Annotated in this window: 55 protein-coding genes, 1 other RNA gene, 1 pseudogene and 2 other annotated features (2 of these 59 cut by a window edge); of the genes and pseudogenes, 44 read left to right on the forward strand and 13 right to left on the reverse strand. The window is 36.8% G+C overall.

Annotation, left to right across the window (positions count from 1 at the left end; translation table 11 throughout):
- A protein-coding gene (spoVB, locus tag ACTWP4_RS17815; protein ID WP_443130135.1) for a stage V sporulation protein B crosses the window boundary here: on the reverse strand, nt 1-1,064 show its 5' portion. Its footprint begins 475 nt before the window's first position; 1,064 of the gene's 1,539 nt are visible here — the first part of the coding sequence; it begins with the start codon at nt 1,062-1,064; the stop codon falls past the left edge of the window.
- A gap of 211 nt (nt 1,065-1,275) precedes the next feature.
- On the opposite strand from spoVB, the gene ACTWP4_RS17820 reads away from it, so the two are divergent.
- The 7 genes from ACTWP4_RS17820 to dtd all read left to right on the forward strand — a co-directional run bounded on the left by ACTWP4_RS17820 (nt 1,276) and on the right by dtd (nt 10,341).
- Entirely contained in the window at nt 1,276-1,572 is a 297-nt protein-coding gene (locus tag ACTWP4_RS17820; RefSeq protein WP_443130136.1) for a post-transcriptional regulator, read from the forward strand.
- A gap of 79 nt (nt 1,573-1,651) precedes the next feature.
- Nucleotides 1,652-3,910, forward strand: a complete 2,259-nt coding sequence (secDF, locus tag ACTWP4_RS17825; protein WP_443130137.1) for a protein translocase subunit SecDF — start codon at nt 1,652-1,654, stop codon at nt 3,908-3,910.
- Nucleotides 3,911-4,290: 380 nt separating this feature from the next.
- Nucleotides 4,291-4,620: a LapA family protein gene (locus ACTWP4_RS17830; protein WP_443130138.1), complete on the forward strand. Its 330-nt coding sequence runs from the start codon at nt 4,291-4,293 to the stop codon at nt 4,618-4,620.
- A gap of 56 nt (nt 4,621-4,676) precedes the next feature.
- A complete protein-coding gene (recJ, locus tag ACTWP4_RS17835; protein WP_443130139.1) occupies nt 4,677-6,998 on the forward strand; it encodes a single-stranded-DNA-specific exonuclease RecJ in 2,322 nt (773 codons plus the stop codon).
- A complete protein-coding gene (locus ACTWP4_RS17840; RefSeq protein WP_443130140.1) occupies nt 6,988-7,500 on the forward strand; it encodes an adenine phosphoribosyltransferase in 513 nt (170 codons plus the stop codon). Before recJ ends, ACTWP4_RS17840 begins: the two co-directional genes overlap by 11 nt.
- Before the next feature lie 174 nt (nt 7,501-7,674).
- Nucleotides 7,675-9,879, forward strand: a complete 2,205-nt coding sequence (locus ACTWP4_RS17845; protein WP_443130141.1) for a RelA/SpoT family protein — start codon at nt 7,675-7,677, stop codon at nt 9,877-9,879.
- 18 nt (nt 9,880-9,897) lie between these two features.
- On the forward strand, nt 9,898-10,341 hold the full coding sequence (gene dtd / locus ACTWP4_RS17850; RefSeq protein ID WP_443130142.1) for a D-aminoacyl-tRNA deacylase: 444 nt from the start codon (nt 9,898-9,900) through the stop codon (nt 10,339-10,341).
- A gap of 90 nt (nt 10,342-10,431) precedes the next feature.
- Here the strand turns inward: dtd and ACTWP4_RS17855 are convergent, their stop codons facing one another.
- Entirely contained in the window at nt 10,432-11,385 is a 954-nt protein-coding gene (locus tag ACTWP4_RS17855; protein WP_443130143.1) for an N-acetylmuramoyl-L-alanine amidase, read from the reverse strand.
- Nucleotides 11,386-11,463: 78 nt separating this feature from the next.
- Between ACTWP4_RS17855 and ACTWP4_RS17860 the strand changes: the two genes are divergently transcribed.
- From ACTWP4_RS17860 to ssrS, 4 genes are all read left to right on the forward strand, one after another.
- Nucleotides 11,464-11,637 carry a hypothetical protein gene (locus ACTWP4_RS17860; RefSeq protein ID WP_443130144.1) on the forward strand — a complete coding sequence of 58 codons (174 nt, stop codon included), beginning with the start codon at nt 11,464-11,466 and terminating at the stop codon, nt 11,635-11,637.
- Nucleotides 11,638-11,687: 50 nt separating this feature from the next.
- Nucleotides 11,688-11,903 (forward strand) — a binding site (T-box leader).
- A 57-nt stretch (nt 11,904-11,960) separates the two neighbouring features.
- Complete coding sequence (gene hisS / locus ACTWP4_RS17865; protein ID WP_443130145.1) at nt 11,961-13,223, forward strand: histidine--tRNA ligase; 1,263 nt, start codon at nt 11,961-11,963, stop codon at nt 13,221-13,223.
- Nucleotides 13,224-13,234: 11 nt separating this feature from the next.
- Nucleotides 13,235-14,986: an aspartate--tRNA ligase gene (aspS, locus tag ACTWP4_RS17870; protein WP_443130146.1), complete on the forward strand. Its 1,752-nt coding sequence runs from the start codon at nt 13,235-13,237 to the stop codon at nt 14,984-14,986.
- 89 nt (nt 14,987-15,075) lie between these two features.
- Nucleotides 15,076-15,271: non-coding RNA, 6S RNA (ssrS, locus tag ACTWP4_RS17875), on the forward strand.
- A gap of 721 nt (nt 15,272-15,992) precedes the next feature.
- Here the strand turns inward: ssrS and ACTWP4_RS17880 are convergent.
- Together ACTWP4_RS17880 and ACTWP4_RS17885 are read right to left on the reverse strand one after the other, a co-directional pair.
- Nucleotides 15,993-16,712, reverse strand: coding sequence for an RsfA family transcriptional regulator (locus ACTWP4_RS17880; protein WP_443130147.1), 720 nt, complete (start codon nt 16,710-16,712; stop codon nt 15,993-15,995).
- A 107-nt stretch (nt 16,713-16,819) separates the two neighbouring features.
- The gene (locus tag ACTWP4_RS17885; protein ID WP_443130148.1) at nt 16,820-18,082 is read right to left on the reverse strand and encodes a replication-associated recombination protein A; all 1,263 of its coding nucleotides are present in this window, start codon (nt 18,080-18,082) and stop codon (nt 16,820-16,822) included.
- Nucleotides 18,083-18,276: 194 nt separating this feature from the next.
- Here ACTWP4_RS17885 and cymR point away from each other — a divergent pair, with 194 nt between their 5' ends.
- From cymR to greA, 20 genes and pseudogenes are all read left to right on the forward strand, one after another.
- Nucleotides 18,277-18,696 (forward strand): cysteine metabolism transcriptional regulator CymR, encoded by a 420-nt coding sequence (gene cymR, locus ACTWP4_RS17890; RefSeq protein ID WP_443130149.1) that lies wholly within the window; start codon nt 18,277-18,279, stop codon nt 18,694-18,696.
- Between the two features lie 18 nt (nt 18,697-18,714).
- Nucleotides 18,715-19,857 carry a cysteine desulfurase family protein gene (locus ACTWP4_RS17895; RefSeq protein WP_443130150.1) on the forward strand — a complete coding sequence of 381 codons (1,143 nt, stop codon included), beginning with the start codon at nt 18,715-18,717 and terminating at the stop codon, nt 19,855-19,857.
- 13 nt (nt 19,858-19,870) lie between these two features.
- Nucleotides 19,871-20,980, forward strand: coding sequence for a tRNA 2-thiouridine(34) synthase MnmA (gene mnmA / locus ACTWP4_RS17900; RefSeq protein ID WP_443130151.1), 1,110 nt, complete (start codon nt 19,871-19,873; stop codon nt 20,978-20,980).
- A 188-nt stretch (nt 20,981-21,168) separates the two neighbouring features.
- On the forward strand, nt 21,169-21,834 hold the full coding sequence (locus ACTWP4_RS17905; RefSeq protein ID WP_443130152.1) for a tetratricopeptide repeat protein: 666 nt from the start codon (nt 21,169-21,171) through the stop codon (nt 21,832-21,834).
- 18 nt (nt 21,835-21,852) lie between these two features.
- Nucleotides 21,853-24,222 (forward strand): SF1B family DNA helicase RecD2, encoded by a 2,370-nt coding sequence (recD2, locus tag ACTWP4_RS17910; RefSeq protein ID WP_443130153.1) that lies wholly within the window; start codon nt 21,853-21,855, stop codon nt 24,220-24,222.
- Between the two features lie 235 nt (nt 24,223-24,457).
- Entirely contained in the window at nt 24,458-24,892 is a 435-nt protein-coding gene (locus tag ACTWP4_RS17915; protein ID WP_443130154.1) for a YwqH-like family protein, read from the forward strand.
- A complete protein-coding gene (locus tag ACTWP4_RS17920; RefSeq protein WP_443130155.1) occupies nt 24,892-25,185 on the forward strand; it encodes a YwqI/YxiC family protein in 294 nt (97 codons plus the stop codon). The genes ACTWP4_RS17915 and ACTWP4_RS17920 overlap by 1 nt, the downstream gene beginning before the upstream one ends.
- 24 nt (nt 25,186-25,209) lie before the next feature.
- The gene (locus ACTWP4_RS17925) at nt 25,210-27,180 is read left to right on the forward strand and encodes a polymorphic toxin type 15 domain-containing protein (RefSeq protein WP_443130156.1); all 1,971 of its coding nucleotides are present in this window, start codon (nt 25,210-25,212) and stop codon (nt 27,178-27,180) included.
- Nucleotides 27,181-27,192: 12 nt separating this feature from the next.
- Nucleotides 27,193-27,735: a T6SS immunity protein Tdi1 domain-containing protein gene (locus ACTWP4_RS17930; protein ID WP_443130157.1), complete on the forward strand. Its 543-nt coding sequence runs from the start codon at nt 27,193-27,195 to the stop codon at nt 27,733-27,735.
- A 617-nt stretch (nt 27,736-28,352) separates the two neighbouring features.
- Nucleotides 28,353-28,765 (forward strand): annotated as a pseudogene (locus ACTWP4_RS17935) (DUF600 domain-containing protein).
- 344 nt (nt 28,766-29,109) lie between these two features.
- On the forward strand, nt 29,110-29,304 hold the full coding sequence (locus ACTWP4_RS17940) for a hypothetical protein (protein WP_443130158.1): 195 nt from the start codon (nt 29,110-29,112) through the stop codon (nt 29,302-29,304).
- Nucleotides 29,304-30,377: an AI-2E family transporter gene (locus ACTWP4_RS17945; protein ID WP_443130159.1), complete on the forward strand. Its 1,074-nt coding sequence runs from the start codon at nt 29,304-29,306 to the stop codon at nt 30,375-30,377. The genes ACTWP4_RS17940 and ACTWP4_RS17945 overlap by 1 nt, the downstream gene beginning before the upstream one ends.
- A gap of 38 nt (nt 30,378-30,415) precedes the next feature.
- Nucleotides 30,416-30,623, forward strand: a binding site (T-box leader).
- A 238-nt stretch (nt 30,624-30,861) separates the two neighbouring features.
- Nucleotides 30,862-33,498, forward strand: coding sequence for an alanine--tRNA ligase (gene alaS / locus ACTWP4_RS17950; protein ID WP_443130160.1), 2,637 nt, complete (start codon nt 30,862-30,864; stop codon nt 33,496-33,498).
- 74 nt (nt 33,499-33,572) lie between these two features.
- Nucleotides 33,573-33,839 (forward strand): IreB family regulatory phosphoprotein, encoded by a 267-nt coding sequence (locus tag ACTWP4_RS17955; RefSeq protein WP_018931502.1) that lies wholly within the window; start codon nt 33,573-33,575, stop codon nt 33,837-33,839.
- Complete coding sequence (gene ruvX / locus ACTWP4_RS17960) at nt 33,836-34,255, forward strand: Holliday junction resolvase RuvX (RefSeq protein WP_443130161.1); 420 nt, start codon at nt 33,836-33,838, stop codon at nt 34,253-34,255. The genes ACTWP4_RS17955 and ruvX overlap by 4 nt, the downstream gene beginning before the upstream one ends.
- A 13-nt stretch (nt 34,256-34,268) precedes the next feature.
- Complete coding sequence (locus tag ACTWP4_RS17965) at nt 34,269-34,553, forward strand: DUF1292 domain-containing protein (protein WP_091483199.1); 285 nt, start codon at nt 34,269-34,271, stop codon at nt 34,551-34,553.
- Between the two features lie 197 nt (nt 34,554-34,750).
- Nucleotides 34,751-35,905, forward strand: coding sequence for an endolytic transglycosylase MltG (gene mltG / locus ACTWP4_RS17970; RefSeq protein WP_443130162.1), 1,155 nt, complete (start codon nt 34,751-34,753; stop codon nt 35,903-35,905).
- 54 nt (nt 35,906-35,959) lie between these two features.
- On the forward strand, nt 35,960-36,598 hold the full coding sequence (locus tag ACTWP4_RS17975; RefSeq protein WP_443130163.1) for an O-methyltransferase: 639 nt from the start codon (nt 35,960-35,962) through the stop codon (nt 36,596-36,598).
- Nucleotides 36,599-36,615: 17 nt separating this feature from the next.
- Nucleotides 36,616-37,245 carry a uridine kinase gene (udk, locus tag ACTWP4_RS17980; protein ID WP_443130164.1) on the forward strand — a complete coding sequence of 210 codons (630 nt, stop codon included), beginning with the start codon at nt 36,616-36,618 and terminating at the stop codon, nt 37,243-37,245.
- Nucleotides 37,246-37,460: 215 nt separating this feature from the next.
- The gene (greA, locus tag ACTWP4_RS17985; protein WP_018931508.1) at nt 37,461-37,937 is read left to right on the forward strand and encodes a transcription elongation factor GreA; all 477 of its coding nucleotides are present in this window, start codon (nt 37,461-37,463) and stop codon (nt 37,935-37,937) included.
- 103 nt (nt 37,938-38,040) lie between these two features.
- Here greA and ACTWP4_RS17990 read toward each other — a convergent pair whose 3' ends face one another.
- Entirely contained in the window at nt 38,041-38,262 is a 222-nt protein-coding gene (locus tag ACTWP4_RS17990; RefSeq protein WP_443130165.1) for a KTSC domain-containing protein, read from the reverse strand.
- A gap of 169 nt (nt 38,263-38,431) precedes the next feature.
- Between ACTWP4_RS17990 and ACTWP4_RS17995 the strand changes: the two genes are divergently transcribed.
- Together ACTWP4_RS17995 and mtnN are read left to right on the forward strand one after the other, a co-directional pair.
- Nucleotides 38,432-39,187, forward strand: a complete 756-nt coding sequence (locus ACTWP4_RS17995) for a DUF1510 family protein (RefSeq protein WP_443130166.1) — start codon at nt 38,432-38,434, stop codon at nt 39,185-39,187.
- Nucleotides 39,188-39,190: 3 nt separating this feature from the next.
- Nucleotides 39,191-39,886: a 5'-methylthioadenosine/S-adenosylhomocysteine nucleosidase gene (gene mtnN / locus ACTWP4_RS18000; protein WP_443130167.1), complete on the forward strand. Its 696-nt coding sequence runs from the start codon at nt 39,191-39,193 to the stop codon at nt 39,884-39,886.
- 25 nt (nt 39,887-39,911) lie between these two features.
- Here mtnN and sigK read toward each other — a convergent pair whose 3' ends face one another.
- From sigK to ACTWP4_RS18040, 8 genes are all read right to left on the reverse strand, one after another.
- Nucleotides 39,912-40,610, reverse strand: coding sequence for an RNA polymerase sporulation sigma factor SigK (gene sigK, locus ACTWP4_RS18005; protein ID WP_443130168.1), 699 nt, complete (start codon nt 40,608-40,610; stop codon nt 39,912-39,914).
- Between the two features lie 207 nt (nt 40,611-40,817).
- Nucleotides 40,818-41,186, reverse strand: coding sequence for a monovalent cation/H(+) antiporter subunit G (gene mnhG, locus ACTWP4_RS18010; RefSeq protein WP_443130169.1), 369 nt, complete (start codon nt 41,184-41,186; stop codon nt 40,818-40,820).
- Nucleotides 41,167-41,457, reverse strand: coding sequence for a Na(+)/H(+) antiporter subunit F1 (locus ACTWP4_RS18015; RefSeq protein WP_443130170.1), 291 nt, complete (start codon nt 41,455-41,457; stop codon nt 41,167-41,169). Before ACTWP4_RS18015 ends, mnhG begins: the two co-directional genes overlap by 20 nt.
- Complete coding sequence (locus ACTWP4_RS18020) at nt 41,454-41,930, reverse strand: Na+/H+ antiporter subunit E (RefSeq protein WP_443130171.1); 477 nt, start codon at nt 41,928-41,930, stop codon at nt 41,454-41,456. The genes ACTWP4_RS18015 and ACTWP4_RS18020 overlap by 4 nt, the downstream gene beginning before the upstream one ends.
- Nucleotides 41,931-41,935: 5 nt before the next feature.
- Complete coding sequence (locus ACTWP4_RS18025) at nt 41,936-43,420, reverse strand: Na+/H+ antiporter subunit D (RefSeq protein ID WP_443130172.1); 1,485 nt, start codon at nt 43,418-43,420, stop codon at nt 41,936-41,938.
- Complete coding sequence (locus ACTWP4_RS18030) at nt 43,413-43,751, reverse strand: Na(+)/H(+) antiporter subunit C (protein ID WP_443130173.1); 339 nt, start codon at nt 43,749-43,751, stop codon at nt 43,413-43,415. Before ACTWP4_RS18030 ends, ACTWP4_RS18025 begins: the two co-directional genes overlap by 8 nt.
- Nucleotides 43,752-46,088, reverse strand: a complete 2,337-nt coding sequence (locus ACTWP4_RS18035) for a Na+/H+ antiporter subunit A (RefSeq protein WP_443130174.1) — start codon at nt 46,086-46,088, stop codon at nt 43,752-43,754.
- Nucleotides 46,089-46,478: 390 nt separating this feature from the next.
- The gene (locus ACTWP4_RS18040; RefSeq protein ID WP_443130175.1) at nt 46,479-46,619 is read right to left on the reverse strand and encodes a sporulation histidine kinase inhibitor Sda; all 141 of its coding nucleotides are present in this window, start codon (nt 46,617-46,619) and stop codon (nt 46,479-46,481) included.
- Between the two features lie 420 nt (nt 46,620-47,039).
- On the opposite strand from ACTWP4_RS18040, the gene ACTWP4_RS18045 reads away from it, so the two are divergent.
- From ACTWP4_RS18045 to ACTWP4_RS18095, 11 genes are all read left to right on the forward strand, one after another.
- Nucleotides 47,040-47,558, forward strand: coding sequence for a YqeG family HAD IIIA-type phosphatase (locus ACTWP4_RS18045; RefSeq protein ID WP_443130176.1), 519 nt, complete (start codon nt 47,040-47,042; stop codon nt 47,556-47,558).
- Nucleotides 47,558-48,658 carry a ribosome biogenesis GTPase YqeH gene (yqeH, locus tag ACTWP4_RS18050; RefSeq protein ID WP_443130177.1) on the forward strand — a complete coding sequence of 367 codons (1,101 nt, stop codon included), beginning with the start codon at nt 47,558-47,560 and terminating at the stop codon, nt 48,656-48,658. Before ACTWP4_RS18045 ends, yqeH begins: the two co-directional genes overlap by 1 nt.
- Nucleotides 48,659-48,676: 18 nt before the next feature.
- Entirely contained in the window at nt 48,677-49,516 is an 840-nt protein-coding gene (gene aroE / locus ACTWP4_RS18055) for a shikimate dehydrogenase (protein WP_443130178.1), read from the forward strand.
- A 1-nt stretch (nt 49,517) separates the two neighbouring features.
- The gene (gene yhbY / locus ACTWP4_RS18060) at nt 49,518-49,811 is read left to right on the forward strand and encodes a ribosome assembly RNA-binding protein YhbY (RefSeq protein ID WP_443130179.1); all 294 of its coding nucleotides are present in this window, start codon (nt 49,518-49,520) and stop codon (nt 49,809-49,811) included.
- A 15-nt stretch (nt 49,812-49,826) separates the two neighbouring features.
- A complete protein-coding gene (locus tag ACTWP4_RS18065) occupies nt 49,827-50,390 on the forward strand; it encodes a nicotinate-nucleotide adenylyltransferase (RefSeq protein WP_443130180.1) in 564 nt (187 codons plus the stop codon).
- A gap of 43 nt (nt 50,391-50,433) precedes the next feature.
- Nucleotides 50,434-51,003, forward strand: coding sequence for a bis(5'-nucleosyl)-tetraphosphatase (symmetrical) YqeK (gene yqeK / locus ACTWP4_RS18070; protein WP_443130181.1), 570 nt, complete (start codon nt 50,434-50,436; stop codon nt 51,001-51,003).
- The gene (gene rsfS / locus ACTWP4_RS18075) at nt 50,996-51,340 is read left to right on the forward strand and encodes a ribosome silencing factor (RefSeq protein ID WP_443130182.1); all 345 of its coding nucleotides are present in this window, start codon (nt 50,996-50,998) and stop codon (nt 51,338-51,340) included. The genes yqeK and rsfS overlap by 8 nt, the downstream gene beginning before the upstream one ends.
- A 1-nt stretch (nt 51,341) precedes the next feature.
- Entirely contained in the window at nt 51,342-52,067 is a 726-nt protein-coding gene (locus ACTWP4_RS18080; protein WP_443130183.1) for a class I SAM-dependent DNA methyltransferase, read from the forward strand.
- 466 nt (nt 52,068-52,533) lie between these two features.
- Nucleotides 52,534-53,454 (forward strand): nuclease-related domain-containing protein, encoded by a 921-nt coding sequence (locus ACTWP4_RS18085; protein ID WP_443130184.1) that lies wholly within the window; start codon nt 52,534-52,536, stop codon nt 53,452-53,454.
- Between the two features lie 190 nt (nt 53,455-53,644).
- On the forward strand, nt 53,645-55,321 hold the full coding sequence (locus ACTWP4_RS18090; protein WP_443130185.1) for an alpha-L-rhamnosidase-related protein: 1,677 nt from the start codon (nt 53,645-53,647) through the stop codon (nt 55,319-55,321).
- 224 nt (nt 55,322-55,545) lie between these two features.
- Nucleotides 55,546-57,671: the 5' portion of a hypothetical protein gene (locus ACTWP4_RS18095; RefSeq protein WP_443130186.1), read on the forward strand. It continues 1,336 nt past the right edge of the window; only the first 2,126 of its 3,462 coding nucleotides appear in the window; the start codon lies at nt 55,546-55,548; the stop codon falls past the right edge of the window.

The raw sequence follows: 57,671 nt of genomic DNA on the forward strand, positions 1-57,671 counted from the left end.
GCACTATTTGTGCCATACATATATTGCAAGATTGCATCAGCGAAGAGTGTTAGTAAGACAGTAGCGATAGCGCCTGAAGCAAACGAGAGCCGGATTGCCTGATGTATTCTGTAATGAATTAATTTTTTTTGTTTCTTGGCTTCTGCTTCACTAATGTTTGGTACTAGTGCAACAGCAAGCGAATGTGTGATAAAAGTAGGTAGAAATAACAATGGTAGCGCATATCCAGTAAGTGCGCCATATTGCTTGGTTGCCACTGTTGCTTGAAAACCCGCTAACGCTAAGCTTTGTGCAACTAATATAGGTTCCAGAAAGTTAGCAATAGAATTGACCATCCTGCTAGCTGTACTCGGGATAGCTATAGAAAACAATTGCTGTAGTGTTTCTTTTCCAGTTTTCATGTATTGATAAATATTTTTGCGGATTTTTATCCTTTTCTTTATTCGGAACATTTTCAGCATAAAGAGTAAGGAAACTGCTTCACCAATAATAACGGCTATCATTGCACCAGATGCAGCGAATTCAACACCGTATGGAACCAACCAGCTGACAAGCACTAATACAAAACCAATTCTAACTATTTGTTCTAGTACTTGGGCATAACTTTGCGGTTTCATGTTTTGTCGTCCTTGGAAATAACCACGAATTACCGACCCTACTGCGCTAATTGGAATAATGGGGATAATCGCCATCATTGGGTAAAAGACACGCTCATCTGTTAATAAATAATTCGAAATATAAGGAATTAGCAAGAACATCAGTACAGAGGATAGAATGCTCAGCGAAATAGTAATGGATAAAGATATGATTAAAATCTGTTTGATCTTGGCATGATCGTTTTTGGCATCCGCTTCGGCCACTCGTTTAGCAATGGCAATAGGTAGTCCGATTTGCGAGATGGTATACATTAAAAACAGGGTGGGCAAAGCCATATTGTATAAACCAATGCCTTCTTCGCCCATTAATCTTGCGACCACTATTCTATTTATAAAACCCAAAAATCTTGTAATCATTCCAGCTAAAATTAAAATAATCGTCCCTTGCAAAAAATTTTGTTTGGTCACTTTGCTCGACCTACCTTCTCAAATGGAAAATTTTCATATACAATGAAGTATATGCATGGTAAGAGGACAAGCATGACTAATTCAGGTAGATTTTTTGTACTATAAGAATGTATTAAATTATTATTGATTATAGTATAAGAAAAACGAAGGCTTTCGCTTATAGACTCGGCGACAAGCTAAATTTTTCTAATGACGGATGGAGGAAAAATTCATGACAGTTAATAAGCAAGTCTCGATATGGAAGCATGAATTAGAAGATGTGCTCGAAAGTAAGGTCAATGAATTTAAATTGCTGGATTATTCAAAAGCGACACCGGAAGATATTTGGAACTGCTTATCAGAAAAGGTGTGGAAAGGTGATCCAGAAAAAAAGCTTCATGAAGTAGTACAGGATATTTTCCATTTACAGCCGAACTTATTTATGACATATTTAACACAGCAATCATGGAGAGATAATAATTTACAGGAATCACTTGATGCATTATTAGGAAACGAAAATAAAGATTAGCATTTCTTTTGTTGCTTGTCTCATTATCGGTTCTTATAGTAATATAGTAGTGTTGTGAAAACTTAGGGAGGCTTTACATATGGTGAAAAGAGGAGGACTCGTTGCTTTTTTTCTAATTGTTTTAGTGTTAGGGGCAACGATTGGAACAACATATTCGGATATAGCAAATAAAATTAAATTAGGTCTGGACTTACAAGGTGGTTTCGAAGTCTTATATGAAGTAAAACCTTTAGATGGAGATCAGGAAGTAAACCGTGAAGTGCTAGAATCTACCGTTGCTGCCCTTGAAAGGCGAGTCAATGCAATTGGTATCAGTGAGCCGAATTTTAATATCGAAGAACCAGACCGCATTCGTGTCCAACTAGCAGGTGTAGAAGATCAGGATGAAGCAAGAGAAATGTTGGCAACTACAGCTGAATTGTCATTTCGAGATGTGAATGGGAAAAAATATTTAGATGGTTCCGATATTAAACAAGGTAGTGCCCAACAGGATTTTCATCCAGACACTAATCAACCAATCGTAACAGTGCAATTTAAGGATGCTGATCGTTTTGGTAATACAACAAAGAAAATTATGGAAAATCCTGATCTGTCGAATCAGGTTGTAATCTGGATGGATTATGAAGAAGGAGATACATACAAAGAAGAGATTCAGAAAGAAGATTCAAAAGTTATTTCTGCTCCGACATTTGATAAAGTATTAAGAACGACAGATATAATGATTGAAGGCAATTTCACAGTAGACTCCGCACAACGTTTAGCAGATTTATTAAATGCAGGTTCGTTACCCGTTGACTTGGAAGAAGAGTATTCAAATTCAGTTGGTGCCCAGTTTGGCCAACAAGCATTGGATAAAACTGTATTTGCCAGCATATTAGGTGTTCTCTTAATTTTTATTTATATGATTTTCTATTATCGTTTCCCTGGTGTGATTGCGGCTATTACACTTAGTATATATGTTTATTTAGTATTACTTGTCTTCCAATTAATGAATGGTGTCTTAACCTTACCAGGAATTGCTGCCTTAGTGTTAGGGGTTGGGATGGCTGTTGATGCCAATATCATTACGTACGAACGGATTAAGGAAGAATTAAAAGAAGGCAAATCAATCAAAGCTGCCTTTAAAGCAGGTAATAAGCATTCACTGTCGACTATATTTGATGCTAACATTACAACGATGATTGCGGCAGCAGTACTATTTATCTTTGGTAACAGTTCTGTAAAAGGTTTTGCAACTTTGTTAATGGTCAGCATTGTATTAAGCTTTGTAACAGCTGTTTTTGGTTCTAGATTATTCCTAGGCTTCTGGGTAAATAGCAATATGTTAAATAAACGACCTGGATGGTTTGGGGTAAAGCGAGAGCAAATTCTTGATATAAATAGTCGTGAAGAAGTGGAACCAACTTTCTTTGGTAGACAATTTGATTTTGTCAAACATCGTAAGAAATTTTTCCGCATCTCAATTGCGTTAGTCGTAATCGGTATTGCGTGCCTTGCAGTATTCCGCTTGAATCTAGGTATTGACTTTGTGGCCGGTTCTCGTGTAGAAGTTTTAGCAGATCAGTCATTAACAACAGAAGAAATTGAAGAAGAATTCGAAGCACTTGATTTAGAAGTAAGTGCACCAGTTGTGTTATCGGGTGATAACCAAAATATTGCGGTGGCACGTTTCTCTGATGAGCTATCTCAAGAGAAAGTTTCGGAAGTGAGAAGTCATTTTGAAGAGAAATATGGAAGTGCACCAACCGTTAACACTGTTTCACCTGTTGTCGGTGAAGAAATAGCAAAGAATGCGATACTTGCTGTATTGTATGCTTCCATTGGTATTATCATTTATGTGACGATCCGATTCGAATTCTATTCTGCTTTAACGGCAATTTTAGCGCTGTTGCATGATGCGTTCTTTATCATCGCATTGTTTAGTATTACAAGGCTGGAATTTGATATTACCATTATTGCTGCCATTCTGACGATTGTAGGGTATTCGATCAATGATACGATTGTTACGTTTGACAGGATTAGAGAAAATTTAAAGAAAAAGAAAAAAATCAAATCATTTGCCGAGCTTGCTAAAATCGTTAATCATAGTTTGATGCAGACATTTGCAAGAAGTATCAATACTGTTTTAACAGTTATCTTTGCTGCTGTAATGTTATTGATTTTTGGTGCCAATGCTATTACCAACTTCTCTTTCGCACTTGTTGTAGGTTTAATTGCAGGTACCTACTCATCATTATTCATCGCAGCACAACTATGGTTGGTATGGCGCGGTAAATCAATAAAAGATAAACCGATCACATATACTGAGAAAAAATATAACGACGGACCACAAGTGTAAGATAAAGCTGAGCATCAAAATAATGATGCTCAGCTTTTTAAATGTGACTGTAAAAAAATATTTAGAAAGTAACTACGAAAGTTATACTTTTTAGATTTGCTTTCTTTCGTTCTATAATTGATTGAATGCCTGTTTTTCTTAGTTTATTAATTTAGATGTAGGGGTATAGATCGATAGGACTGATTATATTCAAGGTGAGCTACTCATGAATTTCTTTTAATGGATAGTAAATTTCTTTAACTTGATAATAATATCAATAAAGATTCACAGCAAAGCGAACACTGCACTTTATCCATTCAAAATAGCAACATAAATCGACATTGTCTGAAAATTCCTATATACTTAACTTATTGTAATGAACATCAACAAGGAGGTAGCATATGAAAGGACAAACATATATTATTTTAGCTGTTGTATTCGCAGTCATTATCGCTATTTTTGCTGTAATTAATGTGGATGCCGTGGAAGTAAATTATCTATTTGGAACAGGTCATGCACCTCTTATTCTCGTGATTTTATTTTCCGTTTTAATGGGAGCAATTATAACTGCTGCGGTTGGAGTTCTTCGCGTGATTCGTTTGCAAAAAGAATTAAGAGTTGCCAAAAAAGAAATAAATGCTTTAAGAGCACATGAAAATCCTATCGTAGAAGCTGGAACAGAGGAATCGGAAACTACAGTTATAACAGAAAACGACGATACAGTAAAATAATTCTGTTTGCTACCCTTGATACACTTTTGTATAATAAGTGAGTCAGGGGTGAATTTATGTTAGAGAGTCAATCAAACTGGATTTTTACATATAACGATAAAGACAAAGCAAATATAGATAGTTTAGCAGATGTAAAAGTTTCTCCTGTAATTAAACAACTATTGTTACAAAGAGGAATCGATACAGCTGAAAAGACAAAAAACTTTCTTAACCCAAGCTTAGATCAACTTCACAACACGAGTGGTTTCTCCCAAATAGATAAAGCAGCTAACCGGGTGAAACAAGCAATCGAAGTAGGGGAAAGTATTCTTGTATATGGAGACTACGATGCCGATGGTGTGACGTCGACTACCGTTATGGTTGAGGCTTTACGTGAAATTGGTGCCATGTGTGATTATTATATACCAAACCGCTTCACTGAAGGTTATGGTCCCAATGAAGAAGCATTTCGTGAAGCTCATCGACAAGGGTTTCAACTAATTATCACTGTAGATAATGGGATTGCTGGAATTGATGAAGTAGCGGTTGCGAATGAATTAGGTTTAGATGTCATTATTACGGATCACCATGAGGTACAAGAAGCACTGCCTGATGCTTATGCAATTATTCACCCGAAATGTTCAGAAAGCTATCCTTTTAAGGAATTAGCAGGAGTTGGTGTTGCATTTAAATTTGCCGAGCATTTACTAGGATATTTTCCGGAAAAATTTCTCGATCTAGTTGTTATAGGAACGATTGCTGACTTAGTTCCATTAATTGATGAAAATCGGATACTTGTACACTATGGTTTACAAGTATTAACTCGCTCTGAGCGTAAAGGAATTAAAGCATTGAAAAAGCTATGCCAAATAGAAGGAAATGTTACAGAAGAAGATATTGGCTTCAGAATTGGCCCTCGGCTAAATGCAGTTGGACGTTTACAAGATGCGAATTTAGCTGTCGATCTTTTGTTAACGGATGATCCTGCTGAAGCGGAGGAATCGGCTAATTATGTGCAGGAATTAAATACCGAAAGGCAAAAAATTGTTGCAGATATAACGAAAGAAGCTATAGAGATGTTAGAGGCATCCGATGAAAAAAAACGTGTTATCATAGTGGCAAAAGAAGGCTGGAATCCAGGTGTGCTCGGAATTGTTGCATCAAAACTTGTCCAAAATTATTATCGACCAGCTATCGTTCTTTCCATTGATCCGGAAACAAATCAGGCAAAGGGTTCTGCCCGAAGTATTGATGGCTTCGACATGTTCCAAAATTGTATGCAGCATAGGGATGTATTTACACATTTTGGCGGGCATGCTCAAGCAGCCGGTATGACGTTACCAACAGAAAATGTTGCTGAGTTGGAAGAAAAATTAGATCAATTAGCACTAGAACAATTAACCGAAGATGATTACAAGCCACAACTGACTGTCAGTGGCAAATTATCCATCAGTGATATTGATATGGGGCTGTTAGAAACGATCGACCAATTAGCACCATTTGGGATGGCAAATCCAAAACCGCTTTTTCATATCGAGGCAACCCCATCTGATATTCGACAAATAGGTGCAACGAAAAACCATCTTAAGATGAAATTTGTGGACGCTGGTGTACAAATAGACAGTATCGGATTCGGGCTTGGTGAGAAGGTACCATTCCTTGCTAAACAGACGCCAATAGAAGTGGTAGGTGAATTGCAAGTCAATGAATGGAATGGGATCCGCAAGCCGCAAATGATGATAAAAGATATAGCTGTGACCAGTTGGCAACTTTTTGACTATAGAGGAATGAAGAATTGGCACCAACAGTTGGATGCTAACCTTGATAATAACTATTTTGTAAGTTTTCAAGGAAATGAACATGAGCATGTACCTGTTTGTGATAAGGAAACAGTATTAAATCTTAACCAAACCATTGAAGCTCTATATTTACTCGATCTTCCTGAAACGTTAGATGATATTCAGGAGCTCGTACAAAAAGTAGACTTTAAACGGTTAATGGTATGTTTCCCAACCGGTGATAGTGATTATTTTCGGGCATTACCAACAAGAGAAGAATTTAAATGGCTCTATCAGTTAATGTTAAAGCGAAAATATTTTGATTATAAAATAGATGCACCGAAACTAGCTCAATTTAAAGGTTGGAAACTAGAGAAAATTAAATTTATGTTCCAGGTTTTTCATGAACTTGATTTTGTAACTCGTAAGGAAGGGTTGATTGTGCCAGCTGATAATCCATCTAAAAAAGATTTAACAGAGGCACAGGTTTATCAAGACAGAAAAAAATGGATGGAGCTAGAAGAAATATTTATTTATTCATCATACACACAATTAAAAACATGGATATCTGAGCAAATGAAAGCTGAGATACATGAGGAGGAAATGGTTTATGGATTATAAAAAGTATATTACGGTAGTGGAAGATTGGCCTAAAGAGGGAGTTCGCTTTAAAGATATTACAACGTTAATGGATAATGGTCCAGCGTATAAGTCTGCTATTAATGAAATTGTTGAATATGCTAAAAGTAAAGATGTTGACATCATTGTTGGACCTGAGGCTAGAGGATTTATTGTTGGTTGTCCTGTATCTTATGCATTAGAAATCGGATTCGCACCGGTTAGAAAAGAAGGCAAACTTCCACGTGAAGTGATTAAAGTGGACTACGGATTAGAATATGGTGAAAATGTATTAACAATTCATAAAGATGCGATCAAACCGGGACAACGTGTGTTAATTACCGATGACTTATTAGCAACAGGTGGAACAATCGAAGCAACCATCAATTTAGTAGAACAACTTGGCGGCATAGTAGTTGGCTGTGCATTCTTGATCGAACTTAAATACCTGAATGGTCGTGATAAATTGGATGGCTATGATGTATTAACTTTAATGGAATATTAAAAAACAAAGAGTACTCAAATGAGTGCTCTGCTTTTTTATTGTGAACGTTCCTTAATGAAAAGAACGTAAAATGTCGAGAAATGAAAGGAATAGGAGGAAAATTTGCTTTATTTTTGGTATGATAGTTAAAACACGTTTTATAACGTGGTTAGTCTAATAGTAAAAGGTGATTATATGGCAAAGGATAAAATCTTAGCGCCTGAAGATATATTTGAAGAAGCTAAAAGTTATTTAAATGATGAAGATATACGTTTAATTAAGCGTGCGTATGATTATGCGGAAAAAGCACATGAAGGACAATTTCGTAAATCAGGAGAGCCATATATCATTCATCCAATTCAGGTTGCTGGAATCTTACTAGATTTAAAATTAGATCCCGAGACAATTGCTGGTGGTTTTTTACATGATGTTGTAGAAGATACATCTGTGACCGTTGAAGATTTAGAATCAGAATTTAATGAAGAAATTGCAATGCTTGTTGACGGTGTCACGAAGCTCGGGAAAATTAAATATATGTCAAAAGAAGCCCAACAGGCTGAAAATCACCGCAAAATGTTTATCGCGATGGCAAAGGATATTCGTGTGATTTTAATCAAACTTGCTGACCGCTTGCACAACATGCGGACTTTGAAGCATTTACCTGCTGAAAAGCAACGACGTATCTCGAACGAAACGTTAGAGATTTTTGCTCCATTGGCGCATCGCTTAGGTATTTCTGCTATTAAATGGGAATTGGAAGATACAGCACTACGTTACTTAAATCCCCAACAGTATTACCGTATCGTTCACTTAATGAAACAGAAGCGTGAAGAACGTGAACATTATATCGACGAAGTAATGGAAGAAGTAAAAAAACAATTGCATGACGTCAATATTGAAGCTGATTTTTCTGGGAGACCGAAACACTTATACAGTATCTACCGTAAAATGATGTTGCAGAAGAAACAATTTAATGAAATCTATGACCTTCTAGCAGTAAGAATTATCGTCTCTAGTATTAAAGACTGCTATGCCGTTTTGGGTATTATTCATACTTGTTGGAAGCCTATGCCCGGACGTTTTAAAGATTATATCGCAATGCCGAAACCAAACCTTTATCAATCCCTGCATACCACGGTGATCGGACCAAAAGGCGCTCCATTAGAAGTGCAAATACGAACAAAGGAAATGCATGAAATTGCCGAGTACGGGATCGCCGCACACTGGGCATATAAAGAAGGTAAAAAGGTTAATACTACTCAACAGTCTAATGAAGATCGTCTGGCATGGTTCCGAGAAATCTTAGAATGGCAAAATGACGCAAATGATGCTGAAGAATTTATGGAGTCACTGAAAGTAGACCTTTTTTCAGATATGGTCTATGTTTTCACTCCAAAAGGCGATGTAATTGAATTACCGAGAGGATCAGTTCCAATTGATTTTGCCTATAAAATCCATACAGAAGTCGGTAATCATACAATAGGCGCTAAAATCAACGGGAAGATGGAGCCACTTGATTACCAATTAAAAAATGGCGATATTGTTGAAGTAATGACATCAAAGCATTCCTATGGACCATCTCAAGATTGGTTGAAAATGACACAAACTTCTCAAGCCAAAAATAAAATAAAACAATTTTTCAAAAAACAACGTCGTGACGAAAATGTTTCCAATGGTCGCGAGATGGTGGAGCAGGAATTAAAACAAGCGGGGCATGAACCGAAAGAAATATTAACAGAGGAAAATATTCAGCTGGCTTTGGAAAAATTCAGCTTTGGCACAGAAGAAGATATGTTTGCAGCGGTTGGGTATCATGGAATTACCGCAGCTCAGATTGTGACCAGACTAACAGAGAAAATCCGTGAGCAACAAGAAAAAGCAAAAGATATCGAAGAAACGATCGAGGAAGTCAATGCTAGCGGCCAATCGATAAAGAAAAAATCAAAAAGAGATTCCGGTGTGCGAGTGGAAGGCGTCGACAACATGTTGATTCGTTTATCTAAATGTTGCAATCCGGTTCCTGGCGATGATATTGTCGGATATATTACTAAAGGCCGAGGTGTTTCTGTCCACCGTCAGAACTGTCCAAATGTACAGACAAATGAAGCGGAAGACCGTTTAATTCACGTCGAATGGGAAAATACAGAATCGGAATCAAAATCCTATCATGTAGATATAGAAATCTCTGGATATGATCGTCGTGGGTTATTAAATAATGTATTACAAGTCATCAATGAGTCGAAAACAAATATTATTGCAGTTAATGGACGTTCTGACCGTAACAAAATCGCGATAATTAATGTGACTATTTTAATTCATAATATTAATCATTTACGTCGAATTGTCGATCGCTTAAAACAAATTCAAGACGTTTATACAGTTAAAAGAACGATTCAATAAAAGGCGGGAAGAAATAGCATGAAAATAGTACTACAACGAGCTGCAGACGCTTCTGTGACAGTAAATGATGAAGTTGTTGGCCAAATTAATAAAGGGTACGTTGCATTAGTAGGTGTAACACATGAAGATACAGAAGAAGATGTTAATTACCTAGTCAACAAAACAATTAATTTACGCATTTTTGAAGATGAAAATCAGAAAATGAACTTATCTCTCAAAGATATTGGTGGCAGTGTACTCTCGATCTCACAATTCACTCTCTACGGAGATGCAAGAAAGGGCAGAAGACCTAACTTCATGCAAGCAGCCAAACCAGATTATGCAGAAAAACTATACGAACAGTATAACCAAAAACTGAGAGCAGAAGGTATCGAAGTTGAAACTGGTCAGTTTGGTGCCAACATGAATGTAAACCTAACAAACAATGGCCCCGTCACAATGATCCTCGAAAGCGGGAGATAGGCTTATTAAACAATAGTCCACGTTGAATGAAGTATTACTTTATCATATCAGTCCAAATAAAAGTCGTGTTGAATACCAACACGACTTTTTTTATCTAAAATATTGTTCTAACCCAGTTATGATTCCTCTGCTTATAGCTTCAAGATACGCTCTGGATTGAATATTTCTTTCCTCCGTCTCATTCGAAATAAAACCAAGCTCTAATAGTAATGATGGGCGATGATTAACCCGTAATACGTGTAAATCCCGTTGTTCAATCCCTCTATTATTCATTTCAGTTTCATTGATAATTCCGTAGTGTACATACTCAGCAAGCTTTTTATCACGATCTGATAAGTAATATGTGTCAATACCTCGAACGTCTGGTAACTCCGGTGTGCTATTATAATGAAGGCTAAGATACACATCAGCTTGAACAAGATTGGCGTGTGTAGTTCTACTTGTTAATGGAACATATTGATTATTACTACGGGTAAGGTATACATCTACCCCTTGTTCTTCTAACATATTACGTAATATTTGTGCTGTCTTTAGAGTATAGGTGCTTTCATAACCTCCAGAAGTTCCAATAGCACCAACATCCCTTCCACCGTGACCGGGGTCTAATACAATTTTTTTACCGGCAAGGGTCTGCTCCAAATACTTGTTATCTTTCTCAGTATCTGTAGTTGAATCTGTGCTATCGTCACTTTGTTCTCCATTATCCGAACTTTCAACTTCCTTCTTGCTATCAGGGGCATCAGTTTTATCATCACTTTTTGAATTCTCATCCGATTCTGGCTCTTCTATAACCGAAAAGTAGTCCTGGTGTATCCATCCTTGACTATCTCCTAAATCTATTTTAGTCCATTCACCAGATTCTTCAAGAATAGGGTAATTCTCAGGAGGATTTACTTGTGTAATTACATCATATTCTGTTCCGGGTCCAGTTCTGACATTTAAGTTTTCTCCATCAATTTGAGCATCTTTTGCATAGATAAGTAAAGATATGGAGAAAATAAATACAAAACTGATGATTGTTAGGAAAAAGATTTTTCTTTTCACTTTTGGTACCGCTCCTTCGTATATGTTCACTATTATCTTAACGGAATTATCATAAAAAGTAAAAAAGGATGGAAAAAATTGCATACTCATTACAAACATAACAGAAAAGCAGCAACAAATCACCAGTATACAAAAAATGGACCTCATTTTCCTGAATTTCAATTGCGGAATTATCAATCAGAAATTGCAGCACAATTTGATATCCCTCTGCATTCTACTCAAAAATTAGCGAAAAACCGAAAACAAACTTGACAAAAACATTCACGAACGATTATGATATAGTAAATTCAAATGATCTGATAGTAAAACCAGTGAAGGAAAAAGTAGCGGAGATCCAGTAGGAAAGAGAGAGAATTCCCACGGCTGAAAGAATTCTTGCTAGCTGACTCATGTGAAAGACATTCCGGAGGTTTTGTGCCGAATAGAGTAGGTATAAACGTATGCAGGCGTTAACTGTTTGAGTGGAAGTAGTAATACTTCAACTAGGGTGGCAACACGGGTAATCTCTCGTCCCTTTTTTAGGGGTGGGAGTTTTTTTGTGTCCAATTATCTATATCATGTAAGGGGGAGATCGAATGAAAGCACCAAGAGGTACTCAGGATCTGTTGCCAGGTGTGACGGAAAAGTGGCAATATGTCGAAGAAAAATTGAAGGAACTTAGTAAGAATTATCACTACAAAGAAATTCGCACACCAATTTTTGAGCATACTGAATTATTCCAGCGCGGTGTCGGTGATACAACGGATATTGTTCAAAAAGAAATGTATACTTTTTTGGATAAGGGAGATCGAAGCATTACCTTAAGACCAGAAGGAACGGCCTCTGTTGTTCGTTCTTTTGTTGAACATAAATTGTTTGGTTCACCAAACCAACCAACAAAACTATTCTATATCGGACCAATGTTCCGGTATGAAAGGCCTCAACAAGGCAGAATGCGACAGTTTGTACAATATGGGGTAGAAGCCTTAGGTAGCGCTGATCCAGCAATTGATGCAGAAGTAATTTCACTGGCAATGAATGCTTATCAAACATTAGGGCTACAATCATTAAAGCTTGTCGTCAATAGTCTAGGAGATCAGGAAAGTAGAGAGAATCATCGTCAAGCATTAATCGATCACTTTACACCAGTCAAAGAAGAACTATGCGGTGACTGTCAGACACGCTTAGAACAAAACCCGTTGCGTGTATTAGATTGCAAAAAAGATCGCGAAAATCCAAAAATGCAAGATGCACCATCTATATTAGAATACTTAAATGACGAATCAGAAGCTTATTTTGATAAGGTAAAAGCATACTTAGATGCAATGAATATACCATACGAAGTGGATCCAAATTTAGTACGTGGTCTTGATTACTATAATCACACCGCATTTGAGATTATGAGTAATGCTGAAGGGTTTGGAGCTATTACCACATTATCTGGTGGAGGCCGATACAATGGACTTGTTCAAGATCTTGGTGGACCTGAAACACCTGGAATTGGTTTTGCGCTAAGTATTGAACGTCTATTGATGGCATTAGAGGCTGAGGGCGTAGAGTTGCCAATTGACAGCCAGCTTGATTGTTATGTTGTGTCATTAGGGGATGCTGCCAATTTAAAAGCAGCAGCAATCGTTAATGAATTACGCCAAGCAGGTATTCAGGTAGAAAAGGATTATCAAGGAAAGAAATTTAAAGGGCAATTTAAAGCAGCTGATCGCCTTCAAGCAAAATATGTACTTGTTCTGGGTGATGATGAATTAGCTAATAAGCAAATCGCTGTAAAAAACATGGAGACTGGTAACCAAGAAACAGTTGCTTTAGATCAATTAACAGAACACATGCAAGGGATTTTATAAGGGGGAAAATCATGCGTACTTTAGCAGGAACTTTACGTAAAGATCACGTCAATCAAGAAGTTACATTAAAAGGTTGGGTACAAAAACGTCGTGATCTTGGCGAAATTATTTTTATTGATTTACGTGACCGCTCAGGCGTTGTCCAAATCGTTTTTAATGCAGAAAATGGAAAAGAAACACATGAGATTGGAGACAGTGTCCGCAGTGAATATGTAATTGAAGTGAAAGGGAAAGTAGTAGAAAGAGATGCTGACACGGTAAACCCAAAAATCGATACAGGTGATATAGAAGTAATCGTAAGTGAAATCAACGTGTTAAATGAAGCAAAAACACCTCCATTTACGTTAACAGATGACATCGATGTATCAGAAGATATTCGATTAAAATATCGTTATCTCGATTTACGTCGTGAAGTAATGCAGGAAACATTTAAGTTACGTCACCAAGCAACACAGTCAATTCGCGAGTTTTTAAACAGCGAAGACTTTTTAGAAATGGAAACACCTATGCTGACAAAAAGTACTCCAGAAGGTGCACGCGATTATTTAGTGCCTAGTCGTGTTCACGAAGGTTACTTTTATGCATTGCCACAATCACCACAATTGTTTAAACAATTATTGATGGTTGCAGGATTTGAAAAGTATTATCAATTTGCTCGTTGTTTCCGTGATGAAGATTTACGTGCGGATCGTCAACCGGAATTCACTCAAATTGATATCGAAACATCTTTCATGTCAATGGACGATATTTTAGAAATGACAGAAAACATGATGAAAAAAGTAATGAAAGATGTGAAAGGTTTAGATATTGAAACACCATTCCATCGTATGCCATATGATGAAGCAATGGAGCGTTTCGGTTCAGATAAACCAGATGTACGTTTTGAGATGGAATTAGTCAATCTTTCTGAAGTAGTAAAAGAGTCAGGATTTAAAGTGTTCCGCCAAGCGGTTGAAAATGGTGGAAAAGTAAGTGCTATTAACCTAAAAGGAAAAGCTGATCATTACTCACGTAAAGATCTCGACAATATGACAGACTTTGCAAAAATTTATGGCGCAAAAGGTTTAGCTTGGCTAAAAGTAGAGGAAGAAGCCTTAGTGGGACCAATTGCGAAATTTTTCTCTGAGGAAGAACAAGCACAATTCCGTAGTATGCTCGATGCCGAAGCAGGGGACATTCTGTTCTTTGTAGCTGACAAAAAACAAGTTGTATACGATACTTTAGGTGCATTACGTATGAAGTTGGCTAAAGACCATGATTTAATTGACGAAAGTAAGTTTGAATTTCTTTGGGTTACTGACTGGCCATTATTAGAGTATGATGAAGAGGAAGGACGCTATCATGCAGCACATCATCCATTCACTATGCCATTTGAGTCAGATTTTGATAAATTAGAAAACGACCCTGGGTCTGTACGCGCTCAAGCGTATGACTTAGTACTAAATGGATATGAATTAGGTGGAGGATCACTTCGTATTTATCAACGAGAAATGCAAAACCAAATGTTTGAAAAACTTGGATTTACGAAAGAAGAAGCAGAATCTCAATTTGGGTTCTTACTTGATGCATTAGAATATGGTGCTCCACCACACGGAGGTATTGCCTTCGGATTTGATCGTTTCATTATGTTACTTGCAGGTCGTACAAATTTACGTGACACCATCTTGTTCCCGAAAACAGCATCAGCGTCAGATCCGATGACAGACGCACCAAGCTCTGTTGATACCAAACAATTAAATGAATTGCACTTAAAATTAAAATAATTGTAAAGAAATGGTTAAAGGATTGTAAAGTAATTCCCTTGAATTCCATTATTCGATATGCTATTATTTAATTAAGTTAAAGATAACAAAAAATCCTGATGTGTTCGTCGCTTTATGGACGTTTTGACCGAACACCATTAACTTCGGGAGCTTGGAGTTCTTATATGGTGTGCATGCCGCTTTACTTATTTAAAAATAGCGGAAGCATGAAGTATAGGACAGGGCACCCACCTGCTAGGAGCGGGATCAAAACTTCATCACCACGACGGCACGATTGGGATTGTCGAATTAAATTAACAGACACATCATTTTTATGATGTGTCTTTTCTATATGTTAATTGTTGAAAGGATTAGTACAGATAAATTTGAGGAGTTTCAAACCGAAATGGTAAGGATATTAAGGTATAAGTGATTTGGAAGTGTAGATATTCTGATTAGTTTTTACGGATGGATTCGATTTAACTTAGTAGGTAAAATTGTAGTAAAACACCGGATCTCGAGGACAAAAGAATGGCAAAAACGGAAAAAGTGTCTTCGAGAACGGATCTCGAGGACAAAAGAATGGCAAAAATGGAAAAAGTGTCTTCGAAAATGTCTCTCGAGGACAAAAGAACGGCAAAAATGGAAAAAGTGTCTTCGAGAACGGCTCTCGAGGACAAAAGAATAGCAAAAATATGAAAAGTGTCTTCGAGAACGGCTCTCGCGGACAAAGAAATACTAAAATCGAAAAACTGTCTTTGAAGAAAGCTCTCGGAAATAAGAAGAACAAAACACAAGTGCCCGATTAGATAAGTAGTGACTTCAGAATCTATTAAGATAAAGGAATCACTGAGAAAAAGCGAGCCTATGATGACTTTCACCCAAGGTCCTAAGCGTGACTAATCCTTTTTTTACCAGTAAGCAACTCTTTTTTATCTAGGGCACTTCGTGGACGAGGCTCAACACGCCCATATTTATACGGGAACAAAATAAAAGACAGCTACTGAAGATAGCTGCTTTTACTTAATTATTTTGCGACTTGTTCTAAATTTCCGTTTTTATCCATACGGAATTTTGGAATCGGCCGTGATTCCTCTTCTTCAAACACTACCATCTTTCTAGCACGTTCGACGATTTGCATAAAGGCTTGGTAGTCTTCTTTCATTGTCTGTAATTCGTTTTCTAGTTCTTTTGCTCTTTTGTGTTCAGCCTCTAATTGGTTTTGCAGTTGCTCATTTTCTTGTACTAGCTTTTGATTACTTGCTTTTGAAGATTGTGCTAGTTTTTGCTCTTTCTTCAGGTACTGCAAATATCGAATCACTTGATCAAGATCTATACTATATTCCTCCTGATATGACTCTGAGGAAGGAGTAGTTTGCGGTTGAGTTTGTTCCCGATTAGAGCTCCAATTTAACATGGAATATACTTCTTCTTCAATCGTTCTATTTGTCTCATTTTCTTGTTGACTAGTTTGTACATTAGGTGGTGTATAAACATTATTTTGGTTTGCCAGAGCTCTTTTCCTATCTTTTCGTTGTTTTTTCGCAATTTGTACAGCTTGTTCATAGTTTTGTCTTACTTCAGCATTCCATCTGAATCCACAGGCAGCAGAAGTTCGGTTTAATTTATCACCTACTTCTTCAAAAGCCCTTAATTGTGTACTCCCTTCCCGAATATGCCGTAATACAGTTTCTGCTAACAATAGGTCATCTTCATGTGACCAAGCATCTTGACGTACTTTCGCCATGTATATTCACTCCTTGTCTGATTCTGTCATTTTTATTAATAGATTTATAATCATGCGAATAGATTAACTTATTTGCTATTCTGACCAGAAAAGGAGTGAATTAAACACTATTTTTTCAACTTTTGATATATTTGTTGTAAATTTTTCTCAAACTTACCGGTTTCCTTAGGGTGATAGTATTGCTTATGCTTGATTTTGTCAGGCAAATATTGTTGTTTTACCCAACCACTATCATATGCATGTGGATATTTATAATCTATTCCACGACCGAGTGCCGTGGCACCTGTATAATGTGCATCTTTTAAGTGGGAAGGTATTTCACCGGTATCACCACTGCGAATATCAGCAAGTGCAGCGTCCAACGCCGAATAAGCACTGTTAGACTTTGGTGATAAACATAACTCGACAATCGCCACTGATAAAGGAATACGTGCCTCAGGAAAGCCGACACGTTCAGCAGTCTCTACTGCAGCTAAAGCTCTTGGACCAGCATGAGGATTCGCGAGTCCAATATCTTCATATGCACAAACCAGCATTCTTCTAGCTATACTTTCTAAATCACCAGCTTCAATCAATCGACCTAAATAATGTAATGCAGCATCAACATCACTGCCACGGATTGATTTTTGAAAAGCTGATAATACGTCGTAATGAGCATCTCCGCCTTTGTCATGCGAGAAACTCTTTTTTTGCATACAAGCCTCGGCATTCGCTAAATCAATCACGATCTGTTCATCATCTCGTGGTGTAGAGTAGGCAGCCAACTCAAGTCCATTTAAGGCTGACCGTAAATCACCATTACAAGCATTGGCAAAATGTTCTTTCGCTTCTTGCTCGACAACTAACGGCAACTCACCTAAACCATTTTCTTCATCGGCAATCGCACGGTCTAATGCTTCCATAATATCTGAAGGTTCCAAACGATAAAGTTCAAAAATATGCGAACGGCTACGAATCGCTGGATTTATCGAGTGATAAGGATTTGCCGTTGTACAGCCAATTAATGTGATTAAGTTCGATTCAACGTGTGGTAAAAGAAAGTCTTGTTTTGCTTTATCGAGACGGTGTACCTCATCTAATATAACGACGAGCTGCCCTGACATTTTCGCTTCTTCTACAGCTATTTGCATATCTTTTTTTCTATCGGTTGCCGCATTCAATAGTTTGTATCGAATATCTAAACTATTGGCAATTCCGATCGCCATCGAAGTTTTCCCTGTCCCGGGTGGACCGTAAAATACCATGGAATGAAGACGGTTTGCTTCAACCATTCTCCTGATCATATGCCCTTCCCCGACTAAATGTCGTTGTCCAATCACTTCATCTATATTTTTTGGTCGCATTCGAAAAGCAAGTGGTTGATTCGCCATTGTAACATCCTTTCTATCACATCTAGAGCAAGCAACTTGACATTTTTTTTCTGCTTTCTTAATATAGGCAAGTATGTAATGACTAGTAACTTACTTAGAATTGTTCTGCAATTAGTATATCATTCATGCTATAATAACAACTAATGACGAACATTGTATATGGATATTTTGAAGGGGAAAAATGAGGTGTAACAATGAAGATATCGACTAAAGGGAGATACGGACTTACAATTATGATCGAACTTGCAAAAAATAACGGCAATGGTCCGATGTCGTTAAAAAGTATAGCCAAAGAAAATAATTTATCGGAGCACTATTTAGAACAATTAGTTGCACCATTAAGAAATGCGAGCTTAGTGAAAAGTGTTCGTGGTGCATATGGCGGTTATATACTGGCAAAAGAACCAAATGAGATTACTGCTGGCGACATAATCAGAATTTTAGAAGGACCGATCACACCGGTTGAGGGAATAGAAGAGGAAGAACCAGCCAAACAAGAGCTTTGGATCAGAATTCGTGACGCAGTAAAAGACGTACTTGATACAACCACATTAGAGGACTTGTCTACTTATGGGGAAAAAGGTGTACAAGATCCTTATATGTTCTACATTTAAAGAAAAGAGTTGAAAGTGATGAAAGCTATCTATTTAGATCATGCAGCGACAACTCCAGTACACCCAAAAGTTGCCGAAGTGATGACCGAAAGTTTACATGAGAATTTCGGTAATCCATCTAGTATTCATTCATTTGGCCGAAAAGCTAGACAGGTTTTAGATAAAGCACGTTCCGTTGCAGCTCAATCTATTCATGCTTCCGAAAAGGATATTGTTTTTACAAGTGGCGGAACGGAAGCGGACAATATTGCGATAACCGGAGTTGCTCTTGCTAATCAAGCCATGGGAAAGCATATTATTACAACAAAAATGGAGCATCATGCGACATTACACACGGTAGAAAACCTTGAAAAACAAGGGTTTGAAGCAACTTATTTAGATGTCAATGAACATGGTGCCGTTGATCTGGAACAATTGAAACAGGCTTTACGTGATGATACGATTCTTGTCACGGTTATGATGGTGAATAACGAAACAGGTGTTATCCAACCGATTGCAGATATTGGTGAATTGTTAAAAGAACACCAAGCTTTTTTTCATACCGATGCTGTCCAAGCATATGGTATGTTACCGATCAATGTTGGGGAACTTAAGGTAGATTTATTAACCGTTTCTTCTCATAAGATAAACGGTCCAAAAGGTTTAGGGTTTTTATATGTTCATCCAGATGTAACGTTACAAGCCTTACAGCATGGTGGAGAACAAGAGCGTAAACGTCGCCCAGGTACGGAAAATGTTGCAGCGATCGCCGGCTTTACAGAAGCAATTCAGCTTGCACAGACAGAACGAGAACAACGGTATCAACAATATCAAGAGTATCGTGATCTCTTTTTGCAAATACTGCGTGACCAGAATGTCGACTTTTCATTAAACGGTGAAAAAAGTGAACGTGTACCAAACATTATTAACGTAAGCTTCCCAGGAACCAATGTAGAAGCGCTGTTAACCAATTTTGATTTGAGTGGTGTAGCAGCATCAAGTGGAAGTGCTTGTACAGCAGGGTCGGTTGAACCTTCCCATGTGTTAAGCGCGATGTTTACTGAAGAAAGTAGTTGCACGACTAATTCGATTCGCTTTAGTTTTGGACTAGCAAACAATCACGAGAATGTAACAGAGGCAGCAGAGAAAGTGGCGAAAATCGTCAACAGACTGACAAACTAAGGTGGTGAAAATAATGAAAAAAAATGAAGATACACGTGTAATTGTCGGTATGAGCGGTGGTGTCGATTCATCCGTAACAGCCCTTCTGTTAAAAGAACAAGGCTATGATGTTGTCGGTATCTTTATGAAAAACTGGGATGATACCGATGAATTTGGTGTATGTACTGCAACGGAAGATTTTGATGATGTTGTACGTGTATGTAATCAACTTGATATCCCTTACTATGCTGTCAACTTTGAAAAACAATATTGGGATAAAGTGTTTACTTACTTTTTAGATGAATACAAAGCAGGCAGAACGCCAAACCCTGATGTGATGTGTAATAAAGAAATTAAATTCAAAGCATTTCTTGACCATGCACTATCACTTGGTGCGGATTATGTAGCAACAGGACATTATGCACAAGTAAGACATGATGGTGATCGTGTAGAAATGTTACGTGGTGTGGATGATAATAAAGATCAAACATACTTTTTAAATCAACTGTCAGAAGATGTATTAAAAAGAGTTATGTTTCCACTGGGGCACTTACCCAAAACAGAAGTACGACGTATTGCCAAAGAAAACGGGTTAGCTACAGCGAACAAAAGAGACAGTACAGGAATCTGTTTTATTGGGGAACGAAATTTCAAAGAATTTTTAAGTGAGTATTTACCAGCACAACCAGGCAAAATTATGACACTAGATGGTGATGTTAAAGGTGAACATGACGGTCTGATGTATTACACGATCGGCCAACGTCAAGGACTTGGTATCGGCGGTCCAGGTGGTCCATGGTTTGTAGTAGGAAAAAACTTGAAAGACAATGTGCTTTATGTTGGAGCAGATTACCATAATGATGCATTATATTCCGATGCACTGATTGCAACGGATATCAACTGGATTAATCAAGTACCGACAGAAACTTTCCATTGCACGGCAAAATTCCGTTACCGTCAAGAAGATAATGGAGTAACCGTATATCCTAATGAAGATGGAACTGCAAAGGTAGTATTCGATAATCCGGAACGTGCGATCACACCAGGACAAGCAGTCGTCTTTTACCATGATGAAGTCTGTTTGGGTGGCGGTACAATTGATGAAGTGATTAAAGACGATAAATATTTAGATTATGTAGGTTGATGAAGAGGGACAGCATGCTTACGTGCTGTCCCCTTTGTCTTAAAAGAAGGATGAAAGACAAAAACAAGAAAAGTAAAACAGTTCGGTCCATCACTAAATAAGAAAAACGAGCACATTACACCCATTTATTAGACTGTGCTTGCACGCTAATTCACAATTGAGCTAAAATAACAACAGGAGGTTTTAACATGACAGAAATTGACCAAGGGATACAGTATATGAAAGAAGGAAAGCTGGAAGAAGCAGCACAATACTTCACAGATGCGATTGAAAAAAATCCGCAAGATCCCGTTCATTATATAAACTTTGGCAATCTACTTTTACATATGAAAGATTATGAGCGAGCTCAACGATTCTACCTAAAGGCAACAAAGCTTGATGAAAAAGCTGCGACAGCCTACTACGGTTTGGGTAATGTTGATTTTGAACAAGAAAATTTCGATGCGGCAAAGGAGCAATTCCAGAAAGCAATTAGTCTTGGCTTGGAAGAAGCGGATCCGTATTTTATGTTAGGAATGACGTTTTTATACGACGAGCAATTTAAATTATCACTTCCATATCTGCAGCGGGCAAGTGAGTTGAGTCCAGAAGATGTCGATGTTCAGTTTCAGTATGGATTGGCGCTAGCCCAAACACAACAACTAGATTATGCTAAATCTACTTTTAAAAAAGTATTAGAATTACAAAAGGAACATAGTGATGCTCATTATAATTTAGGAGTTATCGCACTATATGACGAAAATATTGATCAGGCTTTGGAACATTTTAATCAAGCACTTGCAATTCAACCTGATCACCTGTTAGCTGGTAATGGTAAAAAGCAAATTGAAAAAATGCTCGAAGAAGAACAGTAAGAAATGGAGGTCTTTGTAATGGAGAATGGCCATGCAGTCGAACAAAAAAATTTCATAAAAGGCGAAATGATTCATACTATTTTTGAAAATAAAGACGAGCATTTTTCCATTGCAAAGATCAAAATTCTCGAAACAAATCAGCAATTCGATGAAACAGAAGTAGTTGTAAAAGGATACTTTCGTCGCTTAGATCCTGGTGAGACATACGAGTTTTATGGACGAGTTGTCGAACATAAACGCTTTGGTCGTCAATTCCAAGTGGAAAGCTACCAACGTTTTCTGCCTGAATCAAAAGAAGGCGTTATTGCCTATTTATCAAGTGATCTTTTTCCTGGTATCGGTAAAAAAACGGCAGAACGAATTGTCGATACTTTAGGAGAGTCAGCATTAACTAAGATTCTTAATGATCAATCCGTTCTGTCCCAAGTAAAAGGGTTAGCTAAAGACAAACAAGAAAAAGTCTATCAGATACTCCATGAAAATCAAGGTTTTGAACATATTGTGATTGCATTATCGAAATATGGTTTCGGTCTGAAGATGGCCCAAAAAATGTATACGGCTTTTAAAGAAAACACGTTAGAATCGTTGCAAACCAATCCATATGCCTTTGTTTTCGATGTAGATGGATTTGGTTTCATACGAGCAGATCAAATGGCAAAAGAAAATGATATTCCGATTGACCACCCTACAAGATTACAAGCGGCATGTATTTATATTTTGCAAAACAGTATTCAGGATGGCCATGTTTATCTACCAATTGATCAGTTGTTGTATGAGATGGATCAGTTATTAGATGGGGAAGCAAATCAGATCGATATTGACAAAATGACTGCTCAGATTGTCGAGTTAAATAAAGAAAAACAAATCATTGTAGTGGACAAAAAAGTGTACTTACCATCTCTTTATTACTCAGAGACTGGCTTTTGTGCCCAAATTAAACGAATTGCTGATAAAAAGATCGAACGAGCATTTATGGATGCGGAACTGTTAAAAATAGTAGGTGCTATTGAGGAAGAAGAAGTCTTAAGTTATGGAAAAGAGCAATATCAAGCATTGGAGACAGCCTTGTCAGAGAAGATTTTTATTTTAACTGGTGGTCCAGGTACTGGTAAAACAACAGTTATTAAAGGAATTATCAATGCTTATGCAGAGATACATGACCATTCGTTAGATAAAGATGATTATAAAGATGACGAAGAGTACCCGTTTGTATTAACAGCACCAACTGGACGTGCGGCAAAAAGGATGAAGGAATCAACAGGAATTGACAGTGTTACCATCCACCGCTTATTAGGTTGGGATGGAAATGAAACATTTGATAAAGATGAGAATAATCAATTAGAAGGTAAAATTCTCGTCATTGACGAATTTTCCATGGTTGATATTTGGCTTGCTTATCAATTGTTTCGAGCAATTCCAGATGACATGCAAATTGTAATTGTTGGGGATGAAGACCAATTGCCGTCTGTAGGACCAGGTCAAGTACTTGCTGATTTGTTAAAGAGCGATGTTGTTGCATCCGTCTCTTTGAAGGAAGTCTACCGTCAAAAAGAGGGCTCCAAAATCATTCAGCTTGCCCATGAAATTAAAAATAATAATGTACAACCAGATAGTCTAACAAAGGCTAATGATTTTAGCTTTTTGACTTGTCCGGATTACCAGGTTGTCGATATTGTGACACAGGTAGTGAAAAAAGCTCACGATAAAGGTGTGGACTTACGGCAAATCCAAGTGTTAGCACCTATGTATCGATCGAAGGCAGGTATTCATCGGTTAAATGAAGAGCTCCAAGCAGTAATCAACCCGCCACAACAAGGCCGAAGAGAAATGCGTTTCGGTGACACCGTATTTCGAAAAGGGGATAAAGTCATCCAACTTGTTAATCAACCGGAAGACGGTGTATTCAATGGGGATATTGGGGAAGTTGTCGCCATTTTTGAAAAAGACGAGAATGTAGATCAAGAGGAACAAGTCGTTGTCAGCTTTGATGATAGAGAAGTCGCCTATGCCAAACCAGATCTGTTGAACTTAATGCACGCTTATTGTACATCGATTCATAAGTCACAGGGCAGTGAATTTCAAATTGTTATTTTGCCAATTATCCCCGGATATAACCGGATGCTGCGCAAAAATTTGATCTATACAGCGATTACTCGTGCCAAACAATCGCTTGTCATGTGTGGTGATAAATCGGCATTCTTACGAGGTGTGCAAACAGAAGATACAAACAAGAGATACACATCGCTGGTTTCTTTCTTGCATGAATTATTTCAAGTAAAAGATAAACAGGCAGAAAATGAAGACGAACAGAATTTAACAGCAGATGAACAATTGCTTGCCGTGGAGGTAGGACAAGAAGATTTTTCACCATATGATTTTATGGAATAAAGCTATAGTGCAGAGAGTGGTTTAAACCACCTCTGCTTTTTTGTGTGCAAAAGAGTCAAAGATATTCAACTGGTTCAAAAGTATTACAAAATAAAAAGAATAAAAAATAATAGGAAAATATATCTGTTTTTCCAATAAATACATATTTTTTCTGGATTATTTTGCTATTTATTATTTATAATTGTTTATTAGATGAATAGTTATGGAATGGTTCTAGGTTGTCATTGTTACGGAGGTGAAGAGATTGTCAGATTCAGATTTTTTAAGTAATGCTTTTTCTATCATTTCGAGTCGATCAGCCGAAGTGGACCAAAAGATAGAACGTTTAAAAGAAGCTAAACGTGACATTGAGGACGAACAAGATCAAGCCTTCATGGAGATCAAACAAATAAAAAAACCTTCGTTAGATCAATTATGGGAAGGCACAGAGGCAAATAAATTTGATGAATTTCGTGACGAAGCATACCAAGTGATGAAAAGAAAGATAAGTAATTATGATCACTACATTTCCAGGATGAATTGGGAAATAAGCCAACTCCAGCTTCAGCAAAATACGTTAGATGTTGCCAGTTCGATTGCTTACCAGGCCGATCGTCTTCTGGATCAGGGGGAAGAAGCATTAGAGGATTTCGGTAGAAAAGTAAATGAATTAAAAGGATGGTTGTTCTAATGAACATTAGGTTAGGTACTACTGTCAGTGGTGGAACGGAAATTAAGCTTCATTTCAATTCGGTCATGGGCCAACTCGAAAATGCTAGACAATCCTTATCACAATTAGAATTGCCGAAGCCAAAAGATACCTATTGTAAAAACGAACTGCAGTTCACCAAGGAATGGCTAGAACGGGAAAAAATGATTCATGAATTTTTATTGCAATATATAGAGACGGTGGAAAAAAATCTAGCAGATACAAGAGAAAATGTCAGAATGCTGAAAGAACAAGATGAAGCTATTGGTAGATAGAGAAACGGAAAGGGAGAAGAACCGATGAGCTCAACCCAAACCTTAGAAACGAAATCGTTAGTAGAAACCGTGGAAGCCCGTGCTAAGGAATATGAGACGTTACGTGAGCAATTGGAATCACTGCGAACTGCTTTTCAGCACATAGTTGATTTAGATGATTTTCGCGGGAAGAGTGCCAGTGCGATTAAAGCTTTTTATCGTGCCCAAATCGATGTAGTGGAAGCATGGATCAATTTTATTGATATGCAAATATCTTTTTTTAAAGGTATAGAAGGAATGGCAGAGGATTTCGAATTAGGTGGTAAAACGTTGGTAGATGTTCCTTTTTTGGAAAGAGAACTATCCAATAGTACTACGAAGGCCTTCAATCTTGTTGATGCCCAGCAATCTAATTTGCAATCGATTTTTTCTCGCGTAAATGACCTCGTTTCCTTAGAAGTATTTTCTAAAAGTGATTTTGAAGAACAGATGGAGGATGCAGAAAATAAACGGAGAAAAACAAAAAAGAACGTACAGGAGTTAGATCATCTCCTAGTAGAGCATTATAATCAATCTTCTTTCCATGAACAAGTCATTGTCGGCCTCATGCAAGAAATGCTTCATGCTTCATCACAAGGGGGAGAAGTATCGCCTGTTCATTTTAATGAAGTGATGTATCTGCAAAGTGAAATCCACCAAGCAAAGAAAGATGCAAAGCAACTGACGTCATCGTATCTTAATTATCAAAAGAAATTACAAGAAAACCGTGAGTTACTAGCGAAAGCAGAGGAAATGGAAAATCGCCCTTGGTACGAGAAAACATGGGATACAGTTTGTACGTTCACTGGCGAAGTAACCGGTTATTATGATGCCAAGCGTGCATCAACTGGAATTGATCCAGTAACAGGTGAAAAGTTAACAACTGCAGAACGGATTACAGCAGGATCATTGGCCGCAGCCGGATTCATTCCGATTGTTGGTTGGGCAGGAAGAGCATTGAAAGGTGGTAAAGCGATCTACACCGTGTCGAAAGGTGTAAAAACTACTGATCATGTGTTGGATGCCTATCAAAATACAAAAGCATTTGATATACTACAGAAGACAGAGTATGGTATTTATGGACTGGCATCTTATAATGGATTCAGCGAATACATAACCGGAAAAGACATGTTCGGTAATGAATTAAGTGAGGAAAAGCGCAACCAAAGTCTAACACAAGCACTGTTTATGTTTGGAGCCGGTGGAGCAGGTATAGCCGTTGATCGCATGCAGGCCAAGAACAGCCTTTCCACCATCTTTCCTAATCCAAAGCTACCCGCAACGATACCAAAGGCGCCAAAGCCATGGTCTGTAAATCATGCGATGAAATGGATGAAGGAGCAAGTACCAGAAGTTCGTGTCGTGCAGGATTCGATGGGTGGTACCCATATGATGTTTGCGAAGAAGAGTGGTAGGGGAGAGGGTGTAAAAGGATTAGCGAATGGTACTAAACGTACGGGTAATGTAAAGCATTTAGATGATATACCTAGAATAAAAGAAATTGAAGTTAATTTTAAAAGAAATAATAAACATGACTCCGAAGAGTTTGCAAGACAAATAAAAGACCAAGAAAAAGGTATGAATGAACTAACTATAGACGATTACCTCAAAAATAGAGAAAGGTATATAGCTGAAGGGCGAGCATTAGAGGGAAATGCTGCCCAACAAACAGCTCGAGAAGAAGCATTCTCTGATAAATTAATGGAACTAATGGCTGATGGCAAGTCATTTGATGAAGCAGAAAAAGAAGCGAAAGAATGGCTTAGTACCCAAGCAGCACTTCATAATCCCGATCAGATTGCAGGTGGAAATCCTGAAATTATTGGTGGAATGGGGAATAAAGGAATAAATTCTTCAATTGGTTCCCAATGGAAATATAGAATTGATGTTGTTGATGAACAAATAAGAGAAATGGCGAAAAATATGACGCAGGAACAGCTTAAAAATACCTATTTGAATGTAAAACTGACACACTAAGGAGGTTTTTAAATGGAGAGTTTATTAAATGATTTTAAATTATACAGCAAGGTTCCGAGCTATTTAATAGAAAAATATAAGAACATAATCCCAAAAGAAATAATTGATTTGTGGCAGAATTATGGATTTGGAACATTTATGCATGGATATTTTAAAAGTATTAACCCAGAAGAGTTTCAAGATATTTTACAAGAATGTAGTATAAGATACACGGATTCTGTAGTGTTATTTGCAACTGGGATGGGAGATTTAGTAATATGGGCTGATGGTTATGTAAGATTACTTAATTTTAGATACGGTGTACTAAAAACAGTTATGCCAAACTTTTTATATTTTTTCAAAAGCTTGGATTCAGAAAAGTTTCGAGATGAGTATTTACAGTGGCAACCTTTTCCTGAAGCAATTAATCAATATAACGAATTAGATTATGATGAATGCTTCGGTTACACACCTTTATTAGGTTTAGGTGGACCAGAAAAAGTTGAGAATCTAAAAAAAGTCAAACTGAAGGAACATATTCTTATTATTACTGAATTTATGGGACCAGTTCAGTAATATTTGAGAGTATGTTACAGAATTAACTATAAGCACTTGATTGCCTTACTAGGAATCAGGTGTTTTTGTTTTTTTAGAAATTTTAACTTGGACGACATTGAATAAAGCTTTAAAGAAATTCATAGCTCATGAAGGTAGTCCTATCAAGGCATTCTGCTTTAGTGCTGTGTTTGTGAAAATCAAAAAATAGGTAAGTTGACAGTTTGCATGGTAAGAGGACATTTGACAACAGGGCATTGGCAACATACAAATGAAATCGTACAAGCTCGAGAGGATACACTATGTATAAATGAAAAGGAATTCGCAAAAATAGGTGGCAAAAAAACTTTAAAACCTAATATTTAAAGTAAATTTCTTGAGTCTTTGATTTTTAAAAAACATTTTCTTTACTTTTAATACTTTATAAAAAACTTCTATTTGTTTATAAGACCATAAAGTGCTTCATTCATATAAGAAGACTTTTTAATTGCTTTTGAATTGTTTAATTTCCTTTTTTTATAATTGGAACTTCATAATGTACGATTATTAGCAAATGGAAGAGAGAAAAAGATTTGAATTAGAGGTGATTTTTTATAGAGAAAGAATTTGAAGATTATTTGTATGAACTACAAACAGACATGGTAGCTATATGTTTAGAGTATGTCGATAATAAAACAGATGAAATCTTTATTTATTGTTCATATGAACAATAAATGTATGTGTTTGATTTTTTCTATAGGATTGAAGGAAAGGTTGTCCATAAACATCAGTTTAACGAGGTTACAAAAGAATTGGAGCGAGTTTGCGATGTTTCCAGAGAGGTAGAAGGCAACACTAAGAATTGGTAATCAAAATTTAAAGCTGGTCCATAAAAAATGTGAAGAGTTTAATATAGAAATGCCTACAGAAATGAAATTATATTATAATGTGAAACAAAACTCTTTAAAACCTAAATATAAATAAGATCTAGTTTATTCAAATGATGATGAACTTATTGCCTGATGACATTTTCGACAACTGGTTTGAGGAAGTAAAAGAAAATAATTTATAAACAATACCTTGATTGGCTAAATGCCTTTCGAGGTTTTATTATGAATAATGACCGACACAGTATTATGACTAGTTATCCTACATTGGATTTGCGAATATATCAATTTAGCTATTGTCAAAACCGACAATTTAAACGGAATAAATATGATGCAGTATATTCCAAGATAAGGACCTATTACCTGATGATATTTAATCTATGGTTCGATAAAGTCAAGTAAGCCTATGAAGAACAATTAGACTAGCATAACTAAAACCATCCCAAAGCAAAGCCATTTCTTTGAAAAATATATGTATAATTCCCTCCAAATAGGAAAGGATGAAAAATAAAAATGGAAAAGTGAGGGAATGTTAGTGATTTGTCCGAATTGTCGCAGCAAGAATATCGGAGTTATAGGTCCAGAGCAATACTATTGCTGGGATTGCTTCATTGAATTATCTGTCCAAAATAACATGCTGCACTTGCATGAAGTTGAAATGGATGGATCGTTAAGCTCATTGGATGATTTATTTTCTGATGAGGAAAGACGAGTAGAAAGGTAATGAAGACTAATCAATCAAAAATTCGTATCGTTCTTCAACTGATTATTCTCTGCTTAGCAGTTCTTTTTCTCTATTTAATGTATATCCTGTTTCCTTTTTACAAGCATATGCTTATCATCATTTTACAAGTGTTGGCACCATTTTTAATTGCAGGATTAATCGCTTATCTATTACATCCAGTTGTCGAAAAAATTCATAGATTCCATATTCCAAGGCCAGTGGCTATTATTTTCATATATCTACTTTTTTTCGCAATCACTGGGTATGGTATTTATATATCCTTTCCGATGTGGATGGAGCAACTTCAGGAAATGCAGCAAAACATACCACAATATGTGGATGCATATCGTTCTTTTATCTATGACCTATATAACCAAACATCTTTCTTGCCAGAGGGGTTTCATGATAATTTAGATCAATTTTTTCAAAATATAGAAACAACACTTGGTGATCAAGTAACAAATCTGTTAAAGAATATCCCTATGTTGTTTGATATTTTTGTTATGATTGCGGTTATTCCGATATTAGCCTTTTACTTTCTGAAGGACTATCAGCAATTACAGAGAGGTATTCTAAAAATCATCCCGGTAAAATATCAGTCTTTTACGAAGAAACTGGGACGTGATATGGAGGAAAGCCTTGGTCAGTATATCCGAGGACAAATATTAGTGTGTTTCATTGTAGGTTTAGTGAGCTACTTTTTGTTAAGATGGATTGGAATGAATTATGCAGTTGTATTGGCAACCATTATCGGTTTCACCAACTTTATTCCTTATTTCGGACCGATCATTGGAGCGATTCCTGCGGTATTGATTGCTTTTACGATGTCAACGGAAATGGTGTTGTATGTCATTTTGGTTGTTTTAACGGTACAATTACTAGAAGGGAATTTACTTTCTCCTTTTATAGTAGGAAAAAGTATCCACATTCATCCTGTTTATTTGATTTTAACATTATTTATTGCAGCCAAGACTACTGGTATTGTGGGAATGTTATTGGCAGTACCTATTTTGGCAGTTGCCAGAGTTGCAGTACCATTGATTGTTAGACAGGTAAAAGCAATTGACAGATAGCCAAAAGTTATCTATAATATGCTAGCGAAGTTAAATAAAACAAATCGAAGAAAAACCTGAGTACTGGATTACCGTTTTATAGAGAGGAATTTCCATGGCTGAAAGAAATTCTAAATGCTCTGATTCAGGAAGCTAGTTTGAAGTGCAGCTAATTACTGCCGGTTCCATCTCCGTTACAGGTGTTAAGGTGACAGTCACTTAGGCTGTAATTAGGGTGGTACCGCGGATATAACTCTCGTCCCTGCTGAATCAAGCAGAGATGGGAGTTTTTTATTTTTTAAGCTAAAGAAGAAATTTACGTATTTGTCTAGCTCCGAGTGCCCAGAAACTAGGCGACTTCACGAATCGCCCTACGATAAGTCATCATCGGTTCGTAAACTCACCGTGATTCCTTTATCTCAGGTGATTCTCTCCAGTCGCTACGTTTCTATGCGGGCTCTCTACGCTTTTCTTAATAAATATAAATTCACGGAGGCGATTTATAATGAAGAACTTAACATCCGCTCAAGTGCGTCAAATGTTTTTGGACTTTTTTAAAGAAAAAGGTCACGGTGTCGAACCGAGTGCATCCTTAGTACCAAAAGATGATCCGACGTTGTTGTGGATCAACAGTGGTGTGGCAACATTAAAAAAATATTTTGATGGTCGAGTTGTACCAAAGAATCCCCGCATTGCCAATGCACAAAAATCAATTCGTACGAACGACATTACCAATGTAGGCTATACAGCAAGACACCATACTTTCTTTGAAATGTTAGGTAACTTCTCGATTGGTGACTATTTCAAGGAAGAAGCAATCGATTTTGCCTGGGAATTTTTAACCGGTGACAAATGGATTGGCTTTGATCCGGAGAAACTATCGGTTACCGTACACCCGGAAGATGAAGAAGCATATGTGCTATGGCGTGATAAAATCGGATTACCCGAAGAACGCATTATTCGACTAGAAGAAAACTTCTGGGATATCGGGGAAGGTCCTAGTGGGCCAAATACCGAAATTTTCTATGACCGTGGCGAAGCATATGGTAATGATCCAAATGATCCGGAACTGTATCCAGGCGGTGAAAATGAGCGTTATCTAGAGATCTGGAACTTAGTGTTCTCTCAATTCAATCATAATCCAGATGATACGTATACGCCATTACCGAAGAAAAACATTGATACTGGTATGGGACTCGAGCGTCTTGTCAGTGTGATCCAGGATACGAAAACCAATTTTGAAACAGACTTATTTTTACCTATTATCAAAGAAACAGAAAAATTGGCAAACACCAGCTATAATGCAAATGAAGAAACAGATGTGTCCTTCAAGGTGATTGCAGATCATATCCGTACAGTAACGTTTGCGGTAAGTGACGGTGCCTTACCATCGAATGAAGGCCGTGGATACGTGTTGCGCCGTCTTTTACGTCGAGCAGTTCGCTATGCCAAACAAATTGGAATTGAAAAACCGTTTATGTATCAACTTGTTCCGACAGTCGGTACGATCATGGAAGCTTTCTATCCAGAAGTGAAAGATAAGACAGACTTTATTCAAAATGTGATCAAAACCGAAGAAGAACGTTTCCATGAAACATTACAGGAAGGTCTGCAAATTTTAAACTCGATCATCGAACAAGAAAAAGAAAAAGGAAATAAAGTCTTCCCTGGTGAAGAAGTATTCCGTCTTTATGACACGTACGGATTTCCAAAAGAGTTAACAGAAGAGTATGTTGATGAAGCCGGATTTACGATTGATGAAGCAGGCTTTGAGAAAGAAATGACCAAGCAACGTGATAGAGCACGTAATGCCCGACAAAAAGTCGATTCAATGCAAATCCAGGATGGCGTATTAAACGAAATTAACATAGAAAGCTCTTTTGTTGGGTATGATTATTTACAGGCAGAAACAACTGTACTGGAAATGGTCGCTGATAAAGAGCGTGTAGAAGCTGTTACAGCCGGAAATGAAGCATACGTTATACTTGCTGAAACACCATTTTATGCAGAAAGCGGTGGACAAATAGCTGATAAAGGTACTATTTCTTTTGAAGGCGGTCATGCGGAAGTACAAGATGTTCAAAAAGCACCAAATGGACAAAATCTTCACCGTATTTTGATCCAAGAAGGTACGTTATCGAAAGGACAAGCCGTCCAAGCACAAGTAGACAAGACATCGCGTCAGTACATTATTAAAAACCATACGGCGACACACCTTCTACATCAAGCATTAAAGGATGTATTAGGTGAACACGTTAACCAGGCTGGTTCATTAGTCGCAAGTGAGCGTCTACGATTTGACTTCTCCCATTTTGGAGCAATAACGGAACAAGAAATCACAGAAATTGAACAACAAGTAAACGAAAAAATATGGGCTTCCATTCAGGTGAATATTAGTAATAAGGGAATCCAGGAAGCAAAAGAAATGGGAGCTATGGCCTTATTTGGTGAAAAATATGGAGACATCGTACGAGTGGTTGAAATCGGGGACTACAGTATTGAATTATGTGGTGGTTGCCATGTTCAAAACTCTGCTGAAATTGGGTTATTCAAGATAGTTTCCGAGTCAGGAATCGGGGCCGGAACACGAAGAATCGAAGCTGTAACAGCTAAAAGTGCTTATCAATTTGTGAATGGTAAACATCAATTATTACAAACTGCCGCTAATCAATTAAAAACAAAAGAAGATCAAGTACCTGAACGTTTAGAACATCTTTTTAAAGATATGAAAGAACAGCAGCGTCAAATTGATTCATTACGTGCTAAACTTTCCCAACTAGAGGCTTCTTCAATCTTGGATGATGTTCAAGAAGTAAACGGAGTAAAAGTCCTTGCAAAAAAAGTAGATGTCTCTGATATGAATCAATTACGTCAAATGGTAGACGAAATGAAACAAAAATTAGAATCAGGTATTATTTTGCTTGCTGCAGTCAATAATGACAAAGTACAGTTAGCATCAGGAGTTACCAAAGATTTAGTAACGAAGGGATACCATGCAGGTAATTTGATTAAAGAAACTGCCAAGATTTGTGGTGGAGGCGGCGGTGGCCGTCCAGATATGGCACAAGCTGGTGGAAAAGATGCAACTAAATTACCAGAAGCACTCGCCTTTGTAGAAAAATATGCGCAAGAGGTACAATAATTTTGGTAATTTTTATTAATAACAGTTATAATAGATAGATACAAATCGTTGTAATTTTATTTGGGGGTGCTTCCATGGATGGAATGGACAAGACAATGAAATTTGATTTTTCTGAAGAGCCCATTGAGCAAAATGTTGAAGAAGTGTTGTTGTTAGTGCATAATGCGCTCGAGGAAAAAGGATATCATCCGATCAATCAAATTGTTGGATACTTATTATCAGGTGACCCGGCTTATATTCCACGACATAAGGATGCACGAAATTTGATAAGGAGAATTGAGCGCGATGAAATAATTGAAGAATTAGTGAAGTATTACATCAGCGCCAATAATAAGAAATGACAAAAATATTAGGACTAGATGTAGGATCAAAAACGATCGGTGTTGCGATCAGTGATGCATTAGGCTGGACTGCACAAGGTTTAACGACCATCCATTGGCAGGAACCAGATTACGAATCGGTAAAAGATACGTTTAAACAATTGATCGATGAACATACTATAGAAAAAGTCGTCATTGGCTTACCTAAAAACATGAATGGCTCAATTGGCTTTAGAGGTGAAGCTTCACAAGATTTCGCCAAGTTTATAGAAGATACTTTCTCGAAAGAGGTTATCCTTTGGGATGAACGACTTACTACGATGGCTGCCGAGAAAGTTTTGTTAGAAGCGGATATGAGCCGTTCTAAGCGAAAGAAAGTGATCGACAAGATGGCAGCTGTCATGATATTGCAAGGTTATTTGGATAGCCAACCATGAAGGAGGATTACAAATGGCATTAGAAGAAAAAGAACGTATCATCATTCCTGATGAAAATGGAGAAGAACATTTATTTGAAGTTTTGTTTACGTTTGATGTTGATCAGACACAAGAATCATATGTAGCAGTAGTACCAGCGGAACAGAAAGAAGACGAAGAAGTAGAAGTGTTTGCATTCCGTTATGAAGAGAAAGAAAACGACGATGACCTCGCCCTATATCACATCGAGTCAGACGATGAGTGGGACATGGTTGAGGAAGTACTTAATACAGTAGCAGACAACGACTTGACAGAATAAAGACAAAAGCTGGCCAGGAACTCCTGGTCAGCTTTTTTGTATTAACAAATGGAATGTAGTTAAAGTAGTATCACCCATAGCGTATCTAACAATTTATTATCCAGAAATTTTAGTGATTTCTTTACACTGTTATTATCAATTGTTTCGCTTTTGCAAAATTTGTAGTATAATATACCGGGTGAAAGGGGGAGACCTAAATGAGTAAAGAAAAAGAAGAGAAAAACACAAAGTCAAAAAAGAAGAAACTTACATATAAAGAAATTTCTCAAGAACGGGCAAAAGAAGCCAGTCTTGCACGGAGAATTATCATCATTGTGCTGATAGTACTAACAGGGGTTATCATAATTGGTGGTTACACTGCCTATAATTATGTACAGAAAGGTGTATCTCCGGTTGATCCTAATAGTGAAGAAACGATCGATGTCACTATACCACTAGGATCATCAAGCTCTGATATTGCTAGTATACTGGAAGATAAGGGCATTATTTCAAATAGTTTAATATATCGTTTTTATGTTAAATTTAACAATGCTACTGATTTTCAAGCAGGGGAATACAGTTTATCGCCTTCGATGACTTTAGCAGAAATTACATCAGAATTGGAAACAGGTTCTATTCAAAAAGAAGCTCAATTACGTGTTACCGTACCTGAAGGAAGAAGTATTGAAGAAATTGCATCGATCTATGAAGAACATGCAGGTGTTGATAGTAAAGAATTTTTAGAAAAAATGAAAGATCAAGAATATATAAAGGAATTGATCGGACAATATCCAAATATTTTAACGGAAGATATTGTAGCAGAAGATATTATTTATCCATTGGAAGGGTATTTGTTTCCAGCGACATATGAGTTTGTTACGGATCAACCTACTATAGATAAAATTATCACAAAAATGTTAAATAAAACAAACAGTGTCATTCTTGCCTATTATGATCAGATAGAAGCATTAGAATTCTCTATTCATGAAGTGATTACGTTTGCTTCATTAGTAGAGGAAGAGGCGCCAACTGAAGAAGATAGAAGAAAAATTGCTCGCGTGTTTTATAATCGGATGGAAGAGGGTATGATGTTACAAACAGACCCTACTGTCATTTATGCGCATGGTGAACATATACCGAGATTAACATATGATCATTATGAGATAGAATCACCTTATAATACGTATCATGTTCAAGGATTACCAGTTGGGCCAATTGCTAATTTTGGTGAAAGTTCTTTAGCTGCGGTATTAAAACCGGATGATAACAACTATTTTTATTTCTTAGCGGATTCTGAAGGAAATGTTCATTATTCCAGAACACTTGAAGAACATCAAAAGCTGGAAGATCAATATATTCATAATCAAAAGTAAAAGCAGGGGGCAGATATCCCTGCTTTTGCCCTGTTTTAGAAGGGAATGACAAGCATGAACCAGACAGATATTATCAAATATCTGGATACGATCACGCCAATACAAGACGATTGGATTCAACAGTTAGAGGAAGAAGCAAATCAAAACCATGTTCCGATTATGGACAAACAAGGTATTGCCTTATTACAACAATTAATTCGTCTCCACCAGCCAGCCAAAATACTTGAAATTGGCACTGCAATTGGGTACTCTGCTTTAAGAATGTTAGAAGCAAAATCTGATGCAAAAGTAGTCTCGATCGAAAGAAATCAAGAAATGTATGATCGGGCGATGAAAAATATTCAAGAGCAAAACCAAGAAGAACATATTGATGTCATTTTTGGGGATGCTTTAGAGGTAGATGAAAAGGTTGCAGAAAAAGGACCATATCAAATGATATTTATCGATGCAGCAAAAGGACAGTATCGGCACTTTTTCGAAAAATACGGGCAAATGCTTACTGATAAAGGCGTGATGGTGACAGACAATGTCCTTTTCAGAGGCTTGGTGGTAAATCCGGAAGAAGCGCCGAAAAGGTTACAAAAGCTTGCGAATAAAATCGATCAGTATAATCAATGGTTATTGCAACATCCTTCTTATCATACCACTATTCTACCGGTTGGAGACGGTGTGGCAATCAGTGTAAAAAAGTAAAAGTAGGGGTGCACAACATGAGTAAGAAAAAACCAGTTATTATTGGAGTTGCAGGTGGATCTGGTTCAGGTAAAACATCTGTAACCAAAGCCATTCAAAATCGTTTTACAGATCAATCTGTCCTTGTTATTGAGCAAGATTATTATTATAAAGATCAAGCAGATATTCCTATGGAAGAAAGACTACAAACAAACTATGACCATCCATTAGCTTTTGATAATGATCTTCTAATTGAACATATTAAAGAATTATTAGAACATCAGCCGGTAGATAAACCAGTATATGATTATACGATGCATACTAGATCTGATGATGTTATTCCGATGGAGCCCAAAGATGTTATTATAATTGAAGGTATTTTAATTTTGGATGATGCAAGGCTGATGGAATTAATGGATATTAAAGTTTTTGTTGATACAGATGCGGATTTACGAATTATTCGTCGTCTGTTACGGGATATTAATGAACGAGGCCGTTCGATTGATTCTGTCATCAATCAATATATCCAAACAGTTCGTCCTGCTCATTTGCAATTTATTGAGCCCACCAAAAGATATGCAGATGTTATTATTCCTGAGGGTGGACAAAACGTTGTTGCCATTGATTTATTAGCTACAAAAATTGAAAAAATATTAGAACTAGAGTAACTTAGAATGCACGGAGTTATAATCTCTCCTTGCATTTGCAAAATAGTACAAATAAAACTATTGAAAAAATTGAAAAAATTTGAGATAGTAGTGGTTAGTAAATAAAGCATTTACATAAATGCTATGAAAAAGTGTTATTTTAAATGAGGCATCATACAATGTAAATAATATTTGCTTTACTGATTCATAGCAGTAGATTGAAGGAGTGTAGGATCATGCCAGAAGAAAAAGAGTTTTACATGACAGAAGATGGCTTAAAAAAATTAGAAGAAGAATTGGAATATTTAAAGACAGAACGAAGACAAGAGGTTGTTGAACGCATCAAGATTGCCAGAGATTTTGGTGATTTATCCGAAAACTCAGAGTATGATGCGGCTAAGGATGAACAAGCTTTTGTTGAATCTCGAATTGTACAAGTAGAGAATATGATTCGAAATGCTGTCATTATTAAAGACGAAGACGCAAACCCAGATGTTGTATCATTAGGTAGAACCATTACCTTCCAGGAATTACCTGATGGTGAAGAGGAAAGCTATACAATTGTTGGTAGTGCTGAAGCGGATCCTTTTGAAGGGAAAATTTCCAATGATTCTCCGATTGCAAAAAGCCTGTTAGGTCATTCAATAGGAGAAGAAGTGGTGGTACCAACTCCAGCTGGTGATATGAACGTAAAAATAATTAGTGTTCAGTAAGGATAGAAAAAATGGATGTCTTATTTTAGAGACATCCATTTTTATTCATTATATTGGGTAATAGCTTCTCATGCAGATCACAAGTTTTAAGGCACTTTTCATATTACGAAGATATTAAAAATGGTTTAAGTTTCTGTTCAATGAAATATTCTTTGTTCTTTTCGAGTATAAATTGAAAGACAAGCTCTTCCGAAACAGAACTAAATTGCAGCGTAGTGTCATCGAGAAAATGAATAAATAAGACCTGGTTTTCTTTATCATAGCTAATCGATTCAAAGGTAGTTAGTTGCCATAATTTGCGATCAAACGTAGTCGTTCTCAACATAGCACACGCTCCTTACATTTTCTTTCAATTTATTATATTCCATATATATGGACAAACTCCTGCAAGAATGACAAAAAAAGAAAAAAATCGATCGATTTTCCTAAAAATAGGGCTTGTCATGGTGAAAGATATTATTTTTTAGTATAATTACGATTGGGAGGGTGGAATAATGGCGGATGAATTTGGAAGAATTACAAGAAAAGACAGGTTTGAGAAAAAAAGAACGAGCACGAAGGCTATTACATGGTTAAGCGTTATCGGTGGAGTTTTAGCCGTTCTCATCATTGCAATTGTTGTTTTTGGTGGAGATGATCAAGGTGAACCGGTAGCGACTGGCTCAGAAGATAATAATAATACAGAAGAGATTCAAGAAGATAATACAGATGAAGATGGATTAAATAAAGAGCCTGAGAAACAGTCCGAAGAATCTAGCGGAACGACATCGGAAGAAGAGTCCGATCAGGAAGAACCGCAAGTGGGAGAAGAAACTAAGGAAGATGAGAACGAGCAAAACAATGAAGATGTGCAGCTAAAAGAAGTAGAATCCGAGGATGAGAATGTTCGCGCTGCTTATAAAGGAAACTGGGAACCGATTGGTACAGAGCAAGAAGAGCCTCATACTACAACATTTGAAAAAGAAACTGTTGACTGGCAAGAAATGATGCAAGCAGTGGAAGTTGCAACAGGTATACCTGTAGATCAACAAATTACTTGGTGGTTTGGAAGAGCTGGAGAGCAGAGTGTAGAAGCGACTGTTTCACCGAAATCTAACCAGGATGAAACTTATCGAGTGACGATGGTCTGGGTGAAAGAACAAGGTTGGCAGCCAGTACTAGTAGAAGAATTGATTGAAAACGATAAAAAAACAAGTTCATCAAGTGATAGTCAAGAAGAAGATGCAGCAAGTTCAGAACAGGAGGAATAAACCATGATCGGTATAATCGGTGCAATGGACGAAGAAGTAGAGCTACTTAAAGAGAAAATGGATATAACAGAAACGGAAAGAATCGCTAATGGTGATTTCTTTGTTGGTACAATAGAAGGTAAAGACGTAGTGTTATTGAAATCCGGTATTGGAAAAGTGAATGCTGCTATTGCAACAACAATATTATTTGAAAGATACCAACCGGGCTTTGTGATTAACACCGGTTCAGCAGGTGGTTTTCATAACGATTTAGAAGTTGGGGATATTGTCATATCTTCAGAAGTAGTACACAACGATGTTGATGTAACAGCATTTGACTATGATTATGGTCAAGTACCGGGGTTACCTCCAACGTTTCAGGCAGATCCGATTTTAATCGAAAAAGCCATGCTTGCTGCCAAACAATTAGATGGTATTGAAGCAATGAAAGGTCTGATTTGTACTGGAGATTCGTTTATGCAAGATGAAGGAAAAGTTCAATTTGTTCGGGAAAAATTCCCAGAGATGATAGCTGCCGAAATGGAAGCTGCAGCTATTGCACAAGTGTGTTACCAGTACTCCAGACCATTTGTCATAATCCGTGCACTTTCAGATATTGCGGGAAAAGATTCTTCCGTATCATTTGACGCATTCCTTGAAAAAGCAGCGGCAAATGCAGCAAACTTAATAATGGATGTTGTAAGAAATACGAATAAATGAGAAATAGCTGTCGAGACCTCGACAGCTATTTTAATTCATTACGGTAATACTCATGAAAGACTTTCATTAAAGCTCTTTTTTCAATGCGTGAAACATAACTGCGCGAGATGTTTAGCTTTTTTGCAATTTCTCGTTGGGTTAATTCGTCGGTTTTTCCTAAACCAAAACGATCGATAATCACTTCTTTTTCTCGTTTATCTAACACACGTAAGTATTTTTGAATCTTTTTTAATTCCATATGCAATTGAATAGCTTCTGTAATATCTTCGTTCTCTGCTTCTAAAATATCGATCAGGCTTATCTCATTTCCTTCTTTGTCCTGACCAATCGGATCTTGTAATGATACATCTTTTTTCGTCTTCTTCATCGCTCGTAGATGCATTAAAATTTCGTTTTCTATACATCTTGCGGCATATGTGGCTAATTTAGTCCCTTTACCACTTGAATAGCTCTCTATGCCTTTAATAAGGCCGATGGTGCCAATCGAAATTAAGTCTTCAGCATCTTCGCCGGTATTTTCGAATTTCTTCACAATATGCGCTACTAATCTTAAATTGTGTTCAATTAGCTTATTGCGTGCATGTTCATCACCCTCTTGCATTTTCTTGATCATTTCAGCTTCTTCATTGGCAGGTAGAGGCTGTGGAAAGGTGTTATTTTTTACATAGGCAACGAAAAATAACGCTTCTTTAATAATCGCTAAAATCCCGAACAATATTGACAATATGACACCTCCTAGACAGTAGGTATTCGCCCATATTTCATCTTATGCCAGACGTTCGTCCATTGTGTCATATGGCCAAGTTATAATTTTTTGAATTCGGTGCGCTTTTTTTATTGCGAAAATGTTCTAATAACCATTTCAAAGTTATAAAAACGCAAAAAATAAAAAGCCATGTGATCTACGAAAGATCTCATGGCATACCTTAAACTATTCATCTTTTAAAGAATCAGCATATTCGTCTTTTGTGTTGCCATCGTGTGACCATGGCTTTACACCAGTTGTGTGCGCTGCACGTCCGATCATATGTGCAGAAACGGGAGCTGTAAGAAGAATGAAAATAATCCCTAATATTAACTTCCCACTGACAATCCCGTGTTCGGCATATAAAAAGATAAACGAACCGATCATAATACCGGCAATCCCTAATGTTGCTGCTTTTGTAGAAGCGTGTAAACGAGTGTAGACATCTGGAAAGCGAATGACACCAATTGTGGCCGATATTACGAAAAAAGTTCCAATCACAAGAAACAAGATTACAACAATGTCCATGATGAATTCAGTCGTCGTCCCTGTCAATGATAACACCCTTTTCTAAATATTTTGCTAACGCAATTGTGCCAATGAATAATAAGATCCCAATTAATAAAATTACATCATTTAAACGAGTAGTGACAATTATAATCGCAAACAGACCAGCCATACCCATCAAGTTAATTCCTATGGCATCCAATGCTACAGCTCTATCAGGGTTAGTAGGTCCTTTGACAACTCGATATAAAAGTAAGGTTATCGATATAGTGATGACAATTATACAAACGATTGTAACCAGTTTGATTATATCATTCATCTTGTCACCTCCATTATCGCCTTTTCGAACGTTGTTTTAATTGCTTCTATCGCTATTTCATTATTATCAATATCCATCGCATGAATATAGATTATATTATTATGTTCTGAAACAGCCACCGATAGTGTCCCGGGAGTCAATGAGATCAAAGAGGTTAACATCGTAATTTCCCAATTGCTTTTTAATTCTGTTGGTAAAGCGAAAATTCCGGGCTTATAGTCTTGTTTTGGTTTATACACCCATTTTAAAATATCGATATTTGAAATGATCAACTCTTTCAGAAATAGAAGCACTAGTTTGATCATTTTCCAGACACGATCCAGGTAAAACGCATCTGGAATAAATCTTCTTAGCATAAATAATAACAATGCCCCAACAATATACCCGGCTAGGAATGATGAAAATACATATGACTCACCCAGAAACATCCACATGATCGCTATAACTAAATTTAAGATAATTTGTAGAGACATAAGATTTACTCCTTTAAAATGGATTCAATATAGTTTTCTGGATTCATCAAGTAGTCACCAATTGCTTCTATACTTGGATAGAACCATTCCGCACCAACTCCAAGTAATACTGAGAAAAAGAGCAGAAAGACAATTGGAACAATAAATCCTCTCGCTGCTTTTCTATCAGGGGTAATGGATGCATCTTTTTCTCCCCAAAAGCAACGAACGAATATTCTCATTACAGAGAGTAAGATCAACAGACTTGATCCAAGACCAATGATCACAATGACAATTCTGTCAGCTTCGACTGCACTTTGTAATAAAACTAGCTTGCCCACAAATCCACTAAAGGGTGGGATACCTGCTAATACGAAAGCGGAAATAAAGAATACCCAGCCTAGCAATGGATAATGATGGATTAAACCACGTATTTTTCTAATATCACTTGTGCCAACAAGGTATGCAACGGCACCAACTAATAAAAATAACGCTGCTTTGATGATCATATCGTGTACTAAATAATAGACGGTCCCACTAAAACCAGTACTGTTATATACGCCGATACCAATCAGCATAAACCCGACAGCAGGGATGATATTATAGGCGACAACAAGTTTCATATTATTCGTAGATAATGCCCCGATTGAACCGAAAATTAAGGTGAGGGCGGCAATCCAGATAAAGATTTCGTGTGTTACATCGCGCTCATGTACAAATATTAATGAGAACACACGTAAGAGGGAATATATCCCGACTTTTGTTAAAAGGGCACCGAACAGGGCAGAGATGACCGGATTAGGTGCAATATATGGTCTTGGTAACCAATAATATAGTGGGAAGAGAGCGGCTTTTGTACCGAATACAAAGAATAATAATATTCCAATCGTAGTCAGAATGCCAGTTTGATCTACCTCACCAACACGCTCTGCAATTTGGGCCATATTAACTGTTCCGACAACGGAATATAAGAAAGCAATCGTTGTTACAAAGAGCATCGAAGAAAATAAATTGATCAACACGTATTTCATCGATTCCCGTAATTGTACTTTTTCCCCACCAAGCACAATTAAACCGTAAGACGCCATTAATAACACTTCAAAGAAAACGAATAAGTTGAATAAATCACCTGTAATAAATGCACCAGAAACACCTGTAATCAGCAAAAAGTAGAACGTATAAAAATAAAATTCCTCCTGCTGTTTACTAAGTGATTTAGGGGCATAGAAGATACAGGCAAGTGCAACAATATTAGTGGTTAATACAAGGGTAATAGATAACATATCTGCAACCAAAACAATCCCGAATGGTGCGATCCAATCCCCTGTTTCTAGTACAACCGATCCATTTTGATGTACATAAAATAAAATATATGTGACTACCCCTGTATTGATTAATGTAAGTACTTGCGAGTATACACGTACTATTTTCAATTTTTTATGAAAAAGTGCGGCAAGTACACCAGCAATCAACGGTATGATAATTGGTAATACTGCTAAGTTACTAATCATTTTCGTTACCCCTTAATTTCTCCATATTGTCTGTTCCATTCTCTTTAGATGCTCTGTAAGCAAGAACTAATAGAAGACTAGTTACACCAAAACTGATAACGATAGAAGTCAGAATCAGCGCCTGTGGTAATGGATCTGTATAATTTTCGATATCGTGATGGAGGATAGGGGGCTTGCCAGTTTTTAATTCCCCCATGGTTAATATAAATAAGTGTGCACCATGTGAAATCAGTGCGGTTCCAATAATTATTCGAAGCATTTGTTTCTGTAACAAGTTATAAATCCCTGTTGTAAACAATACGCCCGCAAGAATCGACATAACTATTTCCATCTATTCTGCCTCCTTCTTGTTGCGTAATTTAATCAATCCATAAATAGCAAAGGCAGCTATAGCTAATACGACGATTTCAAATAAGGTATCAATACCACGCATATCAACTAGGATAACGTTGACGATGTTATGCCCGCCACCAAGTTTATAAGATGTTTCCACGAAATAATCTGAAATTTTATCAAATAGTTTTGTACTATGAGCAGAAATCGCTACTATTGTCATTAATGTACCAAAAGCAACAGAGATAATTATATTGATGAGCTTTTGTGATACATCTTCTGTACGTTCACGTAAATTTGGTAAGTGATAGAAACATAACAGAAACAACGCAACGGTAATGGTTTCTACTACTAATTGTGTTAAAGCAAGGTCTGGAGCACGGTATACGACGAATAATAAGGCTAAGCCATATCCGACGACTCCTAGAATAAGAATTGCAGCAATTTTATTTCTGGTAAAGATCGTACAAATAGCCGCAATTGCCATTGTTAATGCGATTAAAACTTCCTGTATCGTAATGTCGTTTATCTCAGGTTTATCGAAAGCAAACCCATCAGTAATCCATAATACACTGTAACTACAAACTAATATAGCTAGTAGAATCAATACCATATACAAGCGTAGTGAGCCAGTCATATACATATTGGTAATTTTCGCAGATGCTTTTTCAGACTGATCTACTAAAAAATCATATACTTTATTGAAGCTTAATTTTCCTGGGAAAATGCTATAAATGCTATTCCATGATTTTCTCGTGTAAGCAAGTATTGCTCCAATACCGACCACAATTAATGACATGTAAAGTGGGGTATACCACCCATGCCAGAACTTTATATGTTTTTCTTCCATTGGCTGACCATAAATTGCTTCTGTGGTATGGGCTAGAAAAGAGTTATTGACCAGATTAGGGAAAAGACCAATAAGCACAACCCCTAATATTAAAATTATTGGTGAAAGAAGCATACCAATCGGTGCTTCATGTGGTTTAATCTTAAGCTGATCCAATTTCTGCTCACCCATAAATGTACCGAATACCAGATACATCGAGTAGACGAATGTAAAGATACTGCCAAACACAGCTAAATACGGAATCGCTTGAGCTAACACATTGGCAAAAGCAATGGAAGATTCATGTAACTCTAAAGTAGCCTCAAAAAACATTTCTTTACTGTAAAAACCATTTAAGAATGGTAACGGTAAACCTGCCATTGAAAATGTTCCGAAAAATGCTAAGGTTGCCGAAATAGGCATGAATGTAACTAAACCACCTAAACGACGAATATCACGAGTACCTGTTTCATGATCAACAATTCCGGCAATCATAAACAAACTACCTTTAAATGTAGCATGGTTTAAAATATGGAATACAGCAGCATAAATCGCTGCACTTGTTCCAAAACCAAGCATTGACATAATCATCCCTAATTGGCTGATCGTTGAAAATGCCAATATTCCTTTTAAATCCGTCTGACGAACGGCCATGTAGGAGCCCCACACAAGTGTCAGGATTCCGATACCACTGACAAATACGAAAAACCAGTCACTTTCTGAAAAGATGGGCGTAAATCTGGCAACAAGGAAAATCCCCGCCTTAACCATTGTGGCAGAGTGCAAATACGCACTGACAGGTGTTGGTGCTTCCATCGCATCAGGTAACCAGATGTGAAACGGAAATTGGGCTGATTTCGTAAAAGCACCTAATAAAATAAGAGCCAAAATTAATCCAAAGTATTCACTGGAAAGAATCACATCTGTCTTGTTAATCATTGCTTGAATACTAGTCGTTTCGGTTATAATGGATAACAGAATAAATCCACCAAGCATACTGAGACCACCAAAAACGGTAATAAGCATTGATTTCAAGGCACCATATCGAGATCGTTCTTTATAATTCCAATAACCAATTAACAGGAATGATGAAATCGAGGTGAGTTCCCAGAATGAATAGAGAACAAATACGTTATCAGACAGGACAACCCCAAACATGGCTGTCATAAAAAGTAGGAGATAAACGTAAAATTGATCCAATCTTTCTGAAGTGTGTAAATAAAAGATGGAATAAAGTGTTACTAATGTTCCAATGCCACTAATCAATAATACGAACAGTAAACTAAGCCCATCTAAATAAAAATCTAAACCGATGTTTAGAGATGGAATCCAGTTGTAAGATTGACTAACGGGTGAAAAATCATTCCCAACATGCGGAATGAAATAAATAAATACAGCTAATGGTGCTAACAGGACAAAATAGCCAGTATGTATATTTTCCTTCCATTTGCTAAAGAATGGGATAAAAATCGCCAGCAAGACTGGCAAAAAAACAGCAAATAACATCTAATGATGATCCCCCTTATGTTAATATCACGGTGTTATTCATCAGTAAAACCCCATATCAAAGTTCAAGTGAATCAAAGAAACTAAGAAGGGGGATAATGACGCTAACACCTTGATAAGTTTCGCAAACCACCAGAGAGAGTTGAAAAGCACTCTGATGGAACGCTCACTTTATAAATTATATATTAATTTTAACGGTATCCTATTATATTCTAATCTAAAAATATCAAAGAATACAAGAGAGGAGTTCTTTGCTACCTTTTATATAAAGTAATTTTGACGAGAAATATCCTATTTAATATAATGTGGTAAAAATTTTTTCTATTAAAAGTCTAAAGACAATAAAAACACTTAGACGGATATACCGGCTAAGTGTGAATCCATTACTATTTAATTCGGGAATCTGAGATAGTCCATTAAGGAACGTCGTCTCATCTCTTCTTCCATTAACTGTATAAATTCATAACTAAGTCTAAGTTCTGTAGCTTTTTTGTAGGATTCAATAAGCAATTCATCCGATAAGTTTTCCAAGGCTTGTCCCTCCAATAGATAGGATGTCTGCTACATGTTATAGTTAATGTAGCACGAAATGGGAAAACGAACAACTGTTAACTTATCTACAATCACCTGTTCATAAGTTGTGAATAAAAGGTGAAAAAAATGTCTGAAACTTGATAGCACAAGTGTGGATCATGTGAACAAAGTTATCCACAAGCAAAACAATTGTAGTAATTTGTCGAACGATTTTACGAATATAGTTCAAATTTCCTGTTATTTTAAGACGTTTTGTCACAATTTATGATATAATTTGGTTTTTGTAAAAGATATCTTTGAACAAATTTAGAAAATTGTTTATGATAGGGAAAGATATGTATATTATTGTTCTTTAAATGTATACCATTTTTGTGAATATATAGTATTTTTAAAAGAAAACAGTTGAGGTGGACGTAATTGTTAAAAAAATTTTTGCCAAAAGAACATGTGCAACGTGTTTTAGATATAACCCCGGCGAAACTTCGTGAAATGGGGATTAAAGGTGTGATCACAGACTTAGATAATACATTAGTAGCATGGGATGTAAAAGATGCTACACCTGAAATAATCGAATGGTTTAAAGAAATGAAAGAAAACGAGATAAAAGTAACGATTATTTCAAACAATGATGAGGAGCGGGTTAGTGTTTTTTCAGAGCCGTTGGAAGCACCATTTGTTTATAGTGCGAGAAAACCGCTAGTCCGTGCCTTTAACAGAGCTGCTAAACAGATGGGATTAAAAAAAGACGAGATTGTTGTAATTGGCGATCAACTCCTTACCGATGTTTTAGGCGGTAACTTTGCAGGTTTTCATACGATATTAGTTGTACCTATTGTCGAGACAGATGGCAAGATAACTAGATTTAACCGGCTAATTGAAAGACGCATTTTGAACTGGATGCGTAGAAAAGGCATGATCACATGGGAGGAAAAGTAATGGACCAGATTTTTTGTGAAGGCTGTGGAGCCGAAATTCAAACCGAAGACAAAACCAAATCAGGATATGTACCACAGAGTGCGCTGGATAATGAACATATTATTTGTCAACGTTGCTTCCGGTTGAAACATTATAATGAAGTACAAGATGTGGAATATACCGATGACGATTATTTACGAATGATTAATCAAATAAGCGGTACGAATAGTTTAGTTGTTAAAATAGTCGATATATTCGATTTTAATGGCAGTTTTATTTCTGGATTACAGCGTTTGACTGGTAATAATCCAATCATTCTCATTGGAAACAAGGTAGACCTTTTGCCGAAATCGACAAATAAAAACAAATTAATTCAATGGATGAAAAAAACGGCGAGCGATTATGGCTTAAAAGTACAAGAAGTATTTCTTGTTTCCGCAGCAAAAGGACAAGGCTTTGACACGGTGGAAGAGGAAATAGAAGAGAGAAGAAATGGAAAAGATGTCTATGTGGTGGGGTGCACCAATGTTGGTAAATCAACCTTTATCAATCAATTGATCAATCGTTCCAGTGGCATTAAAGATGCGATAACTACCTCGTATTTCCCAGGTACTACGTTAGGATTTATTCAACTTCCTTTAGACAGAAAATCTTACATGTACGATACACCTGGTGTGGTAAATCGTAGACAACTTGTCCATTATGTAACGGATAAAGACTTAAAATTGATTACACCGAAAAAGGAAATTAAGCCAAAGGGGTACCAACTTCAGGACAAACAGACGCTCTTTTTTGGTGGCTTTGCCCGATTTGATTTTGAAAAAGGACTTAAACAATCATTTGTATGTTATTTCTCGAATCAACTAATGATTCATCGCACGAAACTGGAACAGGCAGACGAGTTTTATGAAAAGCATGTGGGAGATTTATTGCAACCGCCAAGTCCGGATACTCTCGAACAGTTGCCACCATTAGTGAAACAAACGATGAAGATCCCAAGAGATAAAACAGATATCGTAATACCTGGTCTTGGTTGGATTACCGTTCCGGACGGAGGAATCACAATTTCGATTCATGTTCCGAAAGGCGTACAAATTTCATTACGACCTGCTTTAATATAAGAGGAGAGGGGAAAAATAATGACGTATAAACTTGGATTGATCGGTCATCCAATTGGTCATTCATTATCACCATGGATTCATCAGCAATTTTTGGATTTGGCTGAGTTAAATGGGGAATATAAATTATATGAAGGGGATCGTGAGGCGCTACCTAGTGTTTTGAAACACTTAAAAGAAACTGGGATTGATGGTTTTAATGTGACGGTTCCATACAAACAGGTGATCGTCGATTATCTGGATGAAATTGATAACGATGCAGAGATTCTCAGTGCAGTTAATACGGTCATTAATAGGGATGGAAAGTGGAAAGGCTATAGTACAGATGGAGAAGGATATGTACGCTCCTTGAAGGAACCATATCCTACCCTTTTAAATAGTAAAACATCTGTGTTATTATTAGGTGCTGGTGGAGCGGCACGTGGTATATACAGAGCATTAAATGGTCAAGGTGTAGATACGGTTGATATAGCCAATCGCTCCCAAGATAAAGCAGAAGACCTTTTGTCATTACGTCTCGATGAAGTTAAATCAAGTGTGCTTAGCTATCAGCAAGCAGAGGAACAGCTAGCGAAATATGATTTAATTGTGCAAACAACATCTGTCGGAATGAAACCGAATATAAAAGATCAAGTGATTCAGCTAGATAATATAAGTAAGGATGCGGTTGTAAGTGATATTGTATATCAGCCGATCATGACGCAATTGTTGCAAGATGCAAGTGGGCGAGGTGCGAATATACATCACGGACACGCGATGTTGTTATATCAGGGACAATTAGCATTTGAGAAGTGGACAGGGAAAAATCTAGATGTTGCACACTTAGTTAATAAATTGGAAAACAAATTAAGAGGTGAATAATTTGAAATTAACCGGAAAACAGAAGCGCTTTTTACGCGCAGAAGCACACCATTTGAATCCGATCTTCCAGGTGGGTAAAGATGGTGTCAATGACAACATGATCAAACAAATCGGTGAGGCATTAGAGAAACGTGAATTAATCAAAGTCTCCGTTTTACAAAATTGTATGGAAGATAAAGACGATGTAGCAGAAGCGATCGCTGAAGGTACAGAGGCTTATGTCGTTCAAATCATTGGAAATACGATTGTGTTATATAAAGAGTCAGCAGAAAATAAAAGTATAACTTTACCTTAAAAGTAGGTGGGAAGTTTGAAACGAATCGGTCTGTTTGGTGGCACGTTTGATCCTCCTCATTATGGACATTTGCTGATGGCGGAGCAAGCATACCAGCAATTAGCTCTTGATGAGGTCTGGTTCATTCCGTCCTATCAGCCACCACATAAAGCAGAGGCCAAAACAACAGCAAAAGACCGTGTTGAAATGACGAAAGCGGCTGTTCATGGTCATCCTGCATTCAATGTCAATACAATAGAAGTAGAACGAGAAGGAAAATCCTATACGTTAAATACGGTTCAAACATTGAAAGAACAATACCCTTCCTATCAATTTTATTTTATTATCGGTGGTGACATGGTCGAATTTTTACCAAAATGGCACCAGATTGAGGAACTGATTGAATTAATAACCTTTGTTGGTGTTGATCGTCCAGGTTCTTCATCGAATACACCATATCCTGTAGAACAAGTAGAAATGCCGTTAATGGATATTTCATCAACCATGATACGGAAGCGCGTTAGCGAAAGACAATCGATTCGATATTTAACGACACCAGAAGTAATCACAATTATTAATAAATACGAGTTATATTCATAAAATGTAATAATCCTTTTTTCTAAAAAAAGGGAGAGTGGAAAAAATGGAACGAAAAGAAGCACTTAAGATAGTAGAAAAGCAACTTACAAAGTCAAGGTACGACCACACAGTTCGTGTAATGGAAACAGCTTTAGAATTAGCCAAACATTATGGTGTCGATGAAAAAAAAGTAGAGATTGCTGCAATTTTTCATGATTATGCCAAGTATCGTCATCCTGAAGAAATGAAACGATGGATTATTGAAGAAAAATTGCCCCATGATCTTTTGGATTATCATCAAGAACTATGGCATGGTCCAGTCGGTTCTAAGATGATTGAGAGAGAAGTTGGTATTGATGATCCAGAAATACAAAGTGCAATTTATTGGCATACTACAGGTAAACGGTATATGACACTTATGGACAAAGTGATTTTTATTGCAGATTATATTGAACCAGGTCGTGATTTTCCTGGCGTTGAAGAAGTAAGGGCAATTGTTTTTGAAAATATTCATCAGGCATGCTGGATGGCAGCACGTAATACGATTAGTTTTTTGATGAGTAAAAACCAACCGATTTATCCAGATACATTTCAATTATATAATGAAAATATAGGGAGGAACATGAATGGATAATAAACAATTAGTAGAATTAATAGCAAAAGCGTGTGATGACAAGCGAGCAGAGGATATCATTTTATTAGACATGCAGAATGTTTCGTTAATTGCAGATTATTTTCTAATCTGCGAGGGGACCAACGAACGCCAAGTCCAAGCAATCGCACGTGAAGTCAAAGATATTGCAGAAGATCAAAATATTGATGTGAAACGAATGGAAGGATTCGATCAGGCAAGATGGGTATTAGTCGATCTTGGAGATCTTGTTTGTCACGTTTTTCACCGTGATGAGCGCGGGTATTATAATTTAGAAAAACTATGGGGAGATGCTCCTCAACTCGAAGTGAAAATATAAAATGGCTTATTCCCAATTAGCATATATTTATGATGTCTTGATGGATGATGCACCATATGATCAATGGCAGTCATTCGTTGAACATTTTTGTAAGCAAGGCAAGTTACTTGATCTCGGCTGTGGGACGGGCAGACTGAGCCATCAATTTGCATTGGCCGGTTATTCAGTAACAGGCGTTGATTTTTCTGAAGATATGCTTGCTTACGCTCAAGCCAATACATCTGACATCCGATATATTCAACAAGATATTCGTGAATTAGAAGGATTGACTGGATTTGATATCGTCGTCAGCCTGTGTGATGTGATTAACTATATTACAACGGAAGAAGATCTCGAAAAAGTATTCACTAACGTATGGAATAGTCTTACCGGTGAAGGTCTATTTATATTCGATGTTCATAGTCTCCGTCATTTTAATGAAAATATGGCCGGTCAAACCTTCGCCGAGATTTACGATGATATTTCTTATCTATGGTTCTGTGAGGCTGGAGGAACAAAGGGAAGTGTCGAACACGATCTTACCTTTTTCCTTTTGGATGAAGAAACTGGTCAATACGAGCGCTTTGATGAACAACATATCCAGCGTACTTTTGCTGTTGAAACATACTTGAATCTTCTAGCTAAAGCGGGATTTCAATCCGTGACAGTTCATGGTGATTTTTCAATCGAAGAATCAGAAGAACCTGAAGAGAAACAGCGCATCTTTTTTGTATGTCGAAAGAGATAAGTCTCATATGGCTTATCTCTTTTTTGATTTAATCAACAAATACACTTCTAAACGACGTAAGGAGGTAAAAATCAGTGTGTGAGGTCGAATAGAAGAGTTCTACACGACGTTAGGAGGTAAAATTCAGTGCGTAAGGTCGAATAGAAGAGTCTAATCGACGTAAGGAGGTGAAAATCAGTGCGTAAGGTCGAATAGAAGAGCTCTAAACGACGTAAGGAGGTGAAAATCAGTGCGTAAGGTCGGATAGAAGAGTCTAATCGACGTAAGGAGGTGAAAATCAGTAAGTGAGGTCGAATAGAAGAGTTCTAATCGACGTTAGCATGTAAGAATCAAAGCGAAAGGTCGAATAGAAAAGTACTAATCAACGATTAGATAAAAGAACCCCTCTCTATTAAAGCGTATATATTTCCAAAAACAGTCAACTTCTGCTATATTATAAGTGATCATTTTTAAGAGGAGTGATTGTATGATGCTAAAGGAGAGGAAAAAACCACTAGAATTACAACTGTATGATGTATTGTCAAAACGAAAAGAGTTATCTAACGCAGAAAGGAAAAAATATCAAAGACTTAGACGTGGGTATGAAGGTGAGTGTGTATTTGATTCTTTTGTAGATGCTCAAACTGGATCTTTCTATGTGCTTCATGATCTGCAATTGATTTTTTATGAGAAGTTTTTCCAAATCGATTCCGTTATTATAACGAATAATACAATGTACATATTTGAAGTTAAAAATTATTTAGGAGAATATTACTTTAATAATGATGCATTGTGTATGGGCGAAAACATTGAAGTCGAAAACCCTATTCATCAAAGGAACCGATCGGAATCACTAGTACGCCGGTTCTTGCAATACCACGGGTTTTCTTTAACTGTAAAAGCTTATATCATTTTCATGCACCCTCAATGTACAGTTTATCAAACTCCATCACATAAACAGATTTTATTCCGTTCAAATCTTCAAAGCTTTCTTCAAAAACTTTCCACCAATTCTTATATTACTCAACAGGATATGCAACTATCAGAACTCCTACTATCTTCTCATGTCACCAAACATCCATTCGAACAATTTCCAAGTTATCAAATCAAAGAATTGCGAAAAGGAATAATTTGTAAAGAATGTGAATCATTCTCCATATCGATAATTAATAAAACTGTATTTTGTCAGACATGTCAAAACAAAGAGTTAGTAGAACTCACCATTTTAAGACATATTAGGGAGTACCTTTTACTAACTTCTACTAACAAGGTAACGACAAATGACATTTATCAATGGTGTGATAGAGCAGTTTCTGAAAAACGTATTATTCGTGTTTTGCATAAATATTATAAAAAGCAAAATGACCAGCGCCATACCTATTTTGAAAAATGTGATGGTGGAAATTGAAATGCAATTAAATTAGTGCATGTTTTCAGGTCGTGACAAAATTTAGTCAAAACCCTCAATGAACTCGTATTACAGCTGAAAGAAGTAATGTAAACATCGTAAGTTAAGACCTTTTCTATCTGATTCATTGCCTTTTTCCATACCTTCTGCTAACCTTTTTGTAAACGTTGTCATAAAGGAGGCTTGCCACGTGCAGTCAATATCATTAGGAAAGAAAGACCCTCGTATTAGGGAATATATTACACCCAAAAAAATTGTTTGGAAAACATCAGATCAATCATTTGAAAATGAGGAGTTATTAGTACAAGACAGAGATGCGCAAGTACTCATTACACCAGGAGAACCAGTCATTATAAGAAATGATGGGAGCACTCCAGGAATTTTATTGGATTTCGGAATTGAACTTCATGGTGGAATCCAGTTAGCAATTTGGAATTGTGTTAAAAAAGGTGAGCTAGTTAAACAGGCTAAAGTTCGAGTTCGATTTGGTGAGTCTGCGATGGAAGCAATGAGTGATGTCGGAGGGGCGACTAATGCAACCAATGATCATGCAATAAGAGATCAAATAATAGATATTAGTTTTTTAGGAATGAACGAAATAGGAAATACTGGTTTCCGTTTTGTACGCATTGATTTATTAGAAGAGGATTGCTGGATTCAAGTCAATACCATTAAGGCAATATTTTATCATCGTGATTTACCTGTAAAAGGATCATTCAATTCAAGTGATCCATTATTGAATCAAATCTGGGATACCGGTGCTTATACAGTTTACCTAAATATGCAGGAATATATTTGGGACGGGATAAAACGAGACCGTATGGTGTGGATCGGTGATATGCACCCAGAAGTAGCAACAATCCAGGCAGCATTCGGTTCGGAAGAAATTGTCCCACAAAGTATGGATTTTGTCAGAGATCGAACCCAATTGCCTGGTTGGATGAACACATTTCCCAGTTATTCGGCATGGTGGATGATCATTCAACATGATTGGTATATGTATACCGGTGATAAGAATTATTTAATAGAGCAAAAAGATTACCTAATCGCTTTGCTCGATCAAATGGGCACACATATTAACGAAGATGGTACAAACACAATGCCTAACCCATTCCTTGACTGGCCAACTGTACATAATGAAAAAGGAGTAAACGCAGGGGTTCATGCTTTGTTTATACTCGCTATTGAAAAAACGACGTATTTAACTGAGATATTAGGTGAAACAGCAGCAACCGAACGAGGAAAATCTTATTTAGTGAAGTTAGCTAACCACAAAACAAATCATGGCAACAGTAAGCAAGCCGCAGCACTTTTGGCTTTGAGTGGAAAAGAGCAACCGGAGCAAATCAATGATTTATTATCACAAGATGGTGCAAAAGGGGTATCTACCTTTTACGGGTATTATATTCTTCAAGCGAAAGCACAGGCAAACGATTTTACAGGAGCCCTTCAATTAATCAGAGAGTATTGGGGTGGTATGTTATCATTAGGAGCTACCACTTTTTGGGAAGATTTTAATATCGAATGGCTGGAAAATGCTGCCAAAATCGATCAACTAACACCAGAAGGGAAAATAGATGTACATGGAACATATGGAGATCATTGCTATGTAGGTTACCGTCACAGTCTTTGTCACGGTTGGGCATCAGGTCCAACAGCATGGCTCTCTCAGCACATATTAGGAATCAAGATCTTAGAACCAGGCTGTAAAGTGATTGAAATAAAACCATCACTAGGTGACCTTGAATGGGTGGAAGGTTCCTTTCCAACACCGTATGGTATTTTGAACGTAAAACATTATAAACAAAAAGATGGCTCGATTGAAACATCATATGAAGCACCAACTGAAATAGAAATTATAAACTGAAAAAAGCCAGCTCTTTTCCTTTTGTGGAGGAGCTGGTTTTATAATGGATTTCAGGCAAAAAGTTTTTAGATATCATCTCTATTTGAAGACACTACCATTTAATATAATCCTAATTTTTTCCTTTATTTCTGGTATTTTATGTTAATATTAAAGAGTATTAATCAAAACAATGATAAAAAACAATTACATGAATAGTCTAATGATAAGTTTAATAAGGAGAGGATGTGAGTAATATTTCTACATCAGAACGAGAAAAAATTGTAGGACAAGAAATGGTAAAGCTTTTACATGAAGGATACATTAGCGAAAAAGAATTCATGAAAATTATGCAATCATACAAACAATATATCCATCATCAAGAGCAGAAAAAAGATGACGTGCAATATGGTGAGCTGCAGACCATTACAAAGCCAAAACAGCAAACGGAAAAACAACAAGAGAACTCACAACAAGTAAAAACACAAGAATTGAATAATAAAGAAGTGAAGAAACCGAAAGTAAAAACTGCTGAACAAATAAGAGAAAGAAACATTACATGGCTTTTAATACTTGGTGTAGCCTTTTTGCTGATTAGTGGATTAGTTGTGGCAACTAGTTCATGGGAACAAATGGGCGCCGTGTTGAAAGTAGTGACATTAGTTGGTGTATCGGCTTTTTTCTTGGCTTTAAGCGGTATATCGTCTTCCATTTTAAAAATCGAAAAAACTGCTTTTGCTTTCTTAACATTAGGAAGTTTATTGCTGCCGATCACTATTATAGCAATTGGATACTTTGGATTGTTTGGAAATTATTTAACCTTATCCGGTGAAGGGAAATATTTGCTTGGCGTGATTGGTACATTACTGCCATTGCCGTTATATGCTAGGAATGCGATCAAGAACAAATCGCGTTTATTTGTATGGATATTTTTCTTGTTTATGTCTTTTTTTATTGGATTTACGATTGCAACGACGAAGGTTTCAGTTGATGTCTTTTATTTTCTCATTATGATCTATAATGCAGTTCTATTAGGTGGTTATCACCGTTACCGTCATCATCAAAAATTTCGTATCTTTATCAAAGAATTACCAGCATATGCACAACTAAATTTAGTTATTTCTACCTTATTAATGCTGTTCGTTTTTGATGAGGCATTGTTTTATAGCTTTAATGTTTTGTTGACAGCATTACTATATATGGCTATGGTATTTGTATATAACTCGAAGGCATATCAATTTATATTCTCTGCTTTATTTGCATATGGAGCTTACCAGTTAACAGAACATTCTTGGTTGATGTCGGTCGACTTATTTGTATACGGCTTGCTTGGTTCTAGTTATCTTGTCTTTGGTTATGTAGTAAAGAAGGATGCATATTTATCGAAAGTGTTTCATTATACTAGTGGTGTTATTTCATTATTTGCTTTTATTTATATAAGCTATCAGGGTTTACTCATAAGAGGGGAAAAGGATTCCTGGATTTTATTACTTGCCTATGTAACTATTGCTTGTTCTTACATTTACCTTTCTTATATTACAGAAAGACAAGTATTTCGTTGGTTAGCTCCGATTTTCCTTTTTACATGTGGATTGCAAATGTGGGATTTAAGTATCCAACCAATGATAAATATTAGCGTACAACTATTTATGTTCCTTTTTGCCTGTGTATTGTTTATTTGGTTGGGGGTCCGAAACAAGCATCAATATCTACAAGCAATCCAAACGAGTACGTACTATATATCTATTACTGTGATGCTATTAGCTGTCATGTATGGATTGACAGTTGAGACATACATGGAAGTATCATTTATGTTTTTATTAATTGGATGTTTAGCATTGATCATGTCCACTTCACAACAAAATGTCGAAAAACAAGTTGGAGATTGGACGCATGCCATTAGTTGGTTTCTAGCTATTTATGTACTATATCCCGAGATGGCGAACCATCTATCTATGTATCATGAATATTTAAATTGGCCATTCCACATGGCTATTGCAAGTTTACTTTTATTGGCTGTAAGTGTGATCTGGAAAAGAGTAGGGAAATATGCATGGGAAGAGTCTGCCTTTTTTACTGGTCAGATAAGTTATTTAATGGCAGTTCTTCATCTATTGAACGTTTATACAATAGACGAGATCTTTGTACGACCAGCTATAATCCTTGTAGGAATAGGTGTTTTTATTTGGCTGGTGCGACATACACGACTTGATTTTCTTTGGTCAGTGGTAGCTGTTATGACGTTTATTTTTTATTCGTCATTGCTTAGCACGTTTTCGATAGAAACATTTGAAGCGATCACATTGTTTCAATTATTTGCACCGATATTGCTATTAGTGATCGATCTGTTTGCTGGAAAATTTGTGGAAGCTTT

The organism is Gracilibacillus sp. D59 (assembly GCF_052246695.1).
In the GTDB taxonomy this organism is placed as follows: Bacteria; Bacillota; Bacilli; order Bacillales; family Amphibacillaceae; genus Gracilibacillus.

What these genes read in the sequence shown, in the direction of transcription:
- udk (WP_443130164.1), top strand. Translation starts at nt 36,616, where the DNA reads ATGAGTAAGAAAAAACCAGTTATTATTGGAGTTGCAGGTGGATCTGGT.
- ACTWP4_RS18025 (WP_443130172.1), bottom strand. Translation starts at nt 43,420, where the DNA reads ATGATTAGTAACTTAGCAGTATTACCAATTATCATACCGTTGATTGCT.
- ACTWP4_RS17945 (WP_443130159.1), top strand. Translation starts at nt 29,304, where the DNA reads ATGAAGACTAATCAATCAAAAATTCGTATCGTTCTTCAACTGATTATT.
- ACTWP4_RS17830 (WP_443130138.1), top strand. Translation starts at nt 4,291, where the DNA reads ATGAAAGGACAAACATATATTATTTTAGCTGTTGTATTCGCAGTCATT.
- ACTWP4_RS17840 (WP_443130140.1), top strand. Translation starts at nt 6,988, where the DNA reads ATGGATTATAAAAAGTATATTACGGTAGTGGAAGATTGGCCTAAAGAG.
- ruvX (WP_443130161.1), top strand. Translation starts at nt 33,836, where the DNA reads ATGACAAAAATATTAGGACTAGATGTAGGATCAAAAACGATCGGTGTT.
- mltG (WP_443130162.1), top strand. Translation starts at nt 34,751, where the DNA reads ATGAGTAAAGAAAAAGAAGAGAAAAACACAAAGTCAAAAAAGAAGAAA.
- ACTWP4_RS17905 (WP_443130152.1), top strand. Translation starts at nt 21,169, where the DNA reads ATGACAGAAATTGACCAAGGGATACAGTATATGAAAGAAGGAAAGCTG.
- hisS (WP_443130145.1), top strand. Translation starts at nt 11,961, where the DNA reads ATGAAAGCACCAAGAGGTACTCAGGATCTGTTGCCAGGTGTGACGGAA.
- aroE (WP_443130178.1), top strand. Translation starts at nt 48,677, where the DNA reads ATGACGTATAAACTTGGATTGATCGGTCATCCAATTGGTCATTCATTA.
- aspS (WP_443130146.1), top strand. Translation starts at nt 13,235, where the DNA reads ATGCGTACTTTAGCAGGAACTTTACGTAAAGATCACGTCAATCAAGAA.
- ACTWP4_RS17820 (WP_443130136.1), top strand. Translation starts at nt 1,276, where the DNA reads ATGACAGTTAATAAGCAAGTCTCGATATGGAAGCATGAATTAGAAGAT.
- ACTWP4_RS17990 (WP_443130165.1), bottom strand. Translation starts at nt 38,262, where the DNA reads ATGTTGAGAACGACTACGTTTGATCGCAAATTATGGCAACTAACTACC.
- ACTWP4_RS17975 (WP_443130163.1), top strand. Translation starts at nt 35,960, where the DNA reads ATGAACCAGACAGATATTATCAAATATCTGGATACGATCACGCCAATA.
- mtnN (WP_443130167.1), top strand. Translation starts at nt 39,191, where the DNA reads ATGATCGGTATAATCGGTGCAATGGACGAAGAAGTAGAGCTACTTAAA.
- ACTWP4_RS17930 (WP_443130157.1), top strand. Translation starts at nt 27,193, where the DNA reads ATGGAGAGTTTATTAAATGATTTTAAATTATACAGCAAGGTTCCGAGC.
- rsfS (WP_443130182.1), top strand. Translation starts at nt 50,996, where the DNA reads ATGGATAATAAACAATTAGTAGAATTAATAGCAAAAGCGTGTGATGAC.
- dtd (WP_443130142.1), top strand. Translation starts at nt 9,898, where the DNA reads ATGAAAATAGTACTACAACGAGCTGCAGACGCTTCTGTGACAGTAAAT.
- cymR (WP_443130149.1), top strand. Translation starts at nt 18,277, where the DNA reads ATGAAGATATCGACTAAAGGGAGATACGGACTTACAATTATGATCGAA.
- ACTWP4_RS17895 (WP_443130150.1), top strand. Translation starts at nt 18,715, where the DNA reads ATGAAAGCTATCTATTTAGATCATGCAGCGACAACTCCAGTACACCCA.
- ACTWP4_RS17880 (WP_443130147.1), bottom strand. Translation starts at nt 16,712, where the DNA reads ATGGCGAAAGTACGTCAAGATGCTTGGTCACATGAAGATGACCTATTG.
- ACTWP4_RS17845 (WP_443130141.1), top strand. Translation starts at nt 7,675, where the DNA reads ATGGCAAAGGATAAAATCTTAGCGCCTGAAGATATATTTGAAGAAGCT.
- ACTWP4_RS18015 (WP_443130170.1), bottom strand. Translation starts at nt 41,457, where the DNA reads ATGAATGATATAATCAAACTGGTTACAATCGTTTGTATAATTGTCATC.
- ACTWP4_RS18085 (WP_443130184.1), top strand. Translation starts at nt 52,534, where the DNA reads ATGATGCTAAAGGAGAGGAAAAAACCACTAGAATTACAACTGTATGAT.
- yqeH (WP_443130177.1), top strand. Translation starts at nt 47,558, where the DNA reads ATGGACCAGATTTTTTGTGAAGGCTGTGGAGCCGAAATTCAAACCGAA.
- ACTWP4_RS18035 (WP_443130174.1), bottom strand. Translation starts at nt 46,088, where the DNA reads ATGTTATTTGCTGTTTTTTTGCCAGTCTTGCTGGCGATTTTTATCCCA.
- ACTWP4_RS17940 (WP_443130158.1), top strand. Translation starts at nt 29,110, where the DNA reads ATGTTAGTGATTTGTCCGAATTGTCGCAGCAAGAATATCGGAGTTATA.
- ACTWP4_RS17965 (WP_091483199.1), top strand. Translation starts at nt 34,269, where the DNA reads ATGGCATTAGAAGAAAAAGAACGTATCATCATTCCTGATGAAAATGGA.
- recD2 (WP_443130153.1), top strand. Translation starts at nt 21,853, where the DNA reads ATGGAGAATGGCCATGCAGTCGAACAAAAAAATTTCATAAAAGGCGAA.
- ACTWP4_RS18030 (WP_443130173.1), bottom strand. Translation starts at nt 43,751, where the DNA reads ATGGAAATAGTTATGTCGATTCTTGCGGGCGTATTGTTTACAACAGGG.
- ACTWP4_RS17920 (WP_443130155.1), top strand. Translation starts at nt 24,892, where the DNA reads ATGAACATTAGGTTAGGTACTACTGTCAGTGGTGGAACGGAAATTAAG.
- alaS (WP_443130160.1), top strand. Translation starts at nt 30,862, where the DNA reads ATGAAGAACTTAACATCCGCTCAAGTGCGTCAAATGTTTTTGGACTTT.
- ACTWP4_RS18080 (WP_443130183.1), top strand. Translation starts at nt 51,342, where the DNA reads ATGGCTTATTCCCAATTAGCATATATTTATGATGTCTTGATGGATGAT.
- ACTWP4_RS17955 (WP_018931502.1), top strand. Translation starts at nt 33,573, where the DNA reads ATGGATGGAATGGACAAGACAATGAAATTTGATTTTTCTGAAGAGCCC.
- yqeK (WP_443130181.1), top strand. Translation starts at nt 50,434, where the DNA reads ATGGAACGAAAAGAAGCACTTAAGATAGTAGAAAAGCAACTTACAAAG.
- ACTWP4_RS17885 (WP_443130148.1), bottom strand. Translation starts at nt 18,082, where the DNA reads ATGGCGAATCAACCACTTGCTTTTCGAATGCGACCAAAAAATATAGAT.
- mnmA (WP_443130151.1), top strand. Translation starts at nt 19,871, where the DNA reads ATGAAAAAAAATGAAGATACACGTGTAATTGTCGGTATGAGCGGTGGT.
- secDF (WP_443130137.1), top strand. Translation starts at nt 1,652, where the DNA reads ATGGTGAAAAGAGGAGGACTCGTTGCTTTTTTTCTAATTGTTTTAGTG.
- ACTWP4_RS18020 (WP_443130171.1), bottom strand. Translation starts at nt 41,930, where the DNA reads ATGTCTCTACAAATTATCTTAAATTTAGTTATAGCGATCATGTGGATG.
- recJ (WP_443130139.1), top strand. Translation starts at nt 4,677, where the DNA reads ATGTTAGAGAGTCAATCAAACTGGATTTTTACATATAACGATAAAGAC.
- greA (WP_018931508.1), top strand. Translation starts at nt 37,461, where the DNA reads ATGCCAGAAGAAAAAGAGTTTTACATGACAGAAGATGGCTTAAAAAAA.
- ACTWP4_RS17995 (WP_443130166.1), top strand. Translation starts at nt 38,432, where the DNA reads ATGGCGGATGAATTTGGAAGAATTACAAGAAAAGACAGGTTTGAGAAA.
- ACTWP4_RS17925 (WP_443130156.1), top strand. Translation starts at nt 25,210, where the DNA reads ATGAGCTCAACCCAAACCTTAGAAACGAAATCGTTAGTAGAAACCGTG.